Raw genomic sequence first — 57,671 nt, forward strand, 5'->3', positions numbered from 1 at the left:
GGGGATATATTCTTACTCGGTACGTACGTAGTCGATAAATTCTGGTTTGTGTTATTTAGTTTATTTATTGGCGGAGTATTTGTTTGTATCGTGTACTCACTTGTTTCTATTTTCGGAAACGTTGGGAAATCGATGGCAATCATTTTACTTGTGCTTCAAGTAGCAGGGTCGGGCGGAACATTCCCAATTCAAATGACACCACCATTCTTCCAAGCGATTTATCCGTTCTTACCATTCACATATGCAATTAGTGCAATTCGTGAAACGGTAGGTGGAATGCTTTGGGATATAGTTATTAGAGATTTACTTGTACTAAGTGTTTTCGTAGTAGTCATCGTTATTGCTGCGTTATTATTGAAAACACCAATTAACAAATCGAGTGAAAAGTTTGTTGAGAACGCAAAAGGAAGTAAAATTATTCATTAATAATAAAAAGGTTCCTACCGAGAGTGGTAGGAACCTTTTTATTTAATCGAATTTTAATTTCTTTAAAGCTTCTGCGAACGGATTATTTAATGGCTCTTCTTCTTTGTTCTGTTGTTTCATATATTTTTGAACATCGCGTTTATCAGCTTTGCTTCCAGATTCCTTTTTACGTCTTTCTTGGAATGTCGATAATTTCTCGCGATAGCCACATTTACATGCGAAGATTTGTCCTGCACCTTCACCGCGTAATTCTAACTTTTTCTTACATTGCGGACAACGAGCGTTTGTTGTACGAGATACATTTTTACGATGACCACATTCACGGTCTTGGCATACAAGCATTTTTCCTTTTTTGCCGTTTACCTCTAACATTGGTTTACCGCAGTCTGGACAAGACTTTGTTGAAATGTTGTCATGTTTATATTTTTTATCACTCGATTTAATTTCAGAAACAATTTCTTTCGTATAGTTCTTCATTTCTGAAATGAATACTTCTTTCTTTAATTTTCCTTTAGCGATAGCTTCTAACTTTTGCTCCCATTCACCAGTTAGTGTAGGAGATTTCAGTTCTTCTGGTACTAAATCAAGTAACTGACGGCCTTTTGAAGTAATATGAATATCTTTACCACGTTTTTCAAGTAAGAACGAATTGAATAACTTGTCGATAATATCAGCTCGTGTAGCTACAGTACCTAATCCACCAGTTGACTTTAACGTGTCAGCAAGTTGTTTATTTTGCGTATCCATGTATTTTGTTGGGTTTTCCATCGCTGAAAGTAAAGTTGCTTCATTAAAGCGTGCAGGTGCTTTTGTTTGACCTGATGTTTGGACAATTAGTTTTACGTTTAATGTATCGCCTTTTTCGATGCGAGGTAAGATTTGTTCTTTTACATCATCGATTGTATCATCATCTTCAAATCGATTTTCATAAACCTCTTTCCAACCAGCATGTAAAATCGTTTTTCCTTGTGCGATGAACGTTTCATCACCAATTTTCGTGCGCAATGTTAGTTGTTCATATTCAAAGGCCGGGAATAAAACAGCTAAGAAACGTTTTACAACTAAGTCATAAATTTTACGTTCTTTATCTGTGAAAGCTGAGAAGTTTACATAGCTCTCTGTTGGAATAATCGCGTGATGATCGCTTACCTTACTATCATCAACAAATGATTTATTAGATTTTACAGGTTTCTGCAATACTTTATGTGCTAAAGGACGGTATTCTCCAACTCCGCACGCCTTCAGACGCTCTGGAAGTGTGCCGACAATATCAGATGAAATATAGCGTGAATCTGTACGAGGATACGTTAAAACTTTATGCTGTTCATATAACTTTTGCATAATGTTTAATGTTTCTTTCGCAGAATAACCAAATATTTTATTCGCATCACGTTGTAGCTCAGTTAAATCGTAAAGACCAGGAGCGAACGATTTCTTTTGTTTTTTATCGATGTCTACAACAGTAGCATTTTGCTTACTGATTTTGTTCACAAGTGTATCGATTTTTTCTTTATTGAAGCTGCGACTATTTCCTTTTGTGTCTTGCCAAGTTAGTTTTAATCTCTCAGCTGTTTGAGCTTCGATACCATAGTAAGTTTGAGCTTTGAAATGTTTAATTTCATCTTCTCGGCTTGCAATCATGGCTACAGTAGGTGTTTGGACACGACCACAATTTAGTTGAGCATTAAAGCGAGTAGTTAATGCTCGAGTCGCATTAAGGCCGATATACCAGTCAGCCTCTGAACGTGCGACAGCAGAAGCGTATAGATTGTCATATGCTTTTCCTGGTTTTAAATTTGCGAAGCCATCTTTAATTGCTTTATCAGTAACAGATGAAATCCATAGACGTTTAATTGGTTTCTGTATTTTAACTTTATCGATAATCCAGCGTGCGACCAACTCTCCCTCACGACCGGCGTCAGTAGCTATAATGATTTCATTTACATCTTTTCTAAGAAGCTGACTTTTTACAGCGTTAAACTGTTTCCCTGTTTGTTTAATAACGGTTAGTTTTAAACGCTCCGGTAGCATCGGTAAATCTTCTAAATTCCACTGTTTATATTTCACATCATAGCTTTCTGGATCAGCTAGTGTAACGAGATGACCTAAAGCCCAAGTTACAATATATTTACTACCTTCAAGGTAGCCGTTTCCTTTTTTTTCGCACTTAAGTACACGCGCAATATCACGTGCAACAGAAGGCTTTTCAGCGATTACAACGCTTTTTGACATATTAAAAACATCCTTTCAAATTTCCATACGTTAACTATAGCATACATTTTCTTGAGATTCAGTTTCGCTCCATGTTTGATCGATTTTTAGTGGAATGAACAAAACTTGTTTGAAATCAAATGATGGCGATAGAACATAATCTGAACAATGATGAGACTATGAAAAAAGATACTTATTTATTATACGTATTGTTTTATCAGTTTCTTCTATATGAAATAGAAAAGTAAAGAACTTGTTATTTTACTAGAATAAGAGTAGACTTTGAAGTAGATGAATACTAAACACATGGGAGTTTGTGGATGCAAACTGAGAGTATGACTAATCCGTCATTGACCATTTGAACCTGTTGGATAATGCCAGCGTAGGGAGAGTGTAAAAGCACATGTTCAGGCACTTTGCGTACGCGCAAAGTGCCTTTTTGTGTATCTCCCATCACAATAGTTAGGGGATGAGAAGGATGAATATGAAAGAAATTAGTAAAGTAGTGGATTTGGTGAGAGAATTTAATCCGCTCGTTCATAATATTACCAATGTCGTTGTAACAAACTTTACAGCTAATGGTTTGTTAGCGTTAGGAGCATCGCCTGTAATGGCGTATGCAAAAGAAGAAGTGGCAGAAATGGCTAGCATTGCTGGAGCGTTAGTATTAAATATGGGGACACTTCGTCCTGAGGAAGTAGAAGCGATGTTACTTGCGGGTAAATCAGCAAATGTGAATAATGTACCAGTACTATTTGATCCAGTTGGTGCAGGAGCAACATCGTATCGAACAGAAGTTTCGAGACATATTCCGGCCGAAATTGATTTAGCGATTATCCGGGGAAATGCAGCTGAAATAGCGAACGTTATTAATGAGAGATGGGAAATTAAAGGGGTAGACGCCGGTGCTGGAAATGGCAATGTCGTAAGTATTGCAAGGCAGGCAGCGGATGAATTAAATACAGTAGCGGTGATTACTGGAAAAGAAGATGTTGTTACAGATGGAGAACGAACGATCCTTATTCGAAATGGTCACCCTATTTTAACGAAAGTTACGGGAACTGGTTGTTTACTAACTTCTGTAATAGGAGCATTTGTAGCAGTAGAAAAGGATTATGTAAAGGCAGCAGTAGCTGCATTAACGTTTTATGGTGTAGCTGCGGAACTGGCGGCTGCTAAGACAGTGGAAAAGGGACCTGGTAGTTTCCAAATTGAATTTTTAAATCGGTTAGCGAATACAACTTCAGATGATATTGAGAAGTATGGGAAGATTGAGCTTATATAGTAAGGAGGGGAATTAGATGTCGCGTATTACAGAGGCTGAAATGTCTAGATTATTATCAGTATACTTTATTATGGGAAGTAACAATTGTACGAAGGAGCCACTACAAGTGTTGAGAGATGCACTTGAAGGCGGTATAACAATTTTTCAATTCCGTGAAAAGGGGGAAGGGGCTTTAACGGGAGAGAAACGTATTTGTTTCGCAAAAGAATTACAAGCAATTTGTAAGGAGTACGGTGTCCCATTCATTGTAAATGATGATGTGGAACTAGCTATCGAGTTAGATGCAGATGGCGTACATGTTGGACAAGATGATGAAGGAATTACTTCTGTTCGTGAAAAAATGGGGGATAAAATTGTAGGTGTATCTACACATACAATTGAAGAAGCACGCTGGGCAATTGAAAACGGAGCTGATTATTTAGGTGTTGGCCCTGTTTTTCCAACGAGTACGAAAAAAGATACGAAAGCAGTTCAAGGAACGAAAGGTTTAGCTCATTTTAGAGAACAAGGAATTACAATACCAATCGTTGGGATTGGTGGCATTACAATTGAAAATACCGCTGGGGTTATAGAAGCCGGTGCGGACGGCGTTTCTGTTATTTCCGCGATTAGTTTAGCTGAATCTCCGTATGAAAGTACGAAGAAGCTAGTAGAGGAAGTAAATAGGAGTTTGTAGGAAAAGAGAACTTCACAAAAATAGTAAAGAACATAATGGACAGTTAAAAATATTTAAACAAACGTTTGATTAAAAAAGCACAAACCCTTTAAAATTGTAGGTTTGTGCTTTTTCTTTAAAACATAATTGATATTAAAAGCATTCCAATTCCGATAGAAGTGAATGTTGCGATTAGGCCTGGAATCATAAAGCTATGATTTAAAACATATTTACCAATGCCTGTTGTACCAGTGCGATCAAAGTTAATGGCAGCAACGATTGTTCCATAGTTTGGAATGAAGAAATATCCATTTACTGCAGGGAACATTGCGATTAGTAGTGCTGGTGGAATACCGAGTGATAATCCAAGAGGCATTAAAGCACGTACTGTTGCTGCTTGACTATATAGTAAAATAGATAGAATGAATAATGCGATGGCAAATAGCCATGGTGCACTTGTTACTAGGTGCTGAATTGATCCTTGAATCATGTTTAAGTTTCCGTTAAAGAAAGTATCTCCCATCCAAGCGATACCGAAAATAGCAACAACTGCTGTTGCCCCCGCTTTAAAGACGTTACCAGACACGATGCTTTCTACATTTGGTTTGCAGAAAATAATAATAAGAGCTGCGATAGTTAACATAACCATTTCAATTGTGTTTGGCATGGAAAGACGAACTAACTTCCCGTCAACCATCCATCCTGGACGAAGTGCTTCAAATGAACCGAGAAGTACGACAAGGAAAGTTCCTACTAAGAAAAGGATAACGGATAGTTTAGCGCCTTTTAAACCAACAAATTCTTTCTTCTCTTCAATTTTAGGAATCATTCCTTCTTTTAAACGTTTCAAGTATTCAGGGTCTTCATTTAATTCTTTCCCCATTTTGCTAGCAACAAATGCAGCTACCATACAAGCGATGAAGGTAGAAGGGATACTTACTTTTAAAATATCTAATAAAGTGATTTTATAGTCAGCTAGCATTGCTAAAAGTGCAACTGTTGCAGCTGATATAGGACTAGCTGTAATTGCTTGTTGGGAAGCGATTACGGCAATTGACATTGGTCGTTCCGGTCTAATCCCAGATTCGCGAGAGACTTCTGCGATAACAGGAAGTACAGAATAAGCAACGTGACCAGTTCCTGCGCACAGTGTAAATAAATAAGTAACAATTGGAGCAAAGAATGTAATGCGCTTTGGATTTTTTCGCAATGCTTTCTCAGCCAGATGAACAAGGTAGTCCATTCCTCCAGCGGCTTGCAGTGCACCGGCAGCTGTAATTACTGCTAAAATCATAAGCATTACATCAATAGGAGGAGCTGTAGGTTGTAAGTGGAAGATGAAAACAAGTATTGCCATACCAACGCCACCCATTACTCCTAGACCGACTCCGCCTAGGCGTGCGCCAATAAAAATGCAGAGTAGTAACGTAAGAAATTGTAGCCAAAACATGATAAACTACCTCCGGAATTCATTAGTTAAGATATATTCGAATAATTAAATTTGAATGAAAATTAAAATAAATACTCAAAATAATCCTTGTGTTATATACATTTTTTATTATATAACACAAGAAATGTAACATTCACGAACTTTGTTAAATTATTTCGAAAAAATAATACGTTGAAACTTTACATTTGCATCTCTAAATAGGTAGACATTTTAATTTTTATGTTGTAATCTTTGATAGAGAATAATTTAATTCTCATAGAACTCCCATATCGTTCAACTCGTTCAGCGAGAAAGGCAAACTGATGGAAACATTAGGACGCAAAACTACAGGAGCTAAGGCCCAAAGGCTATGCTAGCCAGTTACCGGACGGATAGGGTTGGTCTTGACCAATGCTCTTTTCATTGGTCTTTTTTTTGTTTATAAACAAATGAGAACCGTTATCGTTTATTGATAAGGTGTATATTTTAATAGCGTTACTTTATAGTAAGTTAATTAAGAAAGGTGATGTTAATGAGAAAATGTTGGCATAAGTTATCATTTCTTCAAAAAAATGTATTGTTAACTGTATTAGTTATTTTGACGCTTGTCGGTACTATGGGAGCGTTAAGTTTTAACATGTTTCAAAATAGTATGATGTCTATGTTTGAAAGGCATTCTTTTGAAACCGGAGATACGGTATTACATAAATTAGACTCGGAAATATTGAGAGATGTTGCAAAAGACCCAACGGCAGAAAGAGAAAAGAGAGAGAAGTTAACAGAGAAATTAGATGAATCAACGGAAGAATTGAACAGTGTTGGACAAACGTATATTGTTGGAGCTAAAAAAAATGAAAAAGGTGAGCTACAAATCATTGATTTGTCTACAGGTTTAGCAAATGTTGTTGAAGTAAGGCCGGGGGAATATTATAAACAACCAGATCTTTGGATGAAAGCATATGATAAAGTAATGAGCACGAAAAAAGCAAACATGACAGAAGTATATGAAGACGCATTAGGAACATGGGTAACGATATTAGAGCCGATTAAAGATAGGGAAGATAATATTGTGGCACTTGTTGCAGCTGATGTAGATGCCTCGATTGTTCCTAGTACAAAGGAAAAGTTCATTATACAAGGTTTACTGTTTATTTGTATTTCTGTTTTAATTGCAACTGTTATTCAATTCTTAATTGTGCGTAACGCACTTGCTCCATTGCGAGATTTACGTGAAGGATTACGCAAAGTCGGGGAAGGTGATTTAAGTATTAAGTTAGAGGAAAGACCAGATGATATTGGTATTATTAATGCGTATTTTAATAATACCATCGAGAAGTTTAAAGGAATTATAGATAAAGTGAAGCAGACAGCAGAACAGGCTTCCTCATCTTCACAAGAATTGTCAGTGAGTACGAAAGAGAATAGTATGGCAGTTCAAGAAATCGTAAGTTCTATGGTTGAGTTAAGAGCTGGCGCTCAATCACAAGAAACGTCAGTACCACAGTATTTAGGTATTGTATATGAAATGGAAGATAAGATGGAAGAGATAAAGAATGCTGCAGAACAAATGGCGAAAGAGTCTGAAGGTACGGAGCATCATTCAGTAAAAGGAAATGGTGTTATTAAACAGGCGATTAATCAAATGAATATAATACAAAATGCAGTACAAGATTTATCTTCTATCATTCATTCTTTGGAAACAAGATCAAAAGAAATTAGAGATATTGTAAATGTAATTACAGGTATTTCAAATCAAACTAATTCGCTAGCTTTAAATGCTGCTATTGAAGCTTCACGTGCTGATGCAAGCGGAAAGAGATTTGCCGTTGCTGATGAAGTGCGTAAATTAGCAGAGCAGACGGAAGCATCAGCAAAAGATATAGCGAAATTAATAGGGGAAACACAAGCTGAAACGGAAGAAGCTGTTGTTTCAATGCAAAAAGCTTCAAAAGAAGTAGAATCTGGAATGAAACTTGTTGAAAGTAGTGGCACTTTCTTTGAAAAAATTTCAAAATCAGCACAATCTGTTACAAATCAAGTTAAAGTTGTTTCTAGCAATTCAAGTGATATATTGCAAAATAGCCAAAATATTGTTCGTGTTGTAAATGAGCTATCACTTATCGCAAATACGTATGCGAATAGTAGTAGTAATATTGAAGAAAGTATGAAAGAACAGGAAATGTCTGTACAAGATATTGCTGAATTAGCTAGTTCTTTAAGCTGGCTTTCACAGGAGTTACAAGAGTTAATTGGGGAATTCAAAAGTTAAATGAAATAATTATACGTGCTTTTGTTTGTTCAATAAAATAAATCATGCTACAATGAAGACGAATTAAGGACCGGGGAGCCAATTGGCTGAGAGGATGTAAACAAACATCGACCCTCAACCTGATCTGGATAATGCCAGCGTAGGGAGTTACTTAAAGTGATGTAGCATATGTTATTCTATAATAACTTGCATACAAGGCTTTCCTACGCAGTAGGAAAGCCTTTTCTTGTTTTAACATTTCATTTTATAAGGGGGATTTTACTATGTCACAACAAGTTACGATTTCATTTTCAGTAGTACCGCAAGCGAAGAACAAAGATGTGTATTCTGTTGTCGATAAAGCAATTGAAGTTGTACAACAATCAGGAGTTCGTTATGAAGTAGGGGCAATGGAAACAACGCTGGAAGGAGAATTAGATGTACTTCTTGATGTCATTAAACGTGCGCAACAAGCTTGTGTGGATGCTGGAGCAGAAGAAGTGATTACTTCTATTAAAATCCATTATCGTCCAAGCACTGGTGTAACGATAGATGAAAAGGTTTGGAAGTACCGTGATGAATATGCAAAACCAGAAGCAATCTAAAATAATTACAACAATTTGGCTTATCCTTCTCATAGCGATATGGGAAGGATCTGTTTCATTATTTAAAATTGAACCGTGGATTTTACCGAAGCCTTCTGCCATTGTTCAAGAATTAATTGGAATGAAAGATTTACTATTACCGAATACGATGCAAACGTTACAAGAGGTTCTAATCGGACTGTTTTTTGCGATTTTAATTGGGACAAGTATTGCAATTATTATGGATGTTATCCCTTTATTTCGTATTTTAATAAATCCGTTGCTTGTTATTTCGCAAACGATTCCAATCGTTGTACTTGCACCGTTATTTATTATTTGGTTTGGATATGGAATGTTACCGAAAGTAATGGTAGTAATACTCGTTTGTTTCTTCCCGATTGCGCTTAGTATTTTAGAAGGTTTTCAAACGGTAGATAAAAATATGCTGAAGTTGTTGCAAACGATGAAGGCAACGAAATGGCAAGTTTACCAGAAAGTAAAGTTTCCAGCAGTGCTTCCATACTTTTTCTCTGGTTTAAAAATTGCAGTTACATATAGCGTAATGGGAGCAATTATTGGGGAATGGCTCGGTGCCAGTGAAGGATTAGGAGTTATGCTTACGAGAGCTACAAAATCCTTTTTAACAGCCCGAGTATTTGGTGTGGCAGCAATTATTGTTATGGTGACATTATGTCTGTATTTTATCGTGGAGTTTATGGCAAGAATAACAGCACCATGGATATATAGAAAGGACGGCAGAAAATGAAAAAAGGTTTAAAAGTTATATTGGCTGCCTTATTAGCAGTAGGTGTGGCTGGATGTAATCCGGCGAAGAAAGAAGAAAGTGCAAGTAAAGATCAAAAAGTAAAAGTAGTATTAGATTGGTTTCCGAATACGAATCATACTGGCCTATATGTAGCGCAAGCGAAAGATTATTATAAAAAGCAAGGATTAGATGTAGAAATTATTCAGCCAGGTGATAATGTGACAGCGGAGCAAATGATAGCTTCCGGAAAAGCTGACTTCGCAATAAGCGCACAAGAAAATGTAACGTTGGCTCGTGTGGAAGGTATTCCTGTTGTATCTGTAGGAGCAATCATCCAACATAACACTTCAGCTTTTGCATCACTTAAAAAAGATAATATGATGTCACCAAAAGATTTTGAAGGTAAACGTTACGGCGGCTGGGGAGGACCAGCAGAAGAAGCAACGTTGAAGACAATCATGGAGAAGCATCAAGCTGATTTTAATAAAGTTGAAAAAATCATCTTAGGACAAACAGATTTCTTTAAATCAATCGGTCGTGATGCAGACTTTGAATGGATATATTACGGATGGGATGGAATTGAAGCGAAGCGCCAAGGAAAAGAGTTAAATACGATTATGGTGAAAGACTTAGACCCAGCGCTTGATTTCTATAGTCCTGTTATTATTACGAGTGAAAAACATACGAAGCAAGATAAAGATTTTGTGAAAAAGTTTATGAGTGCAACGACAGAAGGTTATAATTTTGCAATTAAAGAACCGAAAGAAGCTGCTGATATTTTAATTAAAGCAGTTCCAGATGTGAATAAAGAATTGGTACAAGAAAGTCAAAAATGGTTAAGTACGAAGTATCAAGATGATGCAAAAGCGTGGGGAGTACAGAAGGAAGAAGTTTGGACGAATTACATGAATTTCTTATATGATAACAAAGTTATTAAGAAGAAAATTGATGTGAAAGATGCCTTTACAAATGAGTTCCTTCCAAGTGAAAAATGAGTGGATTACAAATAAAAGAGATTGTAAAAGCTTTTGATGGAAAGAATGTATTAGCGAATATTAGTGCTTCTATACGAGAGGGAGAGTTCGTTTCCTTTGTAGGACCGAGTGGTTGCGGGAAAAGCACATTATTAAATATGATTGCAAATGTTGAAAACCCAACAAGTGGGAATGTAACGTATAAGGATAGGCACGTACAAGAGCAAGATGTTGTAAGTTATATGCCACAGCAGGATTTATTACTACCTTGGCGATCAGCTTTGCAAAATATAGTTCTTCCATTGGAAATCGAAGGGAAACCGAAAAAACAAAGGCTGACAGAGGGAATGGAAGCATTAAAGCAATTTGAATTAGATGAATATGCAGACCATTATCCAGATGAATTGTCTGGTGGTATGCGTCAAAGAATTAGTTTTTTGCGCACATATTTATGTGAAAAGCCAATTATGCTACTTGATGAGCCTTTTGGAAAATTAGATGCCTTTACAAAAATGGAAGTACATAGCTGGCTTTTAAACTCTTGGCACCAAGAGAAGCAAACAATCGTTATGGTTACACACGACTTAGATGAGGCAATTTTGCTTTCGGATCGCGTCTTTATTTTATCCCAAAGACCAGCATCAATAGTTGGTGAGGTACAAGTGAAATTACCTAGACCACGAACGATGGATATGTTAACATCACTTGAGTTAAAGAAGGATAAGGAAGAAATTTTGAGAGTATTAGCTCCTTATATGAAAAAATAGAAAAAGCTCTTACCAGATTTAAATATAATTGCTGGTAAGAGCTTTTTTATAGAACATGAAAAGAATGAGAAGGAACAAAAGAAAAAATAGAGAATAGAATATAACAGAGTAGTTTATACTCTTAATATAACAAATATTAAAGGAGTGAAAGGATAAAATGACTTTATCAACTGTTCTTCAAATGGTTTTAGCTTGATACGGGAGAAGTCTGCCCATTTTTAACGATTAAGCTAAATTGAAGACAGCAGGTAAAGAACCTTAATCCTTTTTTACGATAATATGTAATGGGTAAGGTGTATTCACCTTACCCATTTTTTATATGCACAATTAAATAAGGCTTTTTACTGTAGCTCTCTATTTAGCTTATGAACCATAAGTAGAGGAGAGAAAAAAATGAGTATATTAACAGTAGAAAATTTAAGTCATTCGTATGGTGAGAAAACCATTTTATATAATGCGTGTTTTCGACTATTAAAGGGCGAGCATGTTGGGTTAGTTGGGAAAAATGGAATTGGAAAGTCAACATTGTTAAGGATTTTAACAGGAGAACTTATACATGATGACGGAAACATTGAATGGTTTCCACATGTGAAGGTAGGTTTTTTACAGCAGCATATGGATTTACAAGAGGGGATAACAATTGAAGGATACTTACAAAGTGCATTTTCTAATTTGTATGGGATTGAATGCGAAATGTTAAAAATTGCTGAAGAAATGAATGGAGCAGGAGAAGTAGAAAAACTGTTAGTAAAGTATGGAGAATTACAAACTATATTGGAAAGCTCTAATTTCTATCAAATTCATACAGAAATTGAAGAAGTAGCAATCGGTTTAGGTTTATTTGAAATAGGGTTGAAAAAGGATGTTTCAAAGTTAAGTGGAGGACAGAGAACAAAGTTATTACTTGGGAAGCTCCTTTTAGAAAAAGCTGATGTTTTATTGCTAGATGAGCCAACAAACTATTTAGATACAGCTCATATAGAATGGTTGCAATCGTACTTGAGACTGTATGAAAAAGCTTATGTAATCATTTCACATGACGAAGTATTTTTGAACAGTATTACGAATGTTATTTATCATCTAGAAGAACGGAAAGTGAAGCGGTACGTAGGAAGTTATGAAAAATTTGTGCAAAGTTATCAATTGCAAAGGAAACAATTACAATCGGCGCATGCGAAACAACAAAAAGAAATTGCTCAGTTAGAAACATTTATTCAAAAAAATAAAATTAGAAAAGCGAAACAGGCCAAAAGTCGAGAGAAAGTATTGGAGAAAATGCAAAGGATTGAAAAGGTTAATCATGTACCTCGATCCCGTTTTGATTTCAATATTTATGAGGAGCCAGTTAGTCGCATATTACAGGCTGAAAAATTAAGGATAGGATATAGTTCTCCGTTATTTCCAGAATTGAATTTACAAGTAAAAAAAGGAGAAAAGATAGCGATTGTGGGTCATAATGGAATTGGAAAAACGACAATGTTAAAAACGTTATTAGGTCAAATAAAGCCGCTAAGCGGTTCAATTTCTGTTGGAGAACGAGTAAATCCTGCTTATTTTGCACAGGAAGAGTTTGCTTCAGAAACAACACCATTAGAAAAAGTTTGGGCAGAACGACCAGATATGACAAAGAAAGAAGTACGCCAAGCATTAGCAAAGTGTGGATTGAAAGAAGAACATGTATTAAAACCTATTCGTTTATTAAGCGGCGGGGAACAAACGAAAGTACGTTTATGTGAACTTATCGTAACGAAAAGCAATGTTTTAATTTTAGATGAGCCGACTAATCATTTGGATATAGAAACAAAGAAGTCTTTGCAGGAAGCGTTACAACAATATAAAGGAACAGTTTTACTTGTCTCACACGAGCCTTCTTTCTATGAAGCATGGATAACAAAAGTATGGAATATAGAAGAGTGGGATGCTGAACGATATGAATAAAGAAAAGGCATTAGCTTGTATAAGCTAATGCCTTTTCTTTGTGATTAACATGATTTTCGAGAACTCTTACATGAGAATTGTATGAAGAAGCACTCTTATGGTGCGCTTATAAGCGTGCTTTTTCTTATGTTATGTTTATATTTAGATGCCTTTCCCTAACAGGCGACTATCTTTCTTTATATATATAGATAGTTTGAAATGGAATAAAAATAATTCCTATATGTAAAGGATAATGTGATTAGTATAGGAAGACAATAGAAATTAAAGGGAATTCATGTAAAATTCAGATGAACTTCACATGAACTTCATATTAGAAATTAAATATAATTATAATAGGTTATTATAATATCGATTTGTGATTTTTCATAAAATTAAAAGTTTGAATTTAGGATAGAGCACTCAAACCTAAATTCAAACTTTAGTGAAATAATTAATGGAGGTTACGTTTAGTTTTCGCTAATAGATGCATTTAAAAGTTCGGCAGGATTGCCTGTTCCTGCCCCTCCGATTGTAATCGATCCGCCAGGAGGAATTTCACCATTCCATCCTGCATTCGTAATTACGTAATGATTATTTATTTTACTACTAATTTTAGAATCCCAAACTTGTGTTAAATTGCCGTTATAATCAAATTCTAATTTCCAGTTTTTAATAGGGGTCGTTCCGCTATTTTTAATTACAATCGAGAAGTTGTAACCACTTCCCCAGTTTGAAGTGACTGAAAAGGTAGCATTGCTATTTCCACCAGGAGGTGTTGTGTTAGTATCTTCTGTTTTTACAAGAATGGAAGTAGGCTGTGATTTATTCCCAGCAGCATCCTTTGCTAATACTGAAAAGGTGTATTCTGTATTAGGTTTTAAGTTTTTAATTGTAATACTATTTGTTGTTGTACTCCATTTCTCTTCTCCGGCAGTAATTTCATATTCAGTAACTCCTACGTTATCAGTAGATGCAATCCAGTTTAATTGAACTGAGTTTGAATTTTTATTTGTAACAGCAGTATTTTTTACGTTTGTTGGTGGTTCAGTATCTTTTTGAGTAATAGGTCCACCAAGTAACTCTTTTACTAACGTATCAAGTAATTTTGGCCCACTACAACTATATTTTGGACTTGTACGGCAATCCCCGCTTAGTTCCCAAAACATTGCGCCACTTAAACCCTTTGTCTTTATATAGTCTGTTTTATATTTCATAGATTCGTTGTCATCATAGCTAATAAACGTGCCTGTAGTCGCATTATATAAATAAGGTACTTTCGCTACATCGTTCCAGTGGCGAACAAAACCATTTTTATTAACATAATTAGCTGCTAAATCACCATAATCGTACACACCTGTGTCACCGGTAGAATAATCATCCCAAGTACCTTTAGAAGCGAGCTTTCCGTCACTACCTGGTTTACAAGGTTGGTATTGCCCATTATTTTCTTTTCCGCAACTTTTCCATCCACGTCCGTAAAAAGGTACACCTAATACGAGTTTATCCGCTGGAACCCCTTCATTTGTATAAATGTCTATCGCACCATCTACGTAAAATTTCGTATCCGCTGCTGGGTCATTTGGATCTTTGTATAGTGCTGCATTATGGTTAGAAGTAGCTTCCCAGCCACCGTGGAAATCATATGTCATAATATTAATCCAATCCAGTATTTGAGAGATTTTCTTTAGCTCTGTATGATCCGCATAACGTTGGCTTGCACCTGACGCGATTGTTAGTAAATATTGTTTCCCATCTTCTGCAGTAGCTTTCGTTAATGCATTTCGAACATCTTGAAGGAGTAGGGTGAAGTTTTGTTTATCTTCAGGACGATAACTACCACCAGGAATCGTTTCAACACCCGGGTATTCCCAGTCTAAATCAACGCCGTCAAATCCATATTCGCGAAGAAAAGCTACTGTAGATTCAGCGAATATTTTTCTTGTTTTTTCATCAGCGGCCATATCAGAAAAACGGTTAGACCAAGTCCAGCCACCAACGGAAATAATTGTTTTTAAGTGAGGATACTTAGCTTTTAATCGTTTCAGTTCTCCGAAATTTCCACAACGGGCGTATTTATCACAATCTTCCCAAGTTGTACCTGATCCTGGATAAGATTTTGTGACATCAGCCCACGGTTCACCGAGTACGAGAGTGCCATTAGGAACCTCTTTATTTTGCAGTGGTACACCAGACTCTTTACAGTTCCACGTTTGTTTATTTGGATTATCGGGGTGAGTAGAAGGGTTTCCATGTTTTCCATTCCAGCAAATATCAGCGAAAGCATAGTTTAAATGAGTTAGCTTTGATGCATCAATGTCTGCAACTTGATAATTACGTCCGTAAATGCCCCATGAAGGAAAATACCCAACAATTTTTTGACCTTGCTTTGGTGAATCTGCTAATGCAACATTTGGAGTAATAAAGTTTGTGAGAAAAAGAGGTAAAAAGAGTAGTAGGGATAGTAATAGCAGTGTGAATTTTTTTGAGCTCATAGTCATTTCTCCTTTCAAAAATAAAAGATATATTTAAAGGCATGCGCCAATAAACCAAAGTGAATCTAGACGTATGAAACGTCTAGATAAAGTGAAACTTTAATCAGTGGGTGGGCCTCATCCACCACTGATTATTAGTTGAACCAATCGGACTTTTATGGGCAGTTGATTCCCCACCTAACTTCTTTGCTTTCGCTAAATTTTGAGGTGGGGGTCTTACTGCCCATTAAAGCGGGATAAAAATGATCAGACATCACGAAGTCTATACAAGGGAGCTGGGGGTGATTAAATCGTAGCAAATGTAAGATTTGGTGTAAACGCTTTATTTAATTCGCAAAGATTTTCTCAATATGAAATGGCTCTAATACAGACTACACATGAAAATAAAATATTGATTAGGGAGGAAAAGGCTCCTTGTAATTAAATTTGAGAAAAAATTGTATAAAGTCAATTTGTAATAGCGTAGCAAGATGAGAAAATATCATGTAAAATAATAGTAAAAATATGTAAAGGAGCGAATGGTGTGGATGTCTTTTTGAACATTGCTGAAGAAAAAATTCGACAAGCAATACGGAATGGAGACCTTGATCATATTCCGGGAAAAGGAAAACCACTACAATTAGAAGACCTTTCAATGGTACCTCCAGAACTTAGAATGAGTTATAAAATCTTAAAAAATGCGGGTATGATTCCACCAGAAATGGAACTACAAAAAGATATATTAAAAATAGAAGACTTAATTGCGTGCTGTTATGATGAAGTAGAGAAAAAAGAATTACAAGAAGAGTTAACAGCAAAAACGCTGCGTTTTCAACAGGTAATGGAAAAGAGAAAGATTAAAGATAGTTCAGCTTTTCGTATGTATCAGGGTAAAGTATTTCGTAAATTACGCTAAGAGGGATAAGATGAATACATTTGAAACGATAGAAGAATTAGCGACATATATTGAAGGACAACAATTAGTACTGCTGTTTATTAAAACGGAAAATTGTGGTGTTTGTGATGTTATGTTAAGAAAAGTAAATTGCGTATTAGAGAATTATGATTACGTAGAGAAAGTAGAAATATTACTACAAGACATGCAAGAGATCGCGGGGCGATATGCAGTATTTACAGGACCAACAGTTTTATTATTTTATAATGGAAAAGAGATCCTTCGTGAATCGCGCTTCATTTCACTTGAAAATTTAGAGAGAACCATTCAATTATTCGAAGATTAAGGGAGGCTTTTATATGGAATTTATTATTGTCATACTATTATTTGTTGTAGTTGGAACGATCGTAACAGCAGTTCGATCAAACAAAAAGAAGGTAAATCTTACGAAACAAAATAACATTCATAATTCATCCAACAGCTCATCACCATTATTTTTCTTTGCTGGATCGGATAATGATAGCTCACACGATGGAGGTTCACATGATTGCGGAGGTTCTTTTGGTGGAGATAGTGGAGGTAGTTGCGGCGGTGGAGGCGGTGACTGATGAGAATACGCCCTATAAGGGGCGTATTTCTTTTTAAACAAACGTTTGATTAGTTGGCTTACATATGCATAAAAACAGTTAAACAAACGTTTGATTAAATATTTTTAACATGCTAGGGGAAATGAAAAGAGGACCGTATTTCTTACTAAATTAGGATTTAAATTTGGAATAATACATATGATTCGAATGTGGTTTGAAAGTACGTTTTCTTAAATAAGGAGTATAGCCTCTTGCGATAGAGGTTTTTTATTTGTTATCATTAGACTGAACGGTCGGTTTAAAGAGGTGTGAATATGAGAAGAAGCGCAGAAGAGATAAAGAAAGAAATTGCATATAAAGCAGAAAGTCTGTTTTCACAGAAGGGTTATGCAGCTACATCTATGGAAGAGATTTGTGAAATTACAGAGCGAAGTAAAGGAAGCATTTATTATCACTTTAAAAGTAAAGAAGAATTATTTTTATTTGTAGTGAAACAGCATACGTATGATTGGCTTGAAAAATGGAATGAAAAAGAGAAGTTGTATAGTACGAATACTGAAAAACTATATGGTCTCGCGGAATATCATGTCGAGGACATACAGCAACCAATTTCAAATGCAATAGAGGAATTCTCTATGAGCCAAGTTGTAAGTAAAGAGATTTTGGATGAACTATTGGCTTTAACTAGAGAATCATATGTTATGTTTGAGAAACTAATTGAAGCAGGCATACAGTCTGGAGAGTTTCGTGAAGATAATACGCGCGACCTTATGTATATTGTGAATGGATTATTATCAGGGCTTGGAGTACTTTACTACGAGTTAGATTATAAAGAGCTGCAACGTATTTATAAAAAGGCAATAGATGTATTGTTAAAAGGAATGGCAGCTGAATAATAAGTCAGTTGCTTTTCTTACAAAATAATTTAGACCGAACGGTCGGTTTATGAAAGGGGAATGAAAATGAACGCTTTATTTAAAAACCGAGCATTTATGCTCGTTATGGCATCTGATATTTTACAACAATTTGCAATTTGGATCAGAAATATGGCTCTTTTATATTTCATAATGGAACGAACGAATAATGATCCAGTTTCCGTTTCATTGTTATCGGTTATGGAATATGCACCTATTTTTATTTTTTCGTTTATCGGTGGTGCGCTAGCTGATCGCTGGAATCCGAAAAGAACGATGGTTGCTGGAGATGTATTAAGTGTACTGTCTATTGTAGGAATTGTCTTATTGCTAAAGCTGGATTATTGGCAGGCTATTTTTTTTGCAACACTCATTTCCGCGATTGTAGGTCAGTTTTCTCAGCCATCATCTTCGCGTATATTTAAACGCTATGTAAAAGAAGAACAGGTAGCAAATGCAATTGCATTTAACCAAACATTACAGTCATTATTTATGATTTTTGGACCAGTGGTAGGATCGCTTGTGTATACACAACTTGGTTTATTTACGTCACTATATAGCTTAATCATTTTATTTTTGTTATCTGCTATCGCTCTTTCGTTTTTACCAAAATGGGTGGAACAAGAGCAAGTGGCGAGAGATTCATTAAAAAATGATATAAAAGAAGGTTGGAAATACGTTCTTCATACGAAAAATTTACGTATGATTACGATCACTTTCACCGTTATGGGCTTAGCTGTTGGACTAACGAATCCATTAGAGGTATTTCTTGTAATAGAGCGCCTTGGAATGGAAAAGGAAGCAGTTCAATATTTAGCCGCAGCTGATGGAATCGGTATGTTAATCGGTGGTATTGTTGCTGCAGTTTTCGCTTCAAAAGTGAACCCGAAAAAGATGTTTGTATTCGGTATGAGCATATTAGCAATGTCATTTTTAGTAGAAGGGCTATCTACATCATTTTGGATTACTAGTTTCATGAGGTTTGGAACAGGTATTTGTTTAGCTTGTGTTAATATCGTTGTCGGTACGCTTATGATTCAACTTGTACCAGAAAATATGATTGGAAGAGTAAATGGAACAATTTTACCACTGTTTATGGGAGCAATGTTAATCGGAACTTCACTAGCTGGAGGATTGAAGGAGATGACCTCACTAGTTACTGTATTTTGTATGGCAATGGCACTTATTTTATTTGCGATAGGGCCAGTTCTACGCATGCAAATAAATAAAGAAGATGTCGCTAATAAAGAGGAACTAACAAATTCGTTAGCTTCGAAATAACCATTGTAAGGGAGCAGGATTGCTCCTTTTTCTTGTGGCAATCTTTTGACAATGAAATGCCCCAACTATATACTGATGATGTAAAAACGATTTTACAGGTTAGGAGAAATGGTGTGAAAAATCAAATCTATGAATTACGCACTGAAAATAATATTTCACAAGGTGCATTGGCTGATAAGTGTAAAGTTTCTAGACAGACGATAAATGCAATTGAGAATAATAAATATGATCCAAGCTTAGCGTTAGCATTCCGTTTAGCTGAAGTATTAGGAACAACTGTTGATAAACTATTTTTGTACAAGCTGTAGGGGGAGTAGTTGTTGGGGAAAGAGAAAATAAGCCTTGTAGTTACGGCATTAGTAGCTATAAGTACGTTAGTGTTTGCACTTTATTATTGGTTAACTGAACTTCAAGTAAACTGGTATGCACTATTTATTTGTAGCATCGCATTACATTATATGTTTAAAAGTTTGGCATCGCATAATGTGGAAGGGATAACGGAGGAGAAAGAAGATGTAGAAAAACATGTATTAAAAACAAGTGCAAATGTTACGTATTATGTACTTGTTGTATTAATTTTTGGTTTGTTTTTCGCATCGGTAGGTTTTAATAAATGGATTGATTTTCATAACATACCGCTTTTGTTTGCGTTATGCGCTGCGATAGTTGTAAAGCCGGCTGTAGAATTTTTAATTGTAAGACGTTATCGCTAAAAATAAAGAAAAAGATCCTCTTCTCATGCGAAGAGGATCTTTTTCTTATAGCGTTTTAGTTTTTGGACTAGGTGGTGTAACGGATTTATCATTTTCGGGAACTCTAGTTAGTAAGAATCCACCGATAACGAACAGTACAATAATACTAAGGACACCAGCGTTTGTTTTTCCCGTTAATTGCGTTGTAACACCGACTAATACGGGACCCATAATTGCCGCGAATTTACCAAAGATATTATAAAATCCGAAGAATTCATTTGCAGATTCTTTTGGTACTAGTTTTGCAAAATAGGAACGACTAAGTGCTTGAATACCACCTTGAGAAGTGGCAACTAACATTGCTAAAATCCAGAAATCGAGTGTCGTTTTTAAGAAATAAGCATATATGCAGATAATGATATAAATAATAATACCGACGTATAGCATTTTTTTACCTGTAAATGTTTCTGATAACTTTCCGTATAATAAGGCGAATGGACAAGCTACAATTTGTGTGACAAATAAGATGATTAATAGATTCGTTGCACTAATACCGAGATCTGTTCCGTAAGCGGTAGACATAGTAATAATTGTATCGACCCCGTCAATGTAGAAGAAGTAAGCGATTAGGAACATAAATACAGTTTTATATTCTTTAATATTTTTAAAAGTATCAGCAAGACGTTTGAAGCTCATTGCAATTGGTCTTGGATGACGTTCAATATAATGTGTTTGTTCTACATTTTTTAGCATTGGAATTGTAAATAATCCCCACCAAAGAGCTGTTATTGCGAACGAAATTTGACTAGCAATGCCGACTGATAAAGGGATAGTTCCTTTTTGAGCAAGGATAATAAGAGCGATACAACCGATAAAAGGAATTGTGCTCCCAATATAACCTAATGCAAAGCCTCTTGTAGAAATTCGGTCCATTCTATCTTTAGAGGTAACATCTACTAAAAATGCATCATAAAAAATGTTTGCTCCCGCAAAACCGACTAATGCGAGCATATAGCAGCCTAATAATAAGTACCACTGAGACGTTGGGACGACTGCTAGCATACTTGTAAATACGATACCGAGTCCAAAGAAGAATGTGAAAAATCGTTTTTTAAATCCTTTATAATCAGCAACTGTGCCGAGAATAGGAGCAAGTATAGAAATTAAAAGTGTAGCAAAAGAGTTTGCATATCCCCAATATGCCGTTGAAGTTGCACCAGATAGTCCGGCTTCTTTTGCAGCTGCTTTAAAGTAAATTGGAAATAATGCAGTGGTAATGACGAGCGAATATACCGAATTCGCCCAATCGTATAATATCCAGCTTTTTTCTTGTCTGGACATTTTTTTCATATAATGTTCCCCCTTAAATTTGTTCTACTAACAGTGTACAAAAATAAAAATTATAAAAAGAGAAACAGTGATGATTTTTACATAACTTTTACATATATACACAGTTCTTTACAATTGAAGTAAATCCTCTACAATTGATCCGTCTGTTTCACCTAAGTGTAAACCGAGTAGTCTAGCGATAGTTGGACCTTCATCAATAAGTCTCATATACGGAATGGTAACGCCGCTTTTTATCCCTTTCCCAGCAGCGATAAAAATTGTTTCATAGTTAGGTTTTGTTGGAGAGTATCCATGCGTACCAAATGTATATTTTTTACTAGGCGTAACATCTTTTTCAGTAATTTCTTTTATAAAATCGCCTGTATAGTTTTCAGTGAAATAATATCCTTCTTGTGCTTCCAACATAAATAAACAATTACCATCTGCACCGCAGTCTTTTGCAGCTTCATCATGAAGCATAAATTCAATACCGTTTTGTTTATTTTGAAGTAACTCTTCAAGTAGTAGTTGTACTTTTCGAATTGTATCCGTATCATTTTTGTCCTTCACATATACATAGGCAGAGCCGTCGCAACTTTGGCAATAGACCTTCCAGTCTACTAATTTTCCTTTTGAATTTATAGATATAAGCCCTTTTTGATAAAATAGTACATTTAATTGGATGGCTTTGTTTTCACTTAAGGCGCTATGATCACCGAGAGCGATAATTGTACTTTCTTCGTATAGGTCACTGTCTTTTAAAGCTTGAATAATTTTTCCTAGCCGTTCATCATGTCTATGGATAGCAGCTATTGTTTCGTTAGATTCAAAGCCGTGATAGTGTCTTTGAGTGTCTAAATCGGTGAAATGTACAAACATGACATTAGGCTTCTTCGTCTGGATTGTATGCACAGCAGAAGCAAGTACGAAATCATCGAGTCCAGGCTGTGATAAGCCATTTCTTATATGACCAAAACGCTGATTCAAATCTAATTGATATAGCGGGCTACCGCTAAATAATGAAACTAAGATTTGATTTTGCCACGGTCTATTTGGAAAAATTTCAGGTAAATTGTAATCAATATTTGCTCTGCCGGTAACAGGCCATAGAAGGGCAGCTGTCGTTAAATTTGCTTTATGTGCTTCATCGTATAACGTTGTTCCTTTAATGGATTTTCGGTACCAATGCCAATCTGGTGACTCGCGTCCAGGTTGAAGTAACGTATTGCTAACTACGCCATGTTTATTAGGGTAGTTTCCAGTAACGATTGTTGAGTGACTTGGATATGTTACAGAAGGATAAATAGGTTCCACTTTTCTCGCCATCGCGCCCTTATTTATTAATGTTTGGAAATTAGGAAGTTTTTGTAATATAGGAAAATCTAAAGCTGATAAGCAATCGAAAGATAAAATAATGACGTGATTTGTTAATGCTTTATCCATAAAGTTCCCTCCTGATTATATAAAACCTATTCTTATATATTACTATTAATACCTAGTAATAAAAATATATTTCTAGGTAAAAATTTATTATTTATTTTCAGAAAAATTAAACATATAATTAAGTATAAGGGAATGAATGGGAGGAGGGAATACTATGGATTGGCTAGATGGATTTAGTATCTTTTACATCATTGGCGGAATTACGATTATCCTTGTATTTGCTATTTCGTATTTACTAAAGAAACGGTTTCCAAACAAACAGTTCGATATTATATTTGCACTTAGTTTAATACTTCTTTGCTTAGCATCCTTTCCGATTACAATGATGGTGATTGGTGGATGGGAAGGAATGGGATATGGATTTATTGGTTTCTTCGTTCTACTTGGTACACTTATCGGTATGATTGCACATCAACTGGTAAAAATCTCGCGAAAAAGCTACGTATAAAACTGCAGAAAATGAAAAGAATATATAAAAATGAGAAAATTAGCTATTGTTTAAAAAAAGAATTTGTATTATGATAATCAACAAATTTATTTCGTTATAACGATGAAAAAGGACTAGTACATGTTCAACCTTTTTAGCAGAGAGAGAATCCGCCAGGCTGAAAGATTCTTAAAAAGGCGATATGGAACCTACCTTTGCGTTCTGCATATGCAGCGGGAATTTCCCGTTATCAAAAAGAGAGCATGCACAATTTTTTGTGCATGAATCAGGGTGGTAACGCCGGCAAAGCTCGGTCCCTATTTAGGGACGCGGGCTTTTTTGTATTTTCAAAAGGAGGAAGACTGACTATGGCAAAAGAACAAGTACAAGCGATTACGAAGATGGAAGAGGATTTTGCACAGTGGTACACAGATATTGTAAAAAAAGCAGAACTTGTTGATTATTCAAGTGTAAAAGGATGTATGATTCTACGCCCGTACGGTTATGCCTTATGGGAAAATATGCAGAAAGTTATGGATGAAAAGTTAAAAGCAACTGGTCATGAAAATGTATATATGCCAATGTTTATTCCAGAAAGTCTATTGCAAAAAGAGAAGGATCATGTAGAAGGATTTGCTCCTGAAGTAGCATGGGTGACACATGGCGGGGATGAAAAATTAGCGGAGAGACTTTGTATACGGCCTACATCTGAAACTTTATTCTGTGAGCATTTTTCAAAAATTGTGCAATCCTATAATGATTTGCCAAAGCTATATAATCAGTGGTGTTCAGTAGTTCGTTGGGAGAAAACAACGAGACCATTCCTTCGTACAACGGAATTCTTATGGCAAGAGGGTCATACAATTCATGAAACAGCAGAAGAATCGCAAGCTGAAACGTTACATATTTTAAATCTATATGCTTCTTTCTGTGAAGATTACTTAGCGATACCAGTAATTAAAGGGCAAAAAACAGAAAAAGAAAAGTTTGCAGGAGCAAAGGCAACTTATACGATCGAAAGTTTAATGCATGATGGGAAAGCACTTCAAACAGGAACATCCCATAACTTTGGAACGAATTTCTCTGAAGCATTTGATATTAAATTTTTAGATCGCAACGGTAAGTGGCAATATGTACACCAAACATCTTGGGGTGTATCAACAAGAATGATAGGTGGACTTATTATGGTTCATAGCGATAATAATGGTCTTGTAATGCCTCCTAAAGTTGCACCGGTGCAAGTTGTTATTGTCCCAATTGCGCAGCATAAAGAAGGAGTTTTAGCGAAAGCAACAGAGTTACAAGAACATATTCAAAAGGTTGCACGCGTAAAAATAGATGCTAGTAATAAAACACCAGGCTGGAAATTTAACGAGTATGAAATGAAGGGCATTCCAATTCGATTAGAAGTTGGTCCTAAAGATATTGAAAAGAATCAAGTTGTACTTGTTAGAAGAGATACGAAAGAAAAAGAATTTATATCAATGGATCAATTAGAAAAACGTATTCCAGCACTACTTGAGGAAATTCATAATTCTTTATTTAATAAAGCAAAAGTATTTCGCGATGAGAATACGTATAGTGCGGCGAATTTCGAAGAGATGAAAAAAGTAGCTGATGAAAAGCAAGGATTTATTAAGGCAATGTGGTGCGGAGAATTAGCTTGTGAAGAGAAACTAAAAGAAGAAGTTGGAGTATCTTCTCGCTGTATGCCTTTTGAGCAAGAACATTTAGCTGACGAATGTATTTGTTGTGGTAAAGAAGCTAAACAAATGGTGTATTGGGGAAAAGCTTATTAATGTTTTTTTGATAGGTGATAAAAAGGACTTTGGACTGCATAATAAAATGCAATCCAAAGTCCTTTTTAGTTTTGCAATTTGTTTCATGTATGTTTTAGATGGAAGGATGTGTTTTTATTTTGCATTTTTACGGCGAATAAATAGTAACATACCGATTAGGAATGTTGAAAGTCCCATTAAAATAGATGTAGGATAATGTGTTGCCGTATTAGGTAACTTATCGCCTTGTTTTTTCGCATTATCTTTTACATTGCCGCCTTGGGATCCGTTGCCACCTTGAGAACTGCTATCGCCTTTAACGCGGTTGCCGCCTTGAGAGCCATTACCACCTTGAGAACCGTTGCCACCAGAGCCACTGCCATCAGAACCGTTGCCACCAGAACCATTGCCACCAGAGCCATTGCCGCCAGAGCCATTGCCGCCAGAACCGTTACCACTAGAACCGTTGCCACCAGAGCCACTGCCATCAGAACCGTTGCCACTAGAGCCATTACCACTAGAACCGTTACCACTAGAACCGTTGCCACCAGAGCCACTGCCACCAGAACCGTTGCCACCAGAACCGTTGCCGCCAGAACCACTGCCACCAGAACCGTTGCCGCCAGAACCGTTGCCGCCAGAGCCGTTACCACCAGAGCCGTTGCCACCAGAATCACTACCGCCAGAACCGTTGTCACCAGAGCCACTGCCATCAGAACCGCTACCGCCAGAGCCATTGCCACCAGAACCATTGCCACCAGAGCCATTGCCACCAGAACCACTGCCATCAGAACCGTTGCCACCAGAACCACTGCCACCAGAACCATTGCCACCAGAACCATTGCCACCAGAACCGTTACCGCCAGAGCCGTTGCCACCAGAACCGTTGCCACCAGAGCCACTGCCACCAGAACCATTGCCACCAGAACCACTGCCATCAGAACCACTGCCATCAGAACCGTTGCCACCAGAACCGTTGCCACCAGAACCGTTGCCGCCAGAGCCGTTGCCACCAGAACCGTTGCCACCAGAGCCACTGCCGCCAGAACCGTTACCACCAGAACCACTATCGTCCTGAGAACCATTGTTTCCTGGTGGTTTATTATTATCTTTTGAGTTGCCTTCTGCTAAATGATCGTTATTTTGTACAATTGCGTTTGTTGCTGGAGAGAAGTCTTCTGTTGCTGCATTACCGATATTTAAACCACTAAAAAAAGATAAAGAGAGTGTTGATGCTAAAATGAAGAGTTTCGTCATTGTTTTCCTCCTAAGAAATTAATATTCCATCTAAAATACATCCCTTTGTAATATTTCTTAGGAAAAAGAGTTTTATGCAAAAAAAAACATATATAGAAAAAGGTGGTGTATTTCTGAAGAGAGAAAAGAGTTAGTATAAATTCTTTATAATAGTAGAGTGGTGGGAATTTGACACTCATTACAGTAGAGGAAGTGACAGCAGATGAAAGAATATATTGCATTTGATATTGGTGGTACAGAAATTAAATATGGAATTGTTTCAGAAACAGGAACAGTACTAAAGCATAAAATAGTTTCAACAGAAATTCATTTGGGTGGGGAACAAATCATTCAAAAACTTATTCTTCTATCCAAAAAATTAATGAATGAACATATGATTTCGGGAATTGGTATTAGTACTGCGGGAATTGTTAATATTCATAAAGGGGTTGTAACGGGAGGGGCGGAGCATATTCCGAACTACGCGACTATTCCTATTATTGATAGATTGCAAGGGGTATTACAAGTTCCTGTGTCCGTTGAAAATGATGTGAATTGTGCAGCTTTGGGTGAGAAGTGGAAAGGTATTGGAAACGGAAAAAGAAATTTTATTATGCTTACTCTTGGAACTGGTATTGGAGGAGCGATTTTTATAGATGGAGAGTTATACAGAGGACATTCTTTTAGTGCTGGTGAATGGGGAAATATGTTAATAGAAGGAAAGCAGTTTGAAGAGGTCGCTTCCATTTCAGGGTTAATTCGTCTTGTGCGAAAATATAAAGGTGAAAGTGATTGGAATGGAAAAACGATTTTCGAACTGTATGATAAAGGAGATAGAGAAGTTACGCAAGCAGTTGAGGTTTTCTTTAAACATTTAGCGATTGGAATTAGTAACCTTGCGTATATTTTTAATCCAGAAATGATTGTTATAGGTGGAGGAATTACTGATAGGGGAAATCAGTTCTTAAAAGAAGTAAAAGAAGAGGTAGAAAAATATTTAAATAAAGAGATTTATAATAATTGTGAGATTGAACTTGCACAAAACGGAAATTGCGCAGGAATGGTTGGTGCTATTTACCACTTCTTACATTGGCATAAATAAGTTATATGAATGTTTTCATATAACTGAGAATTTATCCTTTTTATCACTAGGTAAATAATGCTACAATATAAAGGAAGAATACAATATTTTCCGATTTGGAAAATGCTTTGTAGAAAGGAAGAAACTTCATGCCTATTATTTTAGAAAAAGGTCAAAAGATCGATTTAACGAAAGGACAACCAAAAGTAGCAAAACTACAGGTTGGCTTAGGCTGGGATCCAATTGGACAATCAGGTGGGTTTCTGTCTTCATTATTTGGAAGTAAACCAAATGTAGATTGTGATGCATCTGTTGTTATGTTAGAAGGGGATCGCTTTTTAAACAAAAACGATTTAGTTTACTTCGGAAACAAACTTTCTACTTGTGGTAGTATTATTCATTCAGGAGATAATTTAACAGGTGAAGGCGCTGGTGATGACGAAACAATTTTCGTAGAATTACATAAAGTTCCGAGCCGTATTAATCGTTTAGTATTCGTTGTAAATATTTATGACTGTGTAAATCGTCGTCAAGATTTCGGGATGATTCGTAATGCATACATTCGTATTCAAAGCCCGCAAACTGGTGAAGAATTAGCACGCTATAATTTATCGGATAATTATGCTGGCAAAACGACTCTAATTGCAGGTGAAATGTATCGCCACGGAAGTGAATGGAAGTTTTCAGCTGTTGGAGAAGGCACACAAGATAAAAACTTAAGTGAGATTGTATCACGTTATCAATAAAATAAACCGAGGAGGAATTGAATATGGCATCAATTTCATTGAAAAAAGGACAAAAGGTAGACTTAACAAAAACAAATCCAGGTCTTTCAAAAGTTCTTGTAGGACTTGGTTGGGATACGAATCGTTATGATGGACAAAACGATTTCGATTTAGATGTTAGTATTTTCTTAGTAGGTACTAACGGTAAAGTTTCAGGTGCAGAGGATTTCGTCTTCTATAATAATCCAAAAGGTGCGAATGGTGCTGTCGAGCATTTAGGAGATAACCGAACTGGCGAAGGTGAAGGCGATGACGAATCGATTAAAGTAGATTTAAAAAATGTACCTGCACATATCGAACGCATTTGTTTCTCAATCACAATTTACGATGGAGAAGGTCGTAGCCAAAACTTCGGACAAGTTTCTAACTCTTTCGTACGTATTTTAGATGAAGAAAAGAATGCAGAGTTAATTCGTTACGATTTAGGAGAAGATTTCTCTATTGAAACAGCTGTTGTAGTAGGGGAATTATACCGTCATGCAGGTGACTGGAAGTTCAATGCAATCGGAAGTGGATTCCAGGGCGGATTAGCGTCTCTATGTAATAATTTCGGTTTAGATGTAGAGTAATAGATTTTATATATCCATCGGTGAAACAGGTGTTTACTGATGGATATATTTTTTAAGATATAAAATATAGAGGTGAATATAAATGGTTATTCAATTGCAAAAAGGACAGAAGATTGATTTAGGTAAGACAAGCCCTGGCTTAACAAAAGCAGTAATTGGTCTTGGATGGGATATTAAATCTTATGACGGTGGATCAGATTTCGATTTAGATGCATCAGCATTCCTATTAGATGCGAATGGAAAATGTACGAAGGAAACTGATTTTATTTTCTATAATAATTTACAGTCTCCTTGCGAATCTGTTCTACATACAGGAGATAACCGCACAGGTGAAGGTGAAGGCGATGATGAACAACTTGTTGTAGACTTGAAGAAAGTTCCGGCAGATGTGCACAGAATTGCTATTACAGTTACAATTTATGATGGAGAAGGCCGTAATCAAAACTTCGGACAAGTAGAAAATGCGTTCGTTCGTTTAGCGAATGAAGAAACAAACGAAGAAGTTCTTCGTTTTGATTTAGGGGAAGATTTCTCTATTGAAACAGCAGTTGTCTTTTGTGAATTATACCGTCATAATGGACAGTGGAAGTTTAATGCAGTAGGAAGTGGATTCCAAGGTGGCTTAGGTGCGCTTGTAAGAGCGTATGGCTTGGATGCATAAGAAGGGAAACGATATTCGTTTCCTTTTTTTGACCTTTCTATAAATCTAGCAAAGAATAGGGGATAAAGGTAAGATGAGTATTTTGCAAGGAATCCTTGATACGTATGCTCAGTTTTTCGACTTGGACATGTGGATTAAAGTGTTGCAGGATCCAGTATCTTGGGGATTAATTGGTACACTTGTTGTACTTGAAGGATTATTATCTGCTGATAACGCACTTGTGTTAGCAGTAATGGTAAAACACCTTCCGGAAGAGAAACGCAAAAAAGCATTATTCTATGGACTTATTGGAGCTTATGTATTCCGCTTTATTGCAATTGGAATTGGAATGTTCTTAATTAAATTAGCTTGGGTAAAAGTATTAGGTGCACTTTACTTAGCTTGGCTATCAGTTAAATATTTCATTGATAAAAGAAAAGGTAATGCAGAAGAAGAGGAAGCTCATGGTATGAACCAAAACAGTATTCTCTTCAGAATGTTTGGTGTCTTCTGGGGAACAGTTGCGATGGTTGAATTAATGGATATCGCGTTCTCTGTAGATAGTGTACTTGCTGCATTTGGTGTATCAAATGAAGTTTGGATTCTATTATTAGGCGGAATGCTTGGTATTTTAATGATGCGCGGTATCGCTGGCGTATTCTTAAAATTGTTAGAGCGTATTCCAGAACTTGAAACGACAGCATATATTTTAATCTTAATTATTGCAGCAAAAATGTTATTGTCTGTTATTCATATTGAAGTAAGCCATACGCTATTCTTTATTATTTTAGTTGTAGCATTTGGAGCAACGTTTATACTTCACTACATGAAGAATTCTGGACAAGCTAAAGAAGAAGTTGCAGCTACTAAAAATAATCATAAATAATTGAAATGGGTTTGCTCGTTATGCGAGCGCCCATTTTTTATAACTAAAAATAGTTTATAATAGAAGAGAGACTTTATAAAAAAAGTAAATGTTTTTGGAGGTGAACTGTTGTGTTTTCACGTTTTACACTTCAACCATGTGCATTAAAAGACGAATCAGATTTAAAGCAATTTGAAGCGCTTTTAGAAAATCGCTCACAATATGAACTGACAGAGAATGAGATGAAGTTTAGTTATATAGCAACTCGTATTCTTGGTGTTCCTAATGATGTAGATGAATATTTCAATGAGCTATTTGATTATAGTGAAGTAAAAGGGATCGTGGTTTTGCATGAACAAAATTTAAATAAGGTGATTGATCCCGAAAAACTACGCCATATTCAAGAGGTTTTTACATTACATCAAGAAGCACCGAATGGCCTTACAGTAAATAGGCTTGTCGCCCATCTGTCTGGAAAACAACTATTACCACAAGTAGACAATCCTGACTTACAGCATTATATACATACGACGTTTATTTCTGTATTGAAATTGTATGAAAAACAACATAACCAATCATTAAAAACAGAAGGATTCCGTCGTTTCTTAATCGATATGATTAAGTTAAGTGACAATTACGTAGCGAAGTGGTTCTCTACGATTAATTATAAGAAACAAATGCCGCGTATTATTTGGTACGGTGATGCACAGGAAAGCCGTATATATTTCTTATACTTTCTTATTATGCTCGGTTGCGATGTACTTTATTATCACCCAGAAGGAAAAGATGGATTTGAGAATGTTGATGAGGAAGGAAGAAGTTTTGTTGTGTCTCATCCAGGTCGAATTTCTCTTGAGCCATTTCCAGATCGCCGCCGTGAGCGAGTTGCGACAGTAGCGTATCAAGCTTCAAAAGAAATTGAACAAGTACTTCACCATGATAACTCACTCCTGTACAAGCCATGGCAATTTCGTTCCTATACGCCTGTAGCTCGTACGCTCAAAACAACGTATGATGAACTCTTTTTAATTACGAAAGAAAAGGCATTTGTGCGTCCAACATTCTTTGTTGAAAATAAACACATCTATATCCCTTCTTTATTTGCGAAAATATCAGGTGTCTCAAAAAATGATAAAGAATATTTTCAGCGATTAAAAGCTATTACATCATTTGATAACAGTTTATTAATTAATACATTTCCGTTTACGAAAGAACAAAAAGCGAATTTCCAATATCATTACCGAGATGCGTTAGACCGCGGGGGGAAATTACACCCTGATTTAATTATGAACAGTCATTGGTGGCCACATAAACGTTTGCCAGAAGGATTGCAACATGGTATTGCAGAGGCAATCATCCATACGTGCGAAAGTGAAATGTGTAAACCCATTGCGAAAGAGACGAAACAAGATGTAGCACTGTATGTTTTCGCACAGCTTTCTCAAATACCGCCGAACATTTTAGAGCAACTTGAGAAATTTGATTACTCGCAAGAAGTACCTAAAATTGTTATATTTAATAATGAGAAGAGCGGAGAATTAAGCCGTTCGGATGCTGTTTTATTATTATTTTTAAATCAAATTGGGGTAGATGTATTCCACTTTAATCCAACGGGGAGAAATGATATCGAACCGTATATTGAAGCAGGAGCATTTGACTCCCATTGGCTTGAAGAAGTTAATTTCGATCTTGAGTTTCATGGTTCATCAGCCTATAAAAATTTATCACAAACAATAAAAGGACTATTTCGTCCATTTTTATAAGGAAAGGGAGAATACCATATGAATAACCCAGTCGTACTAGATTCGAAAACAGAATTAAATGAGCAAACAGCACAAGATGTTCGCTTACAACTTAGACAAGATGCAGAAGTACAACGTATTTATAATGCAGTAGATATTAAAGATCAGTTAGAATTAATCGAGCTTGGAAAAGAACCATCTATGGAAATTTCACGTTTCGCTGATCAAATTTTACATACAATGTCTTTATCAAAAATAGAAGACTCTGGAGAATTATTAAAACAGCTTGGTAAAATTATGGATAGATTCGATAGCAAAGACTTTGCGGAAGAGAAAAGCGGTTTCTTCTCACGTATGTTCAAAAAAGCTGATAAAATGATTGAACAGATCTTTAGTAAGTACCAAACAATGGGTCGCGAAATGGATAAAGTATACGTAGAAATTACAAAGTATCAAGATGAAATGAAAAAATCAATCGGTACGTTAGATGGTTTATATGAGCAAAATTTAAAATATTATTTAGACTTAGAAAAGTATGTAGTAGCAGGGGAAATGTTATTAGAGCGTTTAAATACAGAGTTGGTTCCAATGTACGAAGAGCGTGTGCGTAACAATGACCAATTAGCAGGTATTGAATTAGAATCACTGAAAAACTCTGTTGAAATTTTAGAGCAGCGTATTGATGATTTAGAAAAAGCACGTATGGTTGCGCTACTTACAGCACCACAAATTCGTATGGTTCAACGTGGTAATAATAAATTAATTGGTAAAATCAATACAGCATTTATTACAACGATTCCTATCTTTAAAAATGGTATCATTCAAGCGGTAAATGCGAAACGTCAAAAGCTAGTTGCAGATTCTATGGCTGAACTGGATCGTCGCACAAATGAATTACTTAAGAAAAATGCACAAAATATCGCAACGCAAAGTGTGGAAGTAGCGAGATTATCAGGTTCTTCTAGTATTAAGATGGAAACACTTGAGGAAACTTGGAACATTATTTCAAGAGGTATGCAAGAAACACAACAAATTGAAGAGCAAAATAAACGTGAGCGTGAAGAAAGCCGCAAGCGTATGGCTACTTTAACAGAGAACATAAAAAAAGAATTACAAGGATAAAGTGAAACTTTAATCAGCGGGGACATCTCCCACAAATAGTGAAATAAATGAAAAGGCAATGAGGAATAATCCTCATTGCCTTTTAGTTTCTCTTTACTAATTTAATGATCTCATTCACAACAAGTGGAATGATACTTAATAAGAGAACAAATCCCCAATCTCGCATCGTTAATGCATGTACACCGAATATATTTGCAAGAGGTGGGATGGAGATAATACAAACTTGCATAAGAACACCAATAAGAAGGGAGAAGACTAAATATTTATTTGTAAAAATCCCGATTGAAAAAATGGATTTCGTTCTTGAACGCAAGTTAAATGAATGAACGAGCTGAGAAAAACTAAGAACGACAAATGCCATCGTTTGAGCGTGTAATAGAGCGTCTTCATCAATTTTCTCTGGGAAGAGAGGAAATAAATTTGTATCTCCGGTATAGAATTTTGCCCCGGCGATAAAGGCTACTAACGTTAAAAGTCCAATGACAGCACCATTGAAAATAAGAAAAGGAACGCTACCACTAAACAAGCTTTCTTTCGCATGTCGTGGTTTTTCTTTCATCACATCTGGATCTTCAGGATCAACCCCAAGTGATAATGCAGGCAGTGTATCTGTAATCAAATTGACCCACAAAATGTGAATAGGTCGTAGTGGTGTTGCCCAGCCGAGTAAAATAGCTAAAAATAAAGCGATAATTTCTCCAAAGTTACAAGAGAGTAGGAAGAGAATTGATTTTTTTATGTTACGATAAATATTTCTACCTTCCTCAACAGCTTTCACGATAGATGAGAAATTATCATCTGTTAATACTACATCCGCTGCCCCTTTTGCAACGTCTGTTCCTGTAATGCCCATCGCTACGCCAACATCAGCCTGCTTTAAAGATGGAGCATCATTGACACCATCACCAGTCATAGAAACGATATTTCCTTTTGCACGTAATGCTTTTACAATCTTTACTTTATGTTCCGGAGAGACCCTAGCGAATACATTTAAGTGATTAATTTTATTTGCTAGTTCTGTATCTGGGATGTTATCTAATTCAGTTCCAATCATAATTTCAGATATTTCTTTGGCAATACCAAGTTCTTTGGCAATTGCAAAGGCGGTATCTTTATGGTCACCAGTAATCATAACTGTGCGAATACCGGCTTTTTTACATTCTGTAATGGAATCTTTTACTTCAGTTCGCGGTGGATCAATCATACCGACAAGACCAATAAAGATGAGATTTTCTTCAAGATGATCTATAACCACATCGGTTGAATTGTATTGTTTAAATGCGAATGAAAGTACTCTTAAAGCCTCTTGAGACATTGACCCGGCAGCTTCTAATATTTGATTTTTATCAGCATCTGTTAGAACCTCGATTTTACCGTTTTTAAATATGTGGGTACATCGAGGTAAGAGTTTATCAATGGCACCTTTCGTCATGCTATAGTAGCTTTCATCGTATGTATGAACGGTTGACATCATTTTACGATCTGAATCGAAAGGCAGCTCGTTAACGCGTTCATGTATCTTTTCTAAATGATCTTTTTGCATGTTAAAAGTGTTTCCAGCAACAAGAAGGGCGATTTCTGTAGGATCCCCTGTTTGTGAATCGGAACCGTAAGACGCATCGTTGCATAGCACCATATTTTCTAACAATAGACGTTGTACATCATTATTTACATTTAAGTTTTCTAAGTGGTCGTATGTGTTATCACTATAAAAGTGAGTAACGGTCATTTTATTTTGCGTTAACGTACCTGTTTTATCTGAACAAATAATTGTGACAGAACCGAGAGCTTCGACAGCTGGTAGTTTACGAATGATAACATTTTGTTTAATCATTCGCTGCACACCAATTGCAAGAACGATGGAAACGATAGCCGGCAAGCCTTCTGGAATAGCTGCAACGGCTAAACTAATAGCAGTCATAAACATTTCTAACGTATCTCGTCCTTGTAAAAAACCGATGATAAACATAATGACGCAAATAAATACAGCGACAAAGCCTAAATACTTTCCGACTTGTGCTAAGCTCTTTTGAAGTGGTGTCATATCATCGTCGGCTTCATGTAAAAGGGTAGCAACCTTACCAATTTGTGAGTTCATTCCAGTTTCAACAGCGACACCGACTCCGCGCCCGTATGTTACTAGTGTCGACATAAAGGCCATATTTTTTTGATCGCCTAATGGTACTTGCTCATCGTTTTGCATAGAAGGGTGGTAAATTGCATTTTTATCAACAGGGACAGATTCACCAGTTAGAGCAGATTCTTCAACTTTCAAATTGGCGGTTTCGATAAGCCGTAAATCACATGGGATATAACGTCCTGCATCCAGCATGACAATATCACCTGGAACGACTTGTTCAGATGGAATTTCTTTTAGTTCACCATCTCGCTTGACGATAGCTTTAGGTGTCGCCATCTTTTTCAATGCCTCTAAAGCTTGTTCTGCTTTCGATTCTTGGATGACACCAATAACAGCGTTTAAAACTACAACGAGCGCGATAATACTTGCATCAGCCCATTCACCTACAAAGGCAGAAATAAGGGCAGCAATAATAAGGACATATACGAGGACGTCATTAATTTGGGCGAAAATGCGCTGCCATAACGTGCGTTTTTGTTTTGTAGCTAATTCATTAGAGCCGTATTGCTGTAAACGTTCATTTACGATTTCATCTGTTAAACCGTGTTGTTCGTTTGTTTCTAGGTCGATTAATGTTTGATCTTTCGTCTTACTGTACCAATTGCTCATAAGTAAGCACCTCCAGTAAAAACAGTTAGCAATGGTAGTTTTGCTATTATTTGTGAGTAGTATGTATGGAGAAAAAATCTAAGGTGAGGTTCTACTTCCATTGTACAGTATTTTACAGTTGGTTGAGGGAAAGAGAAGAGTTGTCATGAATTTGTTGAAAATAAAAAAAGCCTCATATAAACGAGGCTTTTTTTACTTTTTAATTAATGTACCTAATTCTTCTGTAATAGCTTGCATTTCACTGATGCTGAATGTTTCACGTTTCATAACATGCTCATAAATGTCACGTAAGTCTTCGTACATTTCTTCATTAAAGCTAGCAGCTCTCATCGCTCCAGCATTAACCATACGTAATTTTTCTTTAATAGCTTCGACCATATATTCAACGTTTTCTTCTGACTTTACGGATAAATCCACCGAAGTGTCCCCCTTTAAAATAACATAAGGATATCTTAACATTTTTTATCATTTTCGTTAATGAATCTTTTCAATCCTATTAAATTAGTAGGGATTTCCTTTATAATTAATAATTGGTTGTTTATACTATAAGTATATATTAAGAAATGCACCAAGAAAGGAAGAAACAAATATATGGTTCAAGTATTGTTTGTTTGTCTTGGGAACATTTGCCGTTCGCCGATGGCAGAAGCAATTTTTCGAGATCTTGTCGTAAAAGAGGGACTCGAGGAGAAAATTGTCATTGATTCTGCAGGAACTGGAGATTGGCATGTTGGCCATCCGCCACATAAAGGAACACAAAAAATTTTAAAAGAAAATGCAGTCACTTTTGAAGGAATTAAAGCAAGGCAAGTAGAAAAAGAAGACTTAACAAAGTTTGATTATATTATTGCCATGGACAACAAGAATATAGCAGATTTAAAAAGTTTAGGTAAAACTGGAGGCTATATTGGTAGACTGTCCGATTTTGTTCCAGACGGTGGCTGGACAGACGTTCCCGACCCTTACTATACAGGGAATTTCCAAGAAGTATATGACCTTGTAACAGAAGGGTGTGCAAAGCTATTAGCTTTCATTCGAAATGAACAAGGAATATGAGGAAGCTTAGAAAGAAATACTTTCTAACATAAGAAATGAAAGGGTGAAGGAATATGGCAAAGAAAAATAATATTGCTCGAAACATTGCGATTGGTGTAGCTGCAGGTGTGGCTGTATCTATGATGAAGAAGGAAAACCGTGAAAAAGTAAAAAATACTGCGGAAAAAGCAAAAACAAAGATGATTGAAATCGGTGAAAATGCGAAGATAAAAGAAAAAGTGCAAACTGTTACAGATAAAGGACGCGAACTCGCTGACTTCAATGTAGTAAAAGCGAAAGTAGCAGAAATTAAAAAATTGACGCCGTCTGTTGTAGAGACGTTAAAAGAAACGAAAGAAATTTTTAGTAAGAAAAAGGTTGAGCCAGCAGAGAAGCCAGAAACGATTGAAATTCAAGCTGTATCTTCAAAGGTAGATGAGCTGAAAGCAGAGGAAGAGCCAGTAGTTGCTGAAGATGGTGGTATGAAAGAAGCGCGTGATCTATTTATGAAAGAATCAAATGCAGAGGAAAAAAAAACTGAAGCGTACATTGAGTTGAAGCAAGATAAAGAAGAGAAGAAAAGCGTTTAAACATATATGAGAAAAATTTTAGAAAAGGTGAGAAGAAATCGTACTTATTCGTTTGGTAAAGATTTGTATGACCGGACGATGCGTGACGATGTAGCGGGCTTGGCAGCACAGCTCGCTTATTTCTTCTTGCTTGCGATTTTTCCTGGGCTTGTTTTCTTAATTACGCTTCTTGGATTCATTGACCTTCAAACAGAAAGTGTGCTCAATTTATTAGAACCGTACGTACCCGAAGATGCAATGTCCTTAATTGAAGTAAACGTTGATAAAGTTGTAAATGAGCAAAATGGTGGTTTATTATCATTTGGTTTACTATCAATGCTATGGTTTGCTTCAAACGGGGTAAATGCGGTTATGAATGCTTTTAACCGTGCGTATGATGTAACAGAAACACGTTCCTTTATTAAAACGAGAGCTTTATCAATTGTGTTTACGTTAGCAATCATTTTTATGATTGTGTTTGCGCTAATTGTTCCAGTATTTGGACAAGTCATTGGGGCAGCGGTATTTAAAGCAATTGGTTTATCGGATAGTTTTTCTTACGTGTGGAGTATTACGCGGTTAGTAGCGAGTTTCTTCGTGTTATTTGCATTGTTTAGTTTTTTATATACATTCGCACCAGATCGAAAGTTAAAAAGAAGAGAAGTCATTTCAGGAGCAACATTTGCTACTGTAGGATGGATTGTGGTATCGTACTCATTTGCTTATTATGTAGATAAGTTTGCGAATTACGCCAATACATATGGTGGTCTCGGTGGTATTATTATTTTAATGTTATGGTTTTACTTAACTGGATGGGTAATTTTACTTGGCGGTGAAATTAATGGTTTACTCCATCATTATAGGACAGGTGACAATAATTCCCGTAATGAAAAGTGAGCTCTTGTTCCATAATAAAAGGGAACAGGGGGGATATTTCATGAGTAATAATAAAAAGAACCACAACAATAAAAACAACAATAAACAAAAGAGTAGTTCGCATCGAAAGCATAAAACGAGTAGTAGTGCGAACGGGCATAATAGCTACCACTAGAAAAAAACGGGTCCTCTATGAGGGACCCGTTTTTATTTGTTTCCTTTTAATAATCGTAAGCCATTCAAAATGACAAGAATCGTACTTCCTTCATGTCCAATAACACCGAATGGAAGAGCTAAAAATTGCAAGAAGTTTGAACAAATCAGCATTGCAATTACAGCTAGTGAAAAAATTACGTTTTGCTTTACAATACGGTTCATTCGTTTTGATAAACGGATTGCTTGGGAAAGGCGAGATAATTCGTTCTTCATAAGTACAACGTCAGCAGTCTCTAAAGCTACATCTGTTCCTTCACCCATTGCTACACCAATGCTGGCAGTAGCGAGTGCAGGGGCATCATTTATACCATCTCCGACCATTGCTACTGTCCCGTATTTTTCTTTTAGCTTTTTAATCGTTTCAACTTTTGTTTCTGGTAAGCATGATGCGTAATATTCCTTTATATTACTTTCAGAGGCAATTGCTTTTGCCGTTTCTTCATTATCTCCAGTAATCATAATTGCTTCGACACCAATGCTTTGTAATTCACGAATAGCAGCTATTGTTTCTTGGCGAAGCGTATCTTTTAAAGCGATCAGTCCAAGAATGCCTCTCTCATCACTAATATAAACGACAGTTTTACCTTCTTTTTCAAGGGAGGCAGAAATACCATTATGAAATGTCTTTGTTTCTACACCGATAAAATCAGCTTTACCTATTTTATAAGCTTTGTTTTCAAATATTCCTTTGAGTCCAAAACCAGTTACATCCTCAACATTTTCTGGTTTTTTTAATGCAATGTCATACGCATGTTGTGCATATTTAACAATAGATTCAGCTAAAGGGTGTGTAGAGTGACTTTCAATTGATGCTGTAATAGAAAGTACTTCTTTTTCTGTCATACTTTCTCGAACATATACATCTGTTACGGTAGGTTTTCCTTGTGTTAATGTTCCTGTTTTATCAAAGGCGATCGCTTTTACTGAAGCGAGGCGTTCTAAATGTATGCCACCTTTAAAGAGAATACCGTTTCTTGCGCCGTTAGAAATTGCAGATAAAGTTGCTGGTGTAATAGCAGCAACGAGTGCACAAGGAGATGCGACTACAAGTAAGATCATAGCGCGATAAAATGTTTCATTCCAGCTCCAGTCAAGTAAGAAGTGAGGGACGAACATCATAAGCGCAACAACGAGCAGTACGCCTTTTACATATGTTCCTTCAAATTTTTCGATGAATAGTTGCGATGGTGATTTTTCGCTTTGTGCACTTTGGACGAGACGGATAATCTTTTGGAATAATGTTTGATCGCTCGGCTTCGTAATTTTAACTTCGATAGCACCGCGTAAATTTACAGTACCGGCAAATACTTCATCACCGAATTTTTTCTCATTCGGAATAGGTTCCCCTGTAATAGCAGCTTCATCGATATTTGTTTCACCGTTATGAATCGTACCGTCAGCAGGAACACGCTCACCTGGCTTAATTAAAATAATGTCTTTAATTTGTAATCGTCCAACAGGAACACGTTCCTCGGTTCCATTTGAAATACGTAATGCTTCTTCAGGTTGTAAATCAAGAAGCGCTGAAATTTCTTTTTGACTTTTACTTAATGTATAAGATTCCATTGCACCACTTAGTGCAAAGATAAAGATTAAAATCGCACCTTCTGCCCAGTAGCCAATGATTGCAGCACCGATAGCAGCAAAGAGCATGAGCATTTCGACATTTAGCTCTTTCTCTTCAATGGTATCTTCAATACCTTCCTTCGCTTTTGCATATCCACCAACTATATAAGCGAGGATATAGCAAGTAATGCCTACATTTATTGCATCATTCTTTGTGAATAACCAACCAGCTAAAATAAAAATACCAGATGCGATTGCAAAGATAAGTTCATAATGTTTCTTTAATGTATCCCATAAAGAGGGATGAGAAATAGACTTTTGTACTTGTAATGTTTTTACTTCTGAGTTCATTACTATTCGCTCCTTCCGAATTCTTATTGAGAAAAAGAATCAAAATCGAAACCCCTATAAAACGACGAAAGCTGCCATCCATAATGGATAGCAGCATTTCTGTTGAATCTGTTTTTAATAGTTATTATGTTGTAATTATTCTATAGTATATCATATGTTTTTATAAGATGGCATAGTTTTGTTTCAAGTATAAACGGAAAACTTGTGTTTTCGCAATACCTTTGGTATATATGAATATTGTTCATAAAAGATCGGAAAGGAAGACAACAAGTGAAGACAGAGAAATTTTTTACCCATCCGATTGGCGTACTAATTGCTGCAATAGTAGCGACTTTCTTATGGGGGAGCGCATTCCCATTTATTAAATTAAGCTATGCTGAACTTGGAATTCAGCCACAAGAAGTTGGGGAACAAATACTATTTGCTGGTTATCGTTTCTTTTTATCTGGAGTCATGCTCTTAGTATTCTTTAAAGTGTTAGGAAAAGATATGAGCTTCAAAAAAGGAACGGGGAAGCAGTTAGTGCAAATTGGTTTATTTCAAACATTTCTTCAATATATATGTTTTTATATTGGAATGAGCTATAGTTCTGGTATTGAAGGAGCTATCATTTCAGGAACATCATCATTCTTTCAAATTTTACTTGCTCATTTTTTATATAAAGATGACGCTCTCAATATGAGAAAAATAATTGGGGTCTCTATCGGCTTTTGTGGTGTCATTTTAGTAAATGTACCGAGTGATGGTAGTTTGTCATTCCATTTCGGAATCGGTAGCTTATTACTTCTTAGTGCAGCAATGTTGTATTCATATGGAAACATATTGGCGAAAGAAGGTAGCAAAACATTAGATGTTGGCTATATGACAGCATACCAAATGATTTTTGGTTCTATCGGGCTATTATGTATAGGGGCTTTGCAAGTTGGAGCCATGCCATTTACATTTAGTGTACATGCAATACTTATGCTTCTCTACTTATCTTTCTTATCCGCAGCAGGCTTTTGCATTTGGAATACAATTATGAAGTATAACAAGGTTGGAAAAGTATCAATGTACATGTTCTTTATACCCGTATTTGGTGTGTTATTATCGAGCATGATTTTAGGAGAAGCAATTCATTCATTTGTATTATTCGGTTTGGCATGTGTAGCCGCGGGAATTATCGTGGTGAATCGTAAGCCAGCTAAGCAGAAAATGGAGCAAGAAAAACAAGTAGCATAAATAACAGGAAAACGATTACAATGGAAGAACAGTACTGTTCTTCTTTTTTTATATAGAAAAAGGATAATAGACTAGGTATAACGAAAAAAGATACAAAAAGCATTTATTGAGGAGAACATGTTATGAATCTACTTTACATGGTGTTAATTGGACAAATCATTCTTTTTTTAATTGGTGCAATATACGCAATAGGACAGACAAAAAAGACAAGAAATAATATGCCGTTACCTTTAGCAGTGCGTCTTATTCTTAGTTTTTCTTTAACGGCAAGTGCAATTTGGATATGGTTACAAGATCCATCAGTGGAGTATAGTACGTGGGTTGCACTAGGTATGACGTTATCAACTGTAGGAGATTTATTTATGGCAGGTTTGATTCCAATTGGTCACAGGTTAATTGGAGGGATGATTACTTTCGCGCTTGCACATTGTTTTTATGTAAAAGCATTTTTGCAAACAGGCATCTCATGGAATGGTTTTTGGATTGGTTTACTCGTATATGGGCTCTTTCTCATTATAGGATGGTTCTTTTTTATACGAAATGATAAACAAGATAAATTGTTTACGATAGGAGCTCTAATTTACGGATTGTGGGTTGGAGGAATGGCTTGCTTTGCATTCGCCCTATACTATGAGAATACAGGAATATGGTGGATACCGGCTTTTGGTGGTTTACTATTTGTGATTTCTGATTTTATTATAGGCGTGACAGATATTGGAGGGCGCAAATTAAAGTATGAACCACTTTGGATTTGGTTTACATATGTAGCGGCTCAAATGTGTATTGTATATGTGGGAATATAAAAAGATACTCTCAAAAATAGTGGATAGACTATTTTGAGAGTATCTTTTTTTGTTACTATGCTACGATGTTTTTTTGTTGTAGAGCAGAAAGGCTATATTCATCAGCTGCTTTATAACCTTGAGCTAATAAATCATTGATGTAAAGTTTGTTGTAAATAAAGCAGAAGACTAGGTTAGAGAATCCGAACGTAAACATGCTAGCGATTAAAATAATTAAAAACCATTTCCAATCTCCACGGAATATAGCAGGGAAGAAACCAAAGAAAAATATAGTCCAACTAAAACCAATTTTTGCTTGTTTAATTTGGCCGGTATTTTCATTTTTAAGCATAACTTTCATAGAAAAAGTCCTCCTAAGTAAATAAAAATATAAAATAATACATTTTTTAATATTGTTATTTAAAAGTTTGTAATATTACAATTTTACAATTCAGAATTTTATGGAAATTTTACAGTTGAATTCCTTATAATAAAAGTAAAAAGATGATGAGATGGTGGAATGATGCAAAAGAAAAAACGTTGGCGTGAATTCTTTGGAACAATTGCAATTGCATGTTTGTTAGTGTTTTTAGCGAAAATTTTTGTGTTTTTTCCTACGACTGTAAAAGGAGCGTCCATGAAACCAACGTTACAAGATGGGGATAAGGTGATTGTTAATAAGTTGGCAAAGCAATTTGAAAGTTATGGGCGAGAAGATATTATTGTTGTGAAGACAGATAATTTTTATGTGAAAAGGGTTATTGGTTTGCCTGGTGATGTCATTGAGGTGAGAAATGATCAATTATATGTGAATCATGAAGTGATACAGGAAGCGTATTTGTATAGTAATAAAAAACAAGCTGAAAAAAAACTTATGAATTTAACAGAGGACTTTGGACCGATTACAATTCCTAAAAATAAGATTTTTGTTATGGGAGATAATCGCTTAATAAGCAGAGATAGTAGAAATGGTTTAGGACTTATTGATAGAGAAGATGTATTAGGAGAATTAGCGGCAATTTATTATCCATTTGAACATATGAAAATAATGAATTAAAGTAAAAAACCAAGCAAACTGAAATTTGCTTGGTTTTTTATGTTAAATCGTAGGAGACTCATTAAATTCATAGACGTCTTCATTGTTTTTGTTTGTACTTAAAACGAATTTGTGCTGCAATAGTTGCAGTTTAAAGAATGCTAACGGATCGTGATACGTTTCTGGGTTGCTTCTTAATGTTGTTAATGTTTGCTCGTCTTCCTGTATTTCAAGTTGAGCTGCTTCTACATTTTGTTTCAATATGCTAAGTGGATCTTTAAAGAACATCATGATATCTCGTTCTAATGCGCCTTCAAATACTTCAAATTGAAGGAAGAATTGTTTTGAGATTGTTTGAGCAATCTCCGTATAGTCTTCCGTTTCAATGTATTGTTTATATTTGTTTGCGAGCATAGACTGATTTTTTTGCATGTTACCAAATAGTTTTCCAGCACTTTTTAAGAAAAATTGTGTCGGTGTAAAGCGTAATAAAATATTGATGTTCGATACTGTAATTCGATTTGTCATACGTACAACATCTCGATGCCAATCATCTAGTAATTTGAAATCACAAGGAAGTTTCATGCGTTCTTCTTTATATAATTTATTAAACGTTTCACTCATTTCATCTAAATAAGATTGAGCTTGAATAAATTCATTATGAGCTGTTTCAATCCATTCTTGAATAGAACCAGTAAATTTAGGAAGAAGCACTTGTTGTACATGTTTTTGAACTCGTTCGTTCATCGCAGTATTTAATTCTTCATGAACTAATTTGAAGTCGCTATCTTCTTGAACAAGGTCAGAACAACTCTGTAATAATTCAGGAATTTGAGAATGGATATCTCGTGTGATTTCTTCTTTCGTTAAAAGATAAGATTCTGTAATAGAACGAATTTTATCTTTTTCAAGAGCAGTAAGGTTGTTAATAAATCCATTTAATTTAACTGAGATATGTTTATTCCAGCGTACTGATTTCACTAATGTATTTTCTAACTCCACACGTTCATTTACAAGGTATGCGATTGTTTTTTGTGTAAACCATATTAGTTTTTTTATACGTTCTTGTTCCATGTTACGCTCTGCTAGATTAGAAAGAATAGACTCTGTCACGTCTCCAAGTTGCTGGCTACTCTCTTGTGAAGGAGAGTATGGGAAGAACTGTGCCTTTGGGAAATGGACTTTCATCTTACTCATTAGTTTTTCATTATTGGTCGTATTATTTGTGTGTAATACGAAATGAATTTGTAAATTTGGCACTTGTTCACGTAAATAAAGTAATGTATCAAGTTCTTCACCATGTAATGGTGAAGAAGAATTTAATACGTAAATAAGGCTATCTGCTGCTTGTAAGTATTCAAAATATGAGCTGTTTTTATCCACTTGCCCTTGAACAGGTGGCGTAACAAGAAATGCAAATTTATTTTTTCTTAAAAATCTACTTGGTAACTTAATTTCTATACATTTTTTCTCAAGTTCTGATTCGGAAGGTGTAGCCATTCTTTGATGGAATTCATCAAAGCTAGGTATATTGTGTACATCTAACGCAGTGAATTCTGTTATTTCAGTTTGGCTATCATCTTTAAATAGAATAGGAGTTGTTACAGTCTCAGTTAAGATGTTCTCTCCTAATATTGAATTGATGAATGATGATTTATCATGGTCACTAGTTCCCGCTATTAGTAATTGTGTAACATTTAAATCACACAGTTCGTGAACGAGTAACGTAAATTGATGACTTAAATCCACATCGTTTTTTTCAGCCCATACAGCAATTGTTTCGAATAAATGAGAAACTGTTTCCATATTTACATTTGTTTCAGCTGTTGAATTAGAAAGTAGGGCTCCAGCACTTTTTACGAGTAATGACTCTAAAGTTGTAGGTGAAACTTCATTCCATGCTAACACTGCAGCAGAGACAAATAGGGCATCTTTTGCTTTCGTTAAACTAAACCAATTGGTTAATAAATCTGGTACAAGTCCCTGCATTTCATGCATGAAATGCTCACCAGTAATTAACTCAAAGTACGTATCTTGATAGCGTTCAACAATTTCATGCCAATCGTCATTGTTGTCTGTTTCAATATGTAAGAATAAATGATTTATTGTTTGAATCCAAGGTAGATGCAAGTTTTCATTTTGATAGCTGTTCCAAAGCGCAATAACAAGTTCTTTAAATTGGACTTGATCAATTGCATATAAAGCTTTTAAAGATTCATAGAAATATTCTGGTTTGATTTGTTTCGTGAATCCTTGATTCACATAATTGATTAAAGTATCGAACCAGTGTAACGATTTTGTTCGAATTCCTTCTTGAACGGCAAGTTCGATGGCGTTATTCCAATCTTCTTGTTTTTCATAGAATGAGCGAGCAATTGCAGTGATATTAGGATAGTCAGGTTGAAATGCAACAGCCTCACTAATCGTCTTAAATGCTAGACCTAAACGTTCTTGTTCGATGTAAAGAGAAAGAAGTTGTAAGGAAACTTCCATTGTAAGAGTTGTATCTTCCGTTTGAATGGATTGATAAATCTCTTCTGCTTTTGGCAAGAATCCTAGTTCAAAATAAGAATCTGCAATATTTTTGGTTGCCCAAAGTGCAAGTTCGTTATTTACTTTCTCCCATTTAAATATCGCTGCTTCAAAGTCTTTATTTTGGTAATAAAATTCACCTTGAGCAAAGCGGATATTAGAAATGTTGGAGAATTCATTTGTAGATTCATTTATATATGCTTCACCGAGTACTTCTGATACTGGAGTAGAAGTTTCTGCTGTTAAAAATGTTTTATAGTAAACCTTTTGGATAAATTGATTTTCAATGGTCATGTTCGTTCCCCCTGTATAATTTAGAAAAATGATGTTGTATGTAAAGGGTGTATGTTCTTTTAATAGGTAGAAGTTGCATTATATCGACCAAACTATGTTTTTGCTAGATATATCATTTTTCCTGAGAGTTAAACCGTTGCGAAAAGTAACTTTCCTTTATTGTAACAAAAAAACAAGCATATGAATTTTTATTTTTTAATCCGGCTATTTGCGGATAGTAAGACTAGCGCTTCAAAAATCGGTGAATACAAGGGAAGTAGGTGGGAGTCGGGCGCACAATTGGTGTGTGCTAAAAATTAGTGAGGATGAGCAAATCACCATTGATTAATGGTTCACTTTCTTCCTGCTAAAGGAATGGATAGAAGTAGAGTTCATTATAAAAACAATGTATAGTGAATATGTATACCATGTTTGTCTGAAAGATAGAAAGGGCACAATGTGGAATAACGATCGTGCATAGGATGTGTTTTCCGAATGGAACAACATATTGGCGAGTTAATCGCACATTATGGGTATTTTGGAATTATTATAGCTTTGGCCGGTGGAATTGTTGGATTACCGATACCAGACGAGTTTTTATTGACTTTCGTTGGTTATAACGTTTCTAAAGGAGTTATGTCAGGAACTGCTGCTTTTTTAAGCGGGATGGCTGGTGCGATGTTAGGTATTACATTAAGCTACATATTAGGTTTAAAACTTGGACTCCCTGTTTTAAAAAAATATGGGCCGAAGATTAGAATTAAAGAACATCACATTGAAAAAACACATGTTTTATTTGAAAAATATGGACCATTTCTTTTAATGATTGGTTACTTTATCCCGGGAGTACGTCATTTAACAGCATATTTTGCTGGGATGTCGAATTTAACACTTTGGCGTTTTTGTTTGTACGCTTATGGTGGTGCGCTTATTTGGATAAGTGTTTTTATTGGACTTGGCTGGAAGTTAGGAGAGAAGTGGCGTTTCGTTGAGTATAATCTACATCATTACGGAATATGGATTTTATGCATTTCAGTAGTTGTTACATGTATTGTATGGTTTTATATAAAGAAAAAGAAAAACCGCTAATAGCGGTTTTTTTAGCTGAAAGCAATAAATAATACACCAGCTGTAATAAAGACTACACCAACGCCAGTCATAAAGTTTAACTTTTCACCGAGTATAATCATCGCGAGAATGATAGAAAATACGACGCTAAATTTATCGACAGGAGCCACTTGTGAAACTTTCCCTGTTTTGAGGGCAAGAAAATAAAATAGCCATGACGAAGCACCTGCAACCCCACTTAATGTGATAAAGAGCAGTGCTTTTTTATTTAGCAGTACGTCGCCGATATTTTGAAATTTACCTTGGATAATAATAACGCCCACCATAAATAATGCCATAATAATAGAACGAACCGTTGTTGCAACATTGGCATCGATTCCATCTAAACCAATCTTTCCGAAAATAGATACAAGGGCAGCAGCAATTGCTGATAATAGTGCGAATAAGAGCCATGAACTCATAGTAAAATTCCTCCAATCTTACATTATTATACATGAAAACCATTCTCATGTATAAAGTGAAACTTTAATCAGTGGGATTTTACCGCCTCGCAAATAGCGAAATAAATAACGAAATAATCCCCACCTTATATTGCTAATAAGGTGGGGATTATTATACTACTCTGCAATTTCCTCGTACAAAAAGTACGTTACATTATAAATATGTTCTACTTCATCGTCTGTCATAAACAATAATTCATCACGCTCAATCCCTTTTTTCTTTTCAATAAACTCAATCATGTTTTTGCGTTCTTCTCTTTTCATCAATTTTATTTCTCCTCTCAATCTGTTTTAATACAGTTTATTTAAGTTAATGCTATTATATAACAGAATCTTTAGAAAGTTCCACCTATTTTATTGTTTTTTTCAGAAGAACTTTTCGACAAAACAAGCCCACCTAAAGGGGGCTTGTTTTATTTTATAGTCGTAAAAACTCAGGCTCCGTCGTACCAGCACCATCGATGTAATAAATTGTGTCGGGATTGATTTTTATTAATACGTAATTAGGGTCTTCAGGACCGAGTAACCAACGTTTTAAGCTATTATTCCAAAACTTATTTTTTAATGTGGAGTCTTCCTCGATGGAAGCTAAGCCTTCAACTTCAATATAATCTTCATCTAATTTCTTTCCTTCACGTCCAAGTAGTACATGGACATTTGGATTGTTCTCGATATCTGTTATCTTTTTTGATTTCCGATCTGTTGCAACATATAATACAAAATCTTCGTGGAAAAACATCATAAAGGTACTATGAGGTTTATTTTCACGTACAGTAGATAATACACCAGTTCGTTGACCGCAAATAATAGTTTCAATTTTTTCTTTTAAATGCATGCTTTTAGCCCCTGTTCATAATTTATTGTTTTCTCCGTTTAAACAAGATAATTTAAATATCTTTCATACTGTTTTCTTCAATCCGATTTTTTAAACGTAATTGTGATGAAATCGGACAAGTTAGGAGAAGAATAATAATAATATCGAGGAGAAATACATACGATGGAAGGATGAAAAGCATGTTTAATAAAATATTTCTTATCTTAGCGCTGATCGGGGTACCACTTTCTGTACTTGGAAAAACACTTCATTGGCCTCAAACAATTATGTTCGCTGTGTATTGTATTACGATTATCGCATTAGCGGGTTTTATGGGGAGAGCGACAGAAAGTTTGGCGATTGTCTCGGGACCTAGAATAGGCGGATTATTAAATGCTACTTTCGGTAATGCTGTTGAACTAATCATTTCAATTTTTGCACTTCAGGCAGGATTAATTGAGGTCGTGTTAGCCTCTTTAACGGGTTCTGTACTTGGAAATTTATTATTAGTAGGAGGGCTATCCTTCTTTGTAGGAGGGCTTAAATACAAAAGACAAAGTTTTAATGTGTATGATGCAAGGCATAATTCAGCTTTATTAATATTTGCTGTTGTAGTAGCTTTTGTTATTCCAGAGATCTTTTCAATGAAGATGGACGCTGGAAAGACGTATCAATTAAGTATCGGTGTTTCTATTATCATGATTATTATGTATATTGCTGCACTGCTATTTAAGCTCGTTACGCATCGTGGTGTATATCAACATAAAACGGATGAAGTCACTCATGAGGAAGAACCAGAGTGGTCGAAAGGTAAAGCATTACTCATTTTAGCGATAGCGACAATTGCGGTAGCTTATGTGTCAGAGGCGCTTGTGCATACATTTGAGACAGTTGCAAAATCATTTGGTTGGTCAGAATTATTTATAGGGGTTATTATCGTTGCAATTGTTGGGAATGCAGCGGAACATGCATCTGCGATTATTATGGCGTATAAAAATAAAGTAAATATTGCAGTTGAAATTGCAGTCGGTTCTACGTTACAAATTGCCATGTTTGTTGCTCCTGTATTAGTACTGCTTTCTATGTTCTTTGCACAAAGGATGCCTTTAGTATTTACAATACCAGAACTCGTTTCTATGATTACAGCTGTTTTCTTAACGATCGCAATTTCAAATGATGGAGATACAAACTGGTTTGAAGGTGGTACTTTATTAGCAGCGTATGTCATTATGGGAATTGGTTTTTATTTATTATGAAAAATAGGCATAACAATTGTATTGGGAGAAAACAATAAACAAAGTAGTATATATACCTTTACGTAGGAAGGAGCCAGACAGGTGAAACGAGTATACAGCATATGTCTTTCAACTATGGTCTCGTTTATTCTATTATTTCCTAACATAAGTTTTGCAAAGACAACGGTAGAAACAAAAATGCCTTCATCTGTATTAAATATTTCCAAAGACAATACGTTTCCAAATGATGCGCAAGATTTGCCGCGCTTACAGCCGAGTAAGTTTGCTCAAGAACTATTGAAAACAGCAAATATTAAAATTGAAAATCCGGACTTAATTCGAATGTTTAATGAAACGACAATTTCGAATGCGCCGCTTGCGGTAGGGTACCGAGCAAAGATTTATTTAGGTCAATGGGCTTTGAATTATGAATCGGTTGAGACATCGATTAATTGGGAATATAAACAAGTAAATCGTAATGTGTACGATAATCGCGGAGGAGATCGCTTATATCCGCTACGCTATAAGCAAGAAACGCAAAAGACGGTTGAAGGTGATTTAACAGCAGATATGAAAAATACTGCGGATGTGAAAAAAATGATGCTTCTCAAAGCACTTGAAAAAGTACAATTGCCGCTTTCATTTAAAACGACCATTGGTTATGGTACTGGACATGAGCGTGTGTATAATATTAGTCCGAGTCAACTTGGATATTTATATGCTTATACACCAGCAGTAAATGAAAAAGGAAAAGTAACGTTTGGAGAAGTGTACCTTGTGTTAAAAGGAAATCAAAAGAGGCTTGTAGTGAAAAATATTACCTCACAAGGAATTGGAGCTGCTATTCCAATTCACGATCATTTGTATTTTAAATTCATTTCTTCTTCTCACTCGCAATAATATGAAAAAACGTCAGCTTATAAGCTGACGTTTTTATTTATCCCGCTATTTGTGGGCAATTGGTTCAACTAATAATCAGTGGGGAACGAACAAACCCCCACTGATTAAAGTTGAAATTTAAAATGTTATGTTTGCTGTTTTTGATAAGAAATCTTCTGTCGGATAGTAGCTATTTTTTACAAGAACATTTGGTCCAAGGCATTTTACTGCAGGACAGTGACAGCTTAATGATTGTGCTGTTTTTGAAGCACTCCATTTGTCATACGCTTCTTGTAGTGTGTTTGTTTGTACGTTACCTAGAAGGGGAACGTCACCGAAATCAGTTACAATAATATTTCCATCGAAAATGTTGACGTTTAAACGAGAACGACCATCTGGATCGTTACGAACCGTTACATTTTTGCTTTCTTGTAATTTCTTAAATGTGGCGATGTCTCGCTCGTCATCGCTACAAGCATAGAAAGGTAAAGTTCCAAATAACATCCATACATTTTCATCGCGAATTTCTAGTAAATGCTCAATTGCATCACGAATTTCAGCCTTTGTTAAGATCTCTAGATTACTCGCGAAGTCACTTGGATACATCGGGTGAACTTCATGACGTTTACAGCCCATCTCTTCGACAATTTGACGATGAATATGCTCAATATGCGGTAGAGTTCTTTTGTTTAACATTGTTTCAGCTGATACGAGTACCCCTGCATCTGATAGAGCTTTACTATTTGTAATCATTCGTTCAAATAATTTTGCACGTTGTTCATAAGTAGGTTTACGTTCCATCATTGCAAATCCACCTTCAACGAAGTCATCAATTGTTCCCCAGTTATGGGATATATGCAATACGTCTAAATAAGGAATAATTTGTTCGTAACGTGCTAAATCTATAGTTAAGTTTGAGTTGATTTGAGTGCGAACGCCTCGTTCATGGGCGTATTTTAAGAGCGGTGTTACATAGTTGTCGACGGATTTCTTTGAAAGCATTGGTTCTCCGCCAGTAATACTTAAAGAACGTAAATGAGGAATCTCATCTAATCGTTTTAATAAAAGCTCCATCGGAAGCGGATTTGGATCTTTCGGCTGTAATGTGTAACCAACAGCACAATGCTCGCAACGCATATTGCATAACGTTGTCGTTGTAAACTCAACGTTTGTTAATAGTAGTTTGCCGTACTCTTCAAGGTCCATATACGCTTCCCATGGATCGTAAGAAGGAGTAATCGGCTTCATTTTTTGTGATATCGTCATATGAAATACTCCTTTGACTATTGAAATAACAATTTGTCCATTCTCTATAATAGAAGAATATGTACTTTTTATAAAGTGAAACTTTTTTGTGAAAAAAGAGAGAGGGCTTACATTTGAATGAATGACTGTGACAAAATTGATGAAATTTCATGCCCATAGCAATCATTTTTGCGGTATAATAAAAGCAACTCGAATTAAAAGGAGAGTGCCTTCATGGGAAAAGCAATTGAAGATAAAGATTCACAACTAGTATATTTAAAAGAACGTTTAAATATGTTCATTGAAGTAATTGATACAATTGAACCTGAAGAAGTAGAGTTAGAAGATGTAGATCGTCTTCTTGCGATGTTAGATGAATTAGAATTAAAATGTGAGCAATTTAAAAAAGACGAATAATATATTAAAAAGGCTGCCAATGCAAAATTGGCAGCCTTTTTCTGTATGGATAATAGAAGGACGGTAGAAAAAAAGGTATAATCAAGTTGTGAAAAATTTCATTTATGCTTTAATAGCGTGAAACAAATAAAAAGCTGAAGAGCATAACAATGGAATTTTCAGCTCATAACGTTTTGGTAGCGTTCACAATTGAGGGGGAAGTAACAATGGAAAAGCTTCAAGAAAGCATGTATCAACTAATTGTTGAAACGTCAACGAACTTACCGAAAGATGTTCGTCGTGCGATTCAACAAGCGAAAGAACGAGAAAATTCAGGGACTCGTTCTGCGATGGCACTTGGCACAATTACGAATAATATTAAAATGGCTGATGATAACGTCTCGCCAATTTGCCAAGATACAGGGATGCCAACGTTTAAAATTTATACACCAGTTGGTGTGAATCAATTAAAGTTGAAGGAAGCTATCTATAATGCGCTTGAGCGGGCGACAAAAGATGGTAAACTTCGTCCCAATTCTGTTGATTCTCTTTTTGGAGACAATAGTGGAAATAATTTAGGACCAGGTACACCGGTTATTAAGTTTGAACAATGGGAAAAAGATTATATTGATGCACGCTTAATTCTAAAGGGTGGTGGCTGTGAGAATAAAAATATTCAGTATAGCTTACCGTGTGAATTAGAAGGACTTGGACGCGCTGGCCGTGATTTAGAAGGGATTCGTAAATGCCTTCTTCATGCTGTATATCAAGCGCAAGGTCAAGGCTGTAGTGCAGGTGTAATTGGTGTTGGTATCGGGGGAGACCGCACATCAGGTTACGAATTAGCAAAAAATCAATTATTCCGTACATTAGATGATGTCAATCCAGTACCAGAGTTACAAAAACTTGAAGAGTACGTATTAGAAAATGCGAATAAGCTTGGCATTGGTACGATGGGATTTGGTGGAGAAACAACTTTACTTGGTTGTAAAATTGGCGTGTATAATCGTCTGCCAGCTAGTTTCTACGTATCTGTTGCGTATAATTGCTGGGCATATCGCCGCCTTGGCGTAACAATCCATCCTGAAACAGGTGAAATTATGGATTGGCTATATCAAGAAGGTGAGGATACACTTCAGCAAGAAGCGCAAGAAAAAACAGAGCAACGTGAGATTGTATTACAAGCACCAATTACAGAAGAGCAAATTCGTGAACTTCGCGTTGGTGATGTTGTAACAATTAATGGCATGATGTATACAGGTCGTGACGCAATCCATAAGCATTTAATGGATAACGATTGTCCAGTAGATTTAAAAGGACAAGTTATTTATCACTGTGGTCCAGTTGTCGTGAAAGATGAAAATGAAAACTGGCAAATTAAAGCGGCAGGTCCAACGACAAGTATTCGTGAAGAACCGTACCAAGGCGATATTATGAAGAAATTCGGTATTCGCGCTGTCATTGGAAAAGGTGGTATGGGTGCGAAAACATTAGCGGCTTTAGAAGAGCACGGTGGTGTATATTTAAATGCAATTGGCGGTGCAGCACAATATTATGCTGAATGTATTAAAGAAGTAAAAGATGTTGATTTCTTACAATTTGGTATTCCAGAGGCAATGTGGCATTTACGTATCGAAGGATTTAAAGCAGTTGTAACGATGGATTCTCATGGTAATAGCTTACATGCAGATGTTGATAAAACATCACTTGAAAAATTAGCTAGCTTTAAAGAGCCAGTATTTAAGTAAACAAAAATGCATCTCGAATGATTCGAGATGCATTTTTTTGGTATATATAGAAAAACATGTTCAGCATGAAAGAATGAATGGCAACAGAAACTACAAGTACGATTATATATGGAAAGGAGACTATTTATGAAATATAAATGGTTATATATCGGTCTCATTTTTTCAATTATGATGGCACTTGTTCCAGTTTCAGCATTAGCTTATACAAATACTCCACATAACTGGGGAATCCCGCGTCCTAAAAATGAAACAGTACCAGATGCAGGGAAGCTATATACAGAATTACTACAAAAAAATGGCGGTTTTTATTTAGGGGACACGGAGAAAAAAGATATTTATTTAACATTTGATAATGGATATGAGAATGGATACACAGGGAAAATCTTAGACGTATTAAAAGAGAAAAAAGTACCAGCAACTTTCTTTGTAACGGGTCATTATATTAAAACACAAAAAGATTTGTTATTAAGAATGAAGGATGAAGGACATATTATTGGAAACCATTCGTGGAGTCATCCTGATTTTACAACGGTAAATGATGCGAAACTTCGTGAAGAATTAACGAGTGTAACGGAAGAGATTAAAAAAGTAACTGGGCAAAAAGAAGTAAAATATGTACGTCCGCCGCGCGGCGTATTTAGTGAAAGAACATTGGCTCTTACGAAAGAAATGGGCTATTATAATGTATTTTGGTCACTTGCATTTTTGGATTGGAAAGTGGACGAGCAAAGAGGATGGCAATATGCACATAATAATGTAATGACGATGATTCATCCAGGATCTGTTTTATTACTTCATGCAATATCAAAAGATAATGCAGAAGCACTTGCGAAAATCATTGATGATTTGCGCGAGAAAGGGTATCATTTTAAAAGTCTAGATGACTTAGTAAAAAGCAATCAACCGTAAGCATGTATGCTTGCGGTTTTCTCATGCTATAATGATGTGTAAAAAGGATGGGGAAACGTATGTGGAGCGAACATGTTACGTTAGAGTATCCGTATCATTTTGAAGAAGTATTAAAACGTTTATCTTTTGATCCTCTTAACGTCATTCAATTAGATGAGAAAGTCATTTATGTCCCGCTTTGTATAGACGAGGAACAGATTGTTGTTCGCTTGCAAGGGATTGGTACTGTTCAAAATCCACAGTTTTGGATCTCTAGTCAGGCAGGAGATCAAGAGAAAGTCATGAAACGAATGAGAGCCATTTTTCATTGGAATGAACCGTTTCAAGATATACAAAATCATTTTTTAAACACATCATTACGTCCACTATTTGAAACATATGCTTATACTCCAATTATTTTAGAGTTTGATTATTTTGCTTGTCTTCTTCGCTGTATCATTCATCAACAAATAAATTTGAAATTTGCTACTGTGTTAACTGAACAGTTTGTGAAACGATATGGAACAGAGAAGAACGGTGTATTCTTTTTCCCCACTCCAGAAATAGTAGCAAATATTTCAATAGAAGAATTGAGAGAGCAGAAGTTTAGTCAGCGAAAGGCTGAATATATAGTAGGGTTAGGTCGAAGTATTATCAGCGGTACATTAAATTTAGCGAGTATAGAAACCAGGGCGGATGAAGAGGTTTCCGCACAATTGTTACCAATTAGGGGGATTGGTACATGGACAGTGCAAAATTTTTTAATGTTTGGGATTGGACGGAAAAATATGTTTCCGAAAGCGGACATTGGGATTCAGCGTGCAGTGCAAGGTGTATTTCAATTAGATGATAAACCTGATGATGCATTTTTAGAAAAAGTGAAACAAGAGTGTGAACCATACTGCAGTTATGCAGCGTTATATTTATGGAAAAGTATAGAGTAGAGGTGTAATATTGATACAAAAGCAACATGAGAGTAAGTTGGAAGTTGGTCAAACGTTTCCTGTGACAATTAAACGTCTTGGGATTAACGGAGAAGGCGTTGGTTATTTTAAGAGACAAGTTGTTTTCATTCCAGGGGCATTACCAGGAGAAGAAGTTGTTGCTGAAACAACGAAAATTCAGCGTGGCTTCGCTGAAGCGAAAGTGAAAAAAGTTCGTAAAGCTTCACCACATCGTGTGAAAGCACCATGCCCGGTATATGAAGAGTGTGGCGGTTGTCAGCTGCAACATTTAGATTATAAAGAACAATTAAATCAAAAGCGTGATATCGTTGTACAAGCATTTGAGAAGTATATGAACAACAGTTTGGAAGAAAAAATTCGTCCAACGCTTGGTATGGAAAATCCATGGCATTATCGTAATAAGAGTCAATTACAAGTGGGACGTAAAGACGAAAAGGTTATTACAGGGCTGTATAAGCAAAACTCACATCAGTTAATTGATATTGCTCACTGTATGATTCAACATAAAGCAACGAATGAAGCGACAAAAGTTGTAAGACGTATATTAGAAAAATTAAATGTTTCTATTTACAATGAGAAAAAACAAAAAGGTTTAGTACGCACAATTGTGACACGTACTGCAGTTCAAACAGGGGAAGTACAAGTTACACTTATTACAACAAAAGAAGAATTACCAAATAAAGATCAATTTATCGCAGAAGTACAAAAACAGATGCCAGCTGTTAAATCAATTATGCAAAACGTAAACTGGCGTAAAACATCTGTTATTTTCGGTGATAAAACATTTAAATTAGCTGGAAAAGAAGTAATTCAAGAAACACTAGGTGATTTATCATTTGAATTATCAGCACGTGCATTCTTCCAGTTAAATCCAGAACAAACAGTTGTTTTATACGATGAAGCGAAAAAAGCAGCTGCTTTAACAGGCGATGAGAAAATTGTAGATGCGTATTGTGGTGTTGGTACAATCGGTCTGTGGCTTGCAAATGATGCAGCGGAAGTACGTGGTATGGATGTAATTCCAGAAGCGATTGAAGATGCAAGAAAAAATGCGAAGCGTCACGGATTTACAAATACGAAATATGAAGCAGGTAAAGCTGAACAATGGTTACCGAAATGGGTAAAAGAAGGATGGCGTCCAGATGTAATTGTTGTCGATCCACCTCGTACAGGTTGCGATGATAAATTACTGGAAACAATTTTAAAAGTGAAACCAAAACAAGTTGTTTATGTATCTTGTAATCCTTCTTCATTAGCACGTGATGTACAAGCACTAATGAAGAGTTATGAAGTGGAATATGTACAACCAGTTGATATGTTCCCACATACAGCCCATGTAGAAAATGTAGTGAAGCTTGTTAGAAAGTAAAGTTTATTCATATTCCCTCACGATATGAGGGAATATTTTCTATGAAGGAGAGTAAAATGAATAATTATAAATTAACGATTCAGTACGATGGTGCACGTTTTAAAGGATGGCAACGTCTTGGTAATAACGATAATACAATTCAAGGAAAAATCGAGAGTGTCATATCTGAAATGATCGGAAAAGAAATTGAAATTATCGGTTGTAGTAGAACAGATGCGGGTGTACATGCTTTGAATCAA

Annotated in this window: 55 protein-coding genes, 1 pseudogene, 3 riboswitches and 1 other annotated feature (2 of these 60 cut by a window edge); of the genes and pseudogenes, 41 read left to right on the forward strand and 15 right to left on the reverse strand. The window is 35.8% G+C overall.

Features of this window, described 5'->3' with window-relative positions:
• Positions 1 to 426, forward strand: partial view of a YhgE/Pip domain-containing protein gene (locus J0835_RS02205; protein ID WP_087979283.1) — the final stretch only. 2,436 nt of this gene lie to the left of the window's left edge; only the last 426 of its 2,862 coding nucleotides appear in the window; its start codon lies beyond the left edge, outside the window; it ends in the stop codon at positions 424 to 426.
• A gap of 42 nt (positions 427 to 468) precedes the next feature.
• On the opposite strand, the gene topB is transcribed toward J0835_RS02205, so the two are convergent.
• On the reverse strand, positions 469 to 2,658 hold the full coding sequence (gene topB, locus J0835_RS02210) for a DNA topoisomerase III (RefSeq protein ID WP_087979284.1): 2,190 nt from the start codon (positions 2,656 to 2,658) through the stop codon (positions 469 to 471).
• 275 nt (positions 2,659 to 2,933) lie between these two features.
• A riboswitch (TPP riboswitch) is annotated at positions 2,934 to 3,043 on the forward strand.
• A 72-nt stretch (positions 3,044 to 3,115) separates the two neighbouring features.
• Between topB and thiM the strand changes: the two genes are divergently transcribed.
• Together thiM and thiE are read left to right on the forward strand one after the other, a co-directional pair.
• Positions 3,116 to 3,922: a hydroxyethylthiazole kinase gene (gene thiM / locus J0835_RS02215; RefSeq protein ID WP_087979285.1), complete on the forward strand. Its 807-nt coding sequence runs from the start codon at positions 3,116 to 3,118 to the stop codon at positions 3,920 to 3,922.
• A 16-nt stretch (positions 3,923 to 3,938) separates the two neighbouring features.
• A complete protein-coding gene (thiE, locus tag J0835_RS02220; RefSeq protein ID WP_087979286.1) occupies positions 3,939 to 4,598 on the forward strand; it encodes a thiamine phosphate synthase in 660 nt (219 codons plus the stop codon).
• Between the two features lie 115 nt (positions 4,599 to 4,713).
• Here the strand turns inward: thiE and J0835_RS02225 are convergent, their stop codons facing one another.
• Complete coding sequence (locus J0835_RS02225; RefSeq protein ID WP_087979287.1) at positions 4,714 to 6,027, reverse strand: anaerobic C4-dicarboxylate transporter family protein; 1,314 nt, start codon at positions 6,025 to 6,027, stop codon at positions 4,714 to 4,716.
• A gap of 283 nt (positions 6,028 to 6,310) precedes the next feature.
• Positions 6,311 to 6,395, forward strand: a riboswitch (cyclic di-GMP riboswitch).
• Between the two features lie 143 nt (positions 6,396 to 6,538).
• Between J0835_RS02225 and J0835_RS02230 the strand changes: the two genes are divergently transcribed.
• The 6 genes from J0835_RS02230 (at position 6,539) to J0835_RS02255 (ending at position 13,283) form a co-directional block, all read left to right on the forward strand.
• Positions 6,539 to 8,275, forward strand: coding sequence for a methyl-accepting chemotaxis protein (locus J0835_RS02230; protein WP_087979288.1), 1,737 nt, complete (start codon positions 6,539 to 6,541; stop codon positions 8,273 to 8,275).
• Between the two features lie 61 nt (positions 8,276 to 8,336).
• Positions 8,337 to 8,438, forward strand: a riboswitch (TPP riboswitch).
• A 100-nt stretch (positions 8,439 to 8,538) separates the two neighbouring features.
• Positions 8,539 to 8,859: an MTH1187 family thiamine-binding protein gene (locus J0835_RS02235; protein ID WP_000082898.1), complete on the forward strand. Its 321-nt coding sequence runs from the start codon at positions 8,539 to 8,541 to the stop codon at positions 8,857 to 8,859.
• Positions 8,831 to 9,604: an ABC transporter permease gene (locus J0835_RS02240; RefSeq protein ID WP_001057159.1), complete on the forward strand. Its 774-nt coding sequence runs from the start codon at positions 8,831 to 8,833 to the stop codon at positions 9,602 to 9,604. Before J0835_RS02235 ends, J0835_RS02240 begins: the two co-directional genes overlap by 29 nt.
• A complete protein-coding gene (locus J0835_RS02245; RefSeq protein WP_087979289.1) occupies positions 9,601 to 10,599 on the forward strand; it encodes an ABC transporter substrate-binding protein in 999 nt (332 codons plus the stop codon). The genes J0835_RS02240 and J0835_RS02245 overlap by 4 nt, the downstream gene beginning before the upstream one ends.
• Complete coding sequence (locus J0835_RS02250; protein ID WP_000016074.1) at positions 10,596 to 11,345, forward strand: ABC transporter ATP-binding protein; 750 nt, start codon at positions 10,596 to 10,598, stop codon at positions 11,343 to 11,345. The genes J0835_RS02245 and J0835_RS02250 overlap by 4 nt, the downstream gene beginning before the upstream one ends.
• 393 nt (positions 11,346 to 11,738) lie before the next feature.
• Positions 11,739 to 13,283, forward strand: coding sequence for an ABC-F family ATP-binding cassette domain-containing protein (locus J0835_RS02255; protein ID WP_087979290.1), 1,545 nt, complete (start codon positions 11,739 to 11,741; stop codon positions 13,281 to 13,283).
• A 446-nt stretch (positions 13,284 to 13,729) separates the two neighbouring features.
• On the opposite strand, the gene J0835_RS02260 is transcribed toward J0835_RS02255, so the two are convergent.
• On the reverse strand, positions 13,730 to 15,754 hold the full coding sequence (locus J0835_RS02260) for a glycosyl hydrolase family 18 protein (protein WP_087979291.1): 2,025 nt from the start codon (positions 15,752 to 15,754) through the stop codon (positions 13,730 to 13,732).
• Between the two features lie 523 nt (positions 15,755 to 16,277).
• Between J0835_RS02260 and J0835_RS02265 the strand changes: the two genes are divergently transcribed.
• The 8 genes and pseudogenes from J0835_RS02265 to J0835_RS02300 all read left to right on the forward strand — a co-directional run bounded on the left by J0835_RS02265 (position 16,278) and on the right by J0835_RS02300 (position 20,123).
• Positions 16,278 to 16,649: a J-domain-containing protein gene (locus J0835_RS02265; RefSeq protein WP_087979292.1), complete on the forward strand. Its 372-nt coding sequence runs from the start codon at positions 16,278 to 16,280 to the stop codon at positions 16,647 to 16,649.
• Positions 16,650 to 16,659: 10 nt separating this feature from the next.
• Positions 16,660 to 16,974 carry a thioredoxin family protein gene (locus J0835_RS02270; protein WP_002063639.1) on the forward strand — a complete coding sequence of 105 codons (315 nt, stop codon included), beginning with the start codon at positions 16,660 to 16,662 and terminating at the stop codon, positions 16,972 to 16,974.
• Positions 16,975 to 16,987: 13 nt separating this feature from the next.
• Positions 16,988 to 17,236 carry a hypothetical protein gene (locus J0835_RS02275; RefSeq protein ID WP_087979293.1) on the forward strand — a complete coding sequence of 83 codons (249 nt, stop codon included), beginning with the start codon at positions 16,988 to 16,990 and terminating at the stop codon, positions 17,234 to 17,236.
• 135 nt (positions 17,237 to 17,371) lie between these two features.
• Positions 17,372 to 17,449, forward strand: a pseudogene (locus tag J0835_RS02280) (histidine kinase); the annotation flags it as partial.
• Positions 17,450 to 17,529: 80 nt separating this feature from the next.
• The gene (locus J0835_RS02285) at positions 17,530 to 18,111 is read left to right on the forward strand and encodes a TetR/AcrR family transcriptional regulator (protein ID WP_001254436.1); all 582 of its coding nucleotides are present in this window, start codon (positions 17,530 to 17,532) and stop codon (positions 18,109 to 18,111) included.
• A gap of 66 nt (positions 18,112 to 18,177) precedes the next feature.
• Positions 18,178 to 19,410 carry an MFS transporter gene (locus tag J0835_RS02290; RefSeq protein WP_087979294.1) on the forward strand — a complete coding sequence of 411 codons (1,233 nt, stop codon included), beginning with the start codon at positions 18,178 to 18,180 and terminating at the stop codon, positions 19,408 to 19,410.
• Between the two features lie 56 nt (positions 19,411 to 19,466).
• Positions 19,467 to 19,718 carry a helix-turn-helix transcriptional regulator gene (locus J0835_RS02295; RefSeq protein WP_002070345.1) on the forward strand — a complete coding sequence of 84 codons (252 nt, stop codon included), beginning with the start codon at positions 19,467 to 19,469 and terminating at the stop codon, positions 19,716 to 19,718.
• A 12-nt stretch (positions 19,719 to 19,730) separates the two neighbouring features.
• Positions 19,731 to 20,123 (forward strand): hypothetical protein, encoded by a 393-nt coding sequence (locus J0835_RS02300; protein ID WP_087979295.1) that lies wholly within the window; start codon positions 19,731 to 19,733, stop codon positions 20,121 to 20,123.
• Positions 20,124 to 20,168: 45 nt separating this feature from the next.
• Here the strand turns inward: J0835_RS02300 and J0835_RS02305 are convergent, their stop codons facing one another.
• A complete protein-coding gene (locus J0835_RS02305) occupies positions 20,169 to 21,452 on the reverse strand; it encodes an MFS transporter (protein WP_087979296.1) in 1,284 nt (427 codons plus the stop codon).
• Between the two features lie 108 nt (positions 21,453 to 21,560).
• The gene (locus J0835_RS02310; protein WP_087979297.1) at positions 21,561 to 22,874 is read right to left on the reverse strand and encodes an alkaline phosphatase family protein; all 1,314 of its coding nucleotides are present in this window, start codon (positions 22,872 to 22,874) and stop codon (positions 21,561 to 21,563) included.
• A gap of 154 nt (positions 22,875 to 23,028) precedes the next feature.
• Between J0835_RS02310 and J0835_RS02315 the strand changes: the two genes are divergently transcribed.
• Both J0835_RS02315 and proS read left to right on the forward strand, forming a co-directional pair.
• The gene (locus tag J0835_RS02315; protein ID WP_140386652.1) at positions 23,029 to 23,322 is read left to right on the forward strand and encodes a YesK-like family protein; all 294 of its coding nucleotides are present in this window, start codon (positions 23,029 to 23,031) and stop codon (positions 23,320 to 23,322) included.
• A 93-nt stretch (positions 23,323 to 23,415) separates the two neighbouring features.
• Positions 23,416 to 23,623 (forward strand) — a binding site (T-box leader).
• Positions 23,624 to 23,669: 46 nt separating this feature from the next.
• Entirely contained in the window at positions 23,670 to 25,100 is a 1,431-nt protein-coding gene (gene proS, locus J0835_RS02320) for a proline--tRNA ligase (protein ID WP_087979299.1), read from the forward strand.
• A gap of 114 nt (positions 25,101 to 25,214) precedes the next feature.
• On the opposite strand, the gene J0835_RS02325 is transcribed toward proS, so the two are convergent.
• A complete protein-coding gene (locus J0835_RS02325; protein WP_087979300.1) occupies positions 25,215 to 26,336 on the reverse strand; it encodes a cell wall anchor protein in 1,122 nt (373 codons plus the stop codon).
• Positions 26,337 to 26,538: 202 nt separating this feature from the next.
• Between J0835_RS02325 and J0835_RS02330 the strand changes: the two genes are divergently transcribed.
• The 7 genes from J0835_RS02330 (at position 26,539) to J0835_RS02360 (ending at position 33,119) form a co-directional block, all read left to right on the forward strand.
• Positions 26,539 to 27,417, forward strand: coding sequence for an ROK family protein (locus J0835_RS02330; RefSeq protein ID WP_087979301.1), 879 nt, complete (start codon positions 26,539 to 26,541; stop codon positions 27,415 to 27,417).
• Between the two features lie 128 nt (positions 27,418 to 27,545).
• Positions 27,546 to 28,142, forward strand: coding sequence for a TerD family protein (locus J0835_RS02335; RefSeq protein ID WP_087979302.1), 597 nt, complete (start codon positions 27,546 to 27,548; stop codon positions 28,140 to 28,142).
• A 23-nt stretch (positions 28,143 to 28,165) separates the two neighbouring features.
• Positions 28,166 to 28,750: a TerD family protein gene (locus J0835_RS02340; protein ID WP_140386653.1), complete on the forward strand. Its 585-nt coding sequence runs from the start codon at positions 28,166 to 28,168 to the stop codon at positions 28,748 to 28,750.
• Between the two features lie 82 nt (positions 28,751 to 28,832).
• On the forward strand, positions 28,833 to 29,411 hold the full coding sequence (locus J0835_RS02345; RefSeq protein ID WP_087979304.1) for a TerD family protein: 579 nt from the start codon (positions 28,833 to 28,835) through the stop codon (positions 29,409 to 29,411).
• A gap of 73 nt (positions 29,412 to 29,484) precedes the next feature.
• Positions 29,485 to 30,276 carry a TerC family protein gene (locus tag J0835_RS02350; RefSeq protein WP_042515766.1) on the forward strand — a complete coding sequence of 264 codons (792 nt, stop codon included), beginning with the start codon at positions 29,485 to 29,487 and terminating at the stop codon, positions 30,274 to 30,276.
• Positions 30,277 to 30,386: 110 nt separating this feature from the next.
• Positions 30,387 to 32,018: a YceG family protein gene (locus J0835_RS02355; protein ID WP_087979305.1), complete on the forward strand. Its 1,632-nt coding sequence runs from the start codon at positions 30,387 to 30,389 to the stop codon at positions 32,016 to 32,018.
• Positions 32,019 to 32,036: 18 nt separating this feature from the next.
• Entirely contained in the window at positions 32,037 to 33,119 is a 1,083-nt protein-coding gene (locus tag J0835_RS02360; protein ID WP_001064419.1) for a toxic anion resistance protein, read from the forward strand.
• A gap of 82 nt (positions 33,120 to 33,201) precedes the next feature.
• On the opposite strand, the gene J0835_RS02365 is transcribed toward J0835_RS02360, so the two are convergent.
• Positions 33,202 to 35,868 carry a cation-translocating P-type ATPase gene (locus tag J0835_RS02365; protein WP_087979306.1) on the reverse strand — a complete coding sequence of 889 codons (2,667 nt, stop codon included), beginning with the start codon at positions 35,866 to 35,868 and terminating at the stop codon, positions 33,202 to 33,204.
• Between the two features lie 192 nt (positions 35,869 to 36,060).
• Positions 36,061 to 36,285 carry a DUF1128 domain-containing protein gene (locus J0835_RS02370; protein WP_000366197.1) on the reverse strand — a complete coding sequence of 75 codons (225 nt, stop codon included), beginning with the start codon at positions 36,283 to 36,285 and terminating at the stop codon, positions 36,061 to 36,063.
• A 174-nt stretch (positions 36,286 to 36,459) separates the two neighbouring features.
• Here J0835_RS02370 and J0835_RS02375 point away from each other — a divergent pair, with 174 nt between their 5' ends.
• From J0835_RS02375 to J0835_RS02385, 3 genes are read left to right on the forward strand one after another with little or no spacing between them, the layout of a single operon-like run.
• Positions 36,460 to 36,924, forward strand: coding sequence for a low molecular weight protein-tyrosine-phosphatase (locus tag J0835_RS02375; protein WP_000250910.1), 465 nt, complete (start codon positions 36,460 to 36,462; stop codon positions 36,922 to 36,924).
• Positions 36,925 to 36,977: 53 nt separating this feature from the next.
• Positions 36,978 to 37,493: a DUF4075 domain-containing protein gene (locus J0835_RS02380; protein ID WP_087979307.1), complete on the forward strand. Its 516-nt coding sequence runs from the start codon at positions 36,978 to 36,980 to the stop codon at positions 37,491 to 37,493.
• 6 nt (positions 37,494 to 37,499) lie between these two features.
• Entirely contained in the window at positions 37,500 to 38,369 is an 870-nt protein-coding gene (locus J0835_RS02385; protein ID WP_001226530.1) for a YihY/virulence factor BrkB family protein, read from the forward strand.
• A 186-nt stretch (positions 38,370 to 38,555) separates the two neighbouring features.
• Here J0835_RS02385 and J0835_RS02390 read toward each other — a convergent pair whose 3' ends face one another.
• On the reverse strand, positions 38,556 to 40,481 hold the full coding sequence (locus tag J0835_RS02390) for a heavy metal translocating P-type ATPase (RefSeq protein WP_087979309.1): 1,926 nt from the start codon (positions 40,479 to 40,481) through the stop codon (positions 38,556 to 38,558).
• A 270-nt stretch (positions 40,482 to 40,751) separates the two neighbouring features.
• On the opposite strand from J0835_RS02390, the gene J0835_RS02395 reads away from it, so the two are divergent.
• Positions 40,752 to 41,702, forward strand: coding sequence for a DMT family transporter (locus J0835_RS02395; protein WP_087979310.1), 951 nt, complete (start codon positions 40,752 to 40,754; stop codon positions 41,700 to 41,702).
• Between the two features lie 122 nt (positions 41,703 to 41,824).
• Positions 41,825 to 42,505: a lysoplasmalogenase gene (locus tag J0835_RS02400; protein ID WP_087979311.1), complete on the forward strand. Its 681-nt coding sequence runs from the start codon at positions 41,825 to 41,827 to the stop codon at positions 42,503 to 42,505.
• A gap of 55 nt (positions 42,506 to 42,560) precedes the next feature.
• Here the strand turns inward: J0835_RS02400 and J0835_RS02405 are convergent, their stop codons facing one another.
• Positions 42,561 to 42,845, reverse strand: a complete 285-nt coding sequence (locus J0835_RS02405; RefSeq protein WP_140386654.1) for a hypothetical protein — start codon at positions 42,843 to 42,845, stop codon at positions 42,561 to 42,563.
• 159 nt (positions 42,846 to 43,004) lie between these two features.
• Here J0835_RS02405 and lepB point away from each other — a divergent pair, with 159 nt between their 5' ends.
• The gene (lepB, locus tag J0835_RS02410; protein ID WP_087979313.1) at positions 43,005 to 43,541 is read left to right on the forward strand and encodes a signal peptidase I; all 537 of its coding nucleotides are present in this window, start codon (positions 43,005 to 43,007) and stop codon (positions 43,539 to 43,541) included.
• 42 nt (positions 43,542 to 43,583) lie between these two features.
• Here the strand turns inward: lepB and J0835_RS02415 are convergent, their stop codons facing one another.
• Positions 43,584 to 46,346, reverse strand: a complete 2,763-nt coding sequence (locus J0835_RS02415) for a tetratricopeptide repeat protein (RefSeq protein ID WP_087979314.1) — start codon at positions 46,344 to 46,346, stop codon at positions 43,584 to 43,586.
• Between the two features lie 474 nt (positions 46,347 to 46,820).
• Here J0835_RS02415 and J0835_RS02420 point away from each other — a divergent pair, with 474 nt between their 5' ends.
• A complete protein-coding gene (locus J0835_RS02420; RefSeq protein ID WP_087979315.1) occupies positions 46,821 to 47,414 on the forward strand; it encodes a DedA family protein in 594 nt (197 codons plus the stop codon).
• 11 nt (positions 47,415 to 47,425) lie between these two features.
• On the opposite strand, the gene J0835_RS02425 is transcribed toward J0835_RS02420, so the two are convergent.
• From J0835_RS02425 to J0835_RS02435, 3 genes are all read right to left on the reverse strand, one after another.
• Positions 47,426 to 47,854, reverse strand: coding sequence for an EamA family transporter (locus J0835_RS02425; protein WP_087979316.1), 429 nt, complete (start codon positions 47,852 to 47,854; stop codon positions 47,426 to 47,428).
• Between the two features lie 156 nt (positions 47,855 to 48,010).
• The gene (locus J0835_RS02430; RefSeq protein WP_000817786.1) at positions 48,011 to 48,157 is read right to left on the reverse strand and encodes a BH0509 family protein; all 147 of its coding nucleotides are present in this window, start codon (positions 48,155 to 48,157) and stop codon (positions 48,011 to 48,013) included.
• 154 nt (positions 48,158 to 48,311) lie between these two features.
• Positions 48,312 to 48,728 carry a pyridoxamine 5'-phosphate oxidase family protein gene (locus J0835_RS02435; RefSeq protein ID WP_000550224.1) on the reverse strand — a complete coding sequence of 139 codons (417 nt, stop codon included), beginning with the start codon at positions 48,726 to 48,728 and terminating at the stop codon, positions 48,312 to 48,314.
• A 179-nt stretch (positions 48,729 to 48,907) separates the two neighbouring features.
• Here J0835_RS02435 and cax point away from each other — a divergent pair, with 179 nt between their 5' ends.
• Together cax and J0835_RS02445 are read left to right on the forward strand one after the other, a co-directional pair.
• Positions 48,908 to 49,963, forward strand: a complete 1,056-nt coding sequence (gene cax / locus J0835_RS02440) for a calcium/proton exchanger (RefSeq protein WP_140386655.1) — start codon at positions 48,908 to 48,910, stop codon at positions 49,961 to 49,963.
• A gap of 81 nt (positions 49,964 to 50,044) precedes the next feature.
• Positions 50,045 to 50,842: a YfkD famly protein gene (locus J0835_RS02445; RefSeq protein ID WP_087979318.1), complete on the forward strand. Its 798-nt coding sequence runs from the start codon at positions 50,045 to 50,047 to the stop codon at positions 50,840 to 50,842.
• Between the two features lie 117 nt (positions 50,843 to 50,959).
• Here J0835_RS02445 and yfkAB read toward each other — a convergent pair whose 3' ends face one another.
• Positions 50,960 to 52,087, reverse strand: a complete 1,128-nt coding sequence (yfkAB, locus tag J0835_RS02450; RefSeq protein ID WP_000156029.1) for a radical SAM/CxCxxxxC motif protein YfkAB — start codon at positions 52,085 to 52,087, stop codon at positions 50,960 to 50,962.
• Positions 52,088 to 52,300: 213 nt separating this feature from the next.
• On the opposite strand from yfkAB, the gene J0835_RS02455 reads away from it, so the two are divergent.
• From J0835_RS02455 to truA, 6 genes are all read left to right on the forward strand, one after another.
• Positions 52,301 to 52,483, forward strand: coding sequence for an SE1561 family protein (locus J0835_RS02455; protein ID WP_000513547.1), 183 nt, complete (start codon positions 52,301 to 52,303; stop codon positions 52,481 to 52,483).
• A 206-nt stretch (positions 52,484 to 52,689) separates the two neighbouring features.
• Positions 52,690 to 54,210, forward strand: a complete 1,521-nt coding sequence (gene fumA / locus J0835_RS02460) for a class I fumarate hydratase (RefSeq protein WP_087979319.1) — start codon at positions 52,690 to 52,692, stop codon at positions 54,208 to 54,210.
• Positions 54,211 to 54,336: 126 nt separating this feature from the next.
• Complete coding sequence (gene pdaA / locus J0835_RS02465) at positions 54,337 to 55,119, forward strand: delta-lactam-biosynthetic de-N-acetylase (protein ID WP_087979320.1); 783 nt, start codon at positions 54,337 to 54,339, stop codon at positions 55,117 to 55,119.
• Positions 55,120 to 55,178: 59 nt separating this feature from the next.
• Entirely contained in the window at positions 55,179 to 56,042 is an 864-nt protein-coding gene (locus J0835_RS02470; RefSeq protein ID WP_087979321.1) for a DNA-3-methyladenine glycosylase family protein, read from the forward strand.
• Positions 56,043 to 56,052: 10 nt separating this feature from the next.
• Positions 56,053 to 57,432 (forward strand): 23S rRNA (uracil(1939)-C(5))-methyltransferase RlmD, encoded by a 1,380-nt coding sequence (gene rlmD, locus J0835_RS02475; RefSeq protein WP_000615214.1) that lies wholly within the window; start codon positions 56,053 to 56,055, stop codon positions 57,430 to 57,432.
• Between the two features lie 56 nt (positions 57,433 to 57,488).
• On the forward strand, positions 57,489 to 57,671 hold the start of the coding sequence (gene truA / locus J0835_RS02480) for a tRNA pseudouridine(38-40) synthase TruA (RefSeq protein ID WP_001067305.1). Its footprint extends 555 nt past the window's final position; the window shows 183 of its 738 coding nt (coding positions 1-183); it begins with the start codon at positions 57,489 to 57,491; the stop codon falls past the right edge of the window.

The organism is Bacillus cereus group sp. Sample62 (assembly GCF_036851315.1).
Classification (GTDB): Bacteria; Bacillota; Bacilli; order Bacillales; family Bacillaceae_G; genus Bacillus_A; species Bacillus_A wiedmannii.

Coding starts and splice junctions, on each gene's coding strand:
- topB (WP_087979284.1), bottom strand. CDS start 2,658: ATGTCAAAAAGCGTTGTAATCGCTGAAAAGCCTTCTGTTGCACGTGAT.
- thiM (WP_087979285.1), top strand. CDS start 3,116: ATGAATATGAAAGAAATTAGTAAAGTAGTGGATTTGGTGAGAGAATTT.
- thiE (WP_087979286.1), top strand. CDS start 3,939: ATGTCGCGTATTACAGAGGCTGAAATGTCTAGATTATTATCAGTATAC.
- J0835_RS02225 (WP_087979287.1), bottom strand. CDS start 6,027: ATGTTTTGGCTACAATTTCTTACGTTACTACTCTGCATTTTTATTGGC.
- J0835_RS02230 (WP_087979288.1), top strand. CDS start 6,539: ATGAGAAAATGTTGGCATAAGTTATCATTTCTTCAAAAAAATGTATTG.
- J0835_RS02235 (WP_000082898.1), top strand. CDS start 8,539: ATGTCACAACAAGTTACGATTTCATTTTCAGTAGTACCGCAAGCGAAG.
- J0835_RS02240 (WP_001057159.1), top strand. CDS start 8,831: ATGAATATGCAAAACCAGAAGCAATCTAAAATAATTACAACAATTTGG.
- J0835_RS02245 (WP_087979289.1), top strand. CDS start 9,601: ATGAAAAAAGGTTTAAAAGTTATATTGGCTGCCTTATTAGCAGTAGGT.
- J0835_RS02250 (WP_000016074.1), top strand. CDS start 10,596: ATGAGTGGATTACAAATAAAAGAGATTGTAAAAGCTTTTGATGGAAAG.
- J0835_RS02255 (WP_087979290.1), top strand. CDS start 11,739: ATGAGTATATTAACAGTAGAAAATTTAAGTCATTCGTATGGTGAGAAA.
- J0835_RS02260 (WP_087979291.1), bottom strand. CDS start 15,754: ATGAGCTCAAAAAAATTCACACTGCTATTACTATCCCTACTACTCTTT.
- J0835_RS02270 (WP_002063639.1), top strand. CDS start 16,660: ATGAATACATTTGAAACGATAGAAGAATTAGCGACATATATTGAAGGA.
- J0835_RS02275 (WP_087979293.1), top strand. CDS start 16,988: ATGGAATTTATTATTGTCATACTATTATTTGTTGTAGTTGGAACGATC.
- J0835_RS02285 (WP_001254436.1), top strand. CDS start 17,530: ATGAGAAGAAGCGCAGAAGAGATAAAGAAAGAAATTGCATATAAAGCA.
- J0835_RS02290 (WP_087979294.1), top strand. CDS start 18,178: ATGAACGCTTTATTTAAAAACCGAGCATTTATGCTCGTTATGGCATCT.
- J0835_RS02295 (WP_002070345.1), top strand. CDS start 19,467: ATGCCCCAACTATATACTGATGATGTAAAAACGATTTTACAGGTTAGG.
- J0835_RS02305 (WP_087979296.1), bottom strand. CDS start 21,452: ATGAAAAAAATGTCCAGACAAGAAAAAAGCTGGATATTATACGATTGG.
- J0835_RS02310 (WP_087979297.1), bottom strand. CDS start 22,874: ATGGATAAAGCATTAACAAATCACGTCATTATTTTATCTTTCGATTGC.
- J0835_RS02315 (WP_140386652.1), top strand. CDS start 23,029: ATGGATTGGCTAGATGGATTTAGTATCTTTTACATCATTGGCGGAATT.
- proS (WP_087979299.1), top strand. CDS start 23,670: ATGGCAAAAGAACAAGTACAAGCGATTACGAAGATGGAAGAGGATTTT.
- J0835_RS02325 (WP_087979300.1), bottom strand. CDS start 26,336: ATGACGAAACTCTTCATTTTAGCATCAACACTCTCTTTATCTTTTTTT.
- J0835_RS02330 (WP_087979301.1), top strand. CDS start 26,539: ATGAAAGAATATATTGCATTTGATATTGGTGGTACAGAAATTAAATAT.
- J0835_RS02335 (WP_087979302.1), top strand. CDS start 27,546: ATGCCTATTATTTTAGAAAAAGGTCAAAAGATCGATTTAACGAAAGGA.
- J0835_RS02340 (WP_140386653.1), top strand. CDS start 28,166: ATGGCATCAATTTCATTGAAAAAAGGACAAAAGGTAGACTTAACAAAA.
- J0835_RS02345 (WP_087979304.1), top strand. CDS start 28,833: ATGGTTATTCAATTGCAAAAAGGACAGAAGATTGATTTAGGTAAGACA.
- J0835_RS02350 (WP_042515766.1), top strand. CDS start 29,485: ATGAGTATTTTGCAAGGAATCCTTGATACGTATGCTCAGTTTTTCGAC.
- J0835_RS02360 (WP_001064419.1), top strand. CDS start 32,037: ATGAATAACCCAGTCGTACTAGATTCGAAAACAGAATTAAATGAGCAA.
- J0835_RS02365 (WP_087979306.1), bottom strand. CDS start 35,868: ATGAGCAATTGGTACAGTAAGACGAAAGATCAAACATTAATCGACCTA.
- J0835_RS02375 (WP_000250910.1), top strand. CDS start 36,460: ATGGTTCAAGTATTGTTTGTTTGTCTTGGGAACATTTGCCGTTCGCCG.
- J0835_RS02380 (WP_087979307.1), top strand. CDS start 36,978: ATGGCAAAGAAAAATAATATTGCTCGAAACATTGCGATTGGTGTAGCT.
- J0835_RS02385 (WP_001226530.1), top strand. CDS start 37,500: ATGAGAAAAATTTTAGAAAAGGTGAGAAGAAATCGTACTTATTCGTTT.
- J0835_RS02390 (WP_087979309.1), bottom strand. CDS start 40,481: ATGAACTCAGAAGTAAAAACATTACAAGTACAAAAGTCTATTTCTCAT.
- J0835_RS02400 (WP_087979311.1), top strand. CDS start 41,825: ATGAATCTACTTTACATGGTGTTAATTGGACAAATCATTCTTTTTTTA.
- J0835_RS02405 (WP_140386654.1), bottom strand. CDS start 42,845: ATGAAAGTTATGCTTAAAAATGAAAATACCGGCCAAATTAAACAAGCA.
- lepB (WP_087979313.1), top strand. CDS start 43,005: ATGATGCAAAAGAAAAAACGTTGGCGTGAATTCTTTGGAACAATTGCA.
- J0835_RS02415 (WP_087979314.1), bottom strand. CDS start 46,346: ATGACCATTGAAAATCAATTTATCCAAAAGGTTTACTATAAAACATTT.
- J0835_RS02420 (WP_087979315.1), top strand. CDS start 46,821: ATGGAACAACATATTGGCGAGTTAATCGCACATTATGGGTATTTTGGA.
- J0835_RS02425 (WP_087979316.1), bottom strand. CDS start 47,854: ATGAGTTCATGGCTCTTATTCGCACTATTATCAGCAATTGCTGCTGCC.
- J0835_RS02430 (WP_000817786.1), bottom strand. CDS start 48,157: ATGAAAAGAGAAGAACGCAAAAACATGATTGAGTTTATTGAAAAGAAA.
- J0835_RS02435 (WP_000550224.1), bottom strand. CDS start 48,728: ATGCATTTAAAAGAAAAAATTGAAACTATTATTTGCGGTCAACGAACT.
- cax (WP_140386655.1), top strand. CDS start 48,908: ATGTTTAATAAAATATTTCTTATCTTAGCGCTGATCGGGGTACCACTT.
- yfkAB (WP_000156029.1), bottom strand. CDS start 52,087: ATGACGATATCACAAAAAATGAAGCCGATTACTCCTTCTTACGATCCA.
- J0835_RS02455 (WP_000513547.1), top strand. CDS start 52,301: ATGGGAAAAGCAATTGAAGATAAAGATTCACAACTAGTATATTTAAAA.
- fumA (WP_087979319.1), top strand. CDS start 52,690: ATGGAAAAGCTTCAAGAAAGCATGTATCAACTAATTGTTGAAACGTCA.
- pdaA (WP_087979320.1), top strand. CDS start 54,337: ATGAAATATAAATGGTTATATATCGGTCTCATTTTTTCAATTATGATG.
- J0835_RS02470 (WP_087979321.1), top strand. CDS start 55,179: ATGTGGAGCGAACATGTTACGTTAGAGTATCCGTATCATTTTGAAGAA.